Source organism: Methylocystis sp. sgz306128, assembly GCF_056032725.1.
The window spans coordinates 1-51463 of the sequence record NZ_JBVYWO010000015.1; the positions used below are offsets into that span (position 1 = coordinate 1).

Sequence of the window (51463 nt, forward strand, 5' to 3'; positions counted from 1 at the left end):
GGCGCGATCCAGCATCTGGCCGGCATGAAGGACTCGAAGGTCATCGTCGCCATCAACAAGGACGAGGAAGCTCCGATCTTCCAGGTCGCCGATTATGGCCTCGTCGCCGACCTCTATACCGCCTTGCCGGAATTTCTGTTGGCGATCTGAACACCCGGGCTAAAAGGGAGGAGAGAATTATGGGAAGCGTTTTGCGCCACGTGGTTTTGCTTGGTTTCAAAGAAGAGGTCGCGGACGGCACAATTGCCGAGGCCGTGCGCCGGTTCGCGGCGCTGCGCGATCGGATCGATGACATTGAGGATTTTGAATGGGGAGAAAATGTCAGCCCCGAAATGCTGGCACAGGGGCATTCGCATTGTTTCATGCTAACGTTCACCAGCGTGACGGCACGGGATGCCTATCTGCCGCATCCTGATCATCGCGCTTTTGCCGATTGGGTCGGCCCCCATGTTCAGACTGTAACCGTGATTGACTATTGGACGCAGGAACCATGACAAATTCAGCAACTTTTGAAACACGCCATATTTCCTTCGAGGCGGCGCGCAAGCTGGTCGATCTGGCTATCGGAGCAGCGCGCCAGCGTAATCTGGGCGTGGCCGTGAGCGTGTGTGACAGCGCCGGACATCTGCTGGCCTTCGGGCGGATGGACGGCATCGCGCCAACCATAATCGATTTTGCGCAGGACAAAGCTTTCACAGCCGCCATGACAGGCAAGACAACCAAGGCTTATTTCGAGCATATGTCCGGTGCACCCGAACTGCTTGCAGGTCTTGCCAACCGGCCGCGTCTGATGATCTGGGAGGGCGGACTGCCGATCCGGATCGGCGGGCTACTCCTGGGCGGGATTGGTGTTTCCGGCGCTGCCGGGAACGAGGACGCCGAATGTGCACGCATCGCGCTGGCAGCCCTTGGCGCGGATGTGGGGTGATTTGCGCTCAGCAGCAATCCTGCAGGCGTTCGGCGCAGATTTGCAGCGTCTCTTCCGGCGGGCGGAGCCACCAGTTCCCCGCCGAAAAGATTTCGACTTCTACAGGGCCGTCATATCCGGCCCCTTCCATCATTGCGCGGATGTTGCCGAGTTCGATGACGCCATCGCCCATCATTCCGCGATCGGTCAGAAGGTCGGCGGTGGGCACGAGCCAGTCGCAGACATGGTAAGCGAACAATCTCTTCTCAAGTCCGGCCTCGTCAATGCTCTCACGCAAATGTGGATCCCACCAGACATGATAGACGTCGACGGCAAGTCCAAGCAAGGGCTGGCCCTGCCCGGGAGTCTCGATGGCTCGAATGATGTCCAGCGCCTGACTGATCGTGTTTACGCAGGAGCGATCTCCCGCGTACATGGGATGCAATGGCTCCAGCGCCAGCCGGACGCCGCGCGATCGTGCATGCTCCAGTAAGGCGGCAATGCCGTCCTGTACTTGCGCCCGCGCGGCGCGAATGTTCTTCGATCCATCCGGCAGACTGCCGACCACAAGAACGAAGCAAGCTGCCCCGAGTTCGGCGGCCAGATCAATGGCGTGGATGTTGTCCTCTATGTTGGCCTTCCGCCCGGCCGGTTCGGCAGCCGGAAAATAAGTTGAACGGCAAAGCCCGGAAACCTTGAGTCCGGCATCGCGGATTCGGCGGGCGAGCATTGGCGCGCAATGTCCCTCGATATCCCGGCGCCATGGCGCGATGGCTCCAAAGCCGGCGCGGGCTATGCTATCGATTGTCTCGCCAATCGGCAGCTTGTGGCCGAGCGTGGCGGTATTGATCGAACACAGATCAAGTCGCCCCCTGAGATTTCGCATGTCACGCCCCGAAGCCGTAGAGCCGCAGAAAGTCCCGCATGCGCCTCGTGGCAAGATCGGGCTGGCGCAGCAGACCGGCCTGATCCGCTAAGCGGAAGATATCGACGAAGTAGGGCAAGGGCCGCATGGCCTGCGCCCCCGCAGGCATGATGAAATGGCTCTGAAAACCATTGAGAAAAGCGAGGAAAACGACGCCGGTTTTGTAGAATTGTGTCGGCGAACGGAAAATGTGCCGACTAAGAGGAACGGTAGGGCCTAAAAGCGCGTCATACGTTGCTGTGTCGCCGTTCGCGAGCGCTGCCAGCGCCGCTGAGGCTGCCGGGGCGATCGGATCGAATATTCCCAGTAAGGCATGGCTGAAACCTTGTTCGTCGCCTTTGATCATATCCGGATAATTAAAGTCATCGCCCGTGTACATCCTGACGCCGGCGGGAAGACGCCGCCGCATGCGGATCTCTTTTTCGGCGTCGAGCAGCGAAATCTTGATCCCGTCCACCTTGGCTGCATTCTCATGGATGATGGTCAGACTCGTTTCCAGGGCAGCCGCAAAATCGACCGAGCCCCAGTAGCCACGCAGCGCCGGATCGAACATGTCGCCCAGCCAGTGCAGGATGACGGGCTTATCGCAGGCATTCAGAACTCTGGCATAAACCGTTTCATAGTCACGCGGGGTCTGGGCAAGGCGTGCGAGAGCGCGGCTCGCCATCAGGATTATGCGGCCGCCGTGGTGCTGAATGGCCTCAATCTGCTCCAGATAGGCTCTGATCACGTCATCAAGACTGCGGGCCTGCGAGGGAGCGAGTTGATCGGTGCCTGCGCCTGAAAATATACGGTCGCGTTCGTGCGGCTGTGCCGCCGCCAGCGATTGGCGGATCAGTTCGCGCGCGCTCGGCCAATCCAGACCCATGCCGCGCTGGGCTGTGTCCATGGCCTCCGCTATGCCGACCCCCAGATCAAGCAGATGACGGCGGAACGCGAGCGTCGAAGTCCAGTCCAGCGCGGGCGCAAGAGCTGGCTCGTCTGCTGTAAAAGGGTTTGAAACCACATGCGCCGCTGAAAAGGCGGTGCGGTTGAAGACCGGCGGCGACGAGGGCGCCTGAACCGGCGTTCCGGTGAGATGATATGCGGCCCCTCTGCCATTTGCGTCGGGAAGGGTTATGGTGATGTCGGACATGGAGTAACTCGCAAGGTCAGAAGCGCGGGATCAGCAGGCCGCCATCGGCCTGAAGGATTTGTCCGGTGCAAAAGGCGAACTGCCCCTTAGCCAGAGCCGCACAGATTGAGCCGATGTCGGCAGGCCTGCCGAGGCGTTGCGCCAGTGTCAGTCCTTCGCGGATGCGCTGCTCATAGGTTGCTTTGACGCCAGCCGTCATCGGCGTTTCGATAAGGCCGGGCTGGATTTCGTATGAACCAATGTCCGCCTGCGCAAGGCGGACGGCAAACAGCTTTGCCATCATCGAAGTTGCCGCTTTGGATATGCAATATTCGCCGCGCGCGATAGATGCGGCTTGCGCGTTCGATGATGAAATGGTGATGACGCACCGATGACGGCCGGGAACTCCTTCGCGCGTCAAAGCGCGCTTGGCCCAGGCCTGTGTCAGGAAAAACGCGCCGCGGGTGTTAACAGCCTGACACCTGTCATAAGATTCTGGTGTTACGTCGAGCAGTTCGCCGCGGCTCAATACGGAAACGCCCGCGTTGTTGACGAGTATGTCGATCGGACCCAATGCCGCTTCGGCCTCATCGAGTAGGCGCTGGTGCTGTCGAATGTCGGCTATGTCGGCATAGACGGCCGCATGCGGTGCGCCAAGATTGTCAATTTGCCGCAGCGTTTCGTTGACATCGGAGTCCTCTTCGAGGGCATTGATCGCGACGGCAAAACCGTCTGCTGCCAGCGCTGTGGCGATCCCTCGCCCGATCCCGCGTCCGCCGCCGGTGACAAGAACGGTTCCTGTGCTCACGAGCGTGCTCCGTTCTTGAGCAATTCCCGAGCGATGACGGTACGTTGGATTTGCTGCGTACCTTCGTAAATCTGGCAGATCTTGGCATCGCGATAGAGGCGCTCGACCTCAAAGCCGCGAATGTAGCCTGAGCCACCGAAAATCTGTACGGCATTCGCGGTCTGGGCTACCGCCATGTCGCCAGCAAAACACTTTGCAATCGAACAGGCGGCGTTGGCCGGCAGGTTATTGTCGAGCATGACCGCGGCGCGGTGCACAAGCGCCCGAGCGGCGGTGATTTCCTTCATCATGTCGGCCAGCATCCACTGTAGGCCCTGATTGGATGCGATCATCTGTCCGAATTGCTTGCGCGTCTGCGAATAGTCGAGGGCGGCCTCAAGTCCGGCCTGGGCGATGCCCACGGCGAGCGCGGCAATCCCGACGCGCCCTTTTTCGAGTGCACTCATCATCATGTGGAAGCCGCGCCCTTCAATACCGAGCAAGGCATCATCAGGCAGATCGACGTTATCGAAGTTGAGCGCGCCAACCTGGCTGGCGCGTTGTCCCATCTTGTGTTCTTTGGGGCCGCGCGTCACACCCGGCCCATTCAGAGGCACGATGAAGATCGACATGCCGCGCGTGCCGGCAGCCGGATCAGTGCGTGCCAGTACGAATCCGACGTCTGCGACCGGCGCATTGTGAATCCAGATCTTTTCACCGCTGATCCGCCAGCCGGAGGCGGTGCGGATTGCTGAGGTTTTGATCTGCGAGACATCGGAGCCGGCTTCAGCCTCGGTGATGCAATAGGCGACGCGGGTTTTTGCCGCGATGATATCGGGCAGCCAGCGGTTCTGCTGATCCTTGCTGCCATAGCGGGTCAGAAGTGTACCAATCAGTTCCACTAGGCCGCATTGATCGGCCACCGAGGCATATCCGCGCGCCAGTTCCTCCATGACGATGGCATAACCATAGGCATCCAGGCCGCCGCCGCCGATCTCTGCTGGCACTGAAATGCCAAAGAGTCCAAGCTCTGCCATTTCTGCGTAGAGATCGGCGGGGAATTTTTCTTCCCGGTCCAGCGTCTCGGCGAGCGGCCTTATACGCTCGTCGGCGAATTTGCGCGCAAGGTCCTGGATGTGCCGGTAGGTCTCCGGGTCGTTCTTGGGAATTGGCAGCATTGCGAGTCCTTTATTTGCCGTCCGGCTTGCGCTTTAAGTGTGTGATTTCAGCGCGAAGCCTCTCGACATTTCCTTATTATGTAACTATCTAGTTATTTAGATTCTAAAGCTATGGCCGTCAAGTGGCTTGTTTCGCCACCGGGGCAATGGATCAGGAGCGGGAGGTTTAAGTGCCAAAGAATGTTCATGTTTTTCAGAGCGATATCTGCGCGGAGCAAATCACGGACGGCGCGACGATCGCCATCACCGGTTCCGGTATTTTTCTCGAGGCCGACGAGATATTTGCGGCAATCGAGCGCAGATTTCTTGCAACCGGACACCCGCGCAACCTGACCATCGTCCATGCGTTGGGGGTTGGTGACGGGCGTGGCAGTGGCCTTGGCCGCTTTGCTCATGAAGGTATGGTCAAGCGGGTAATCGGCGGGCACTGGAGTTGGTCGCCGACTATGCAGGCTCTGGCCCAGAGCGGCAGGATCGAGGCCTATTCTTTTCCAGCGGGGGTAATCTCGACTCTGTTGCGGGAAAGCGGCGCGGGCCGACCGGGCGTGATCACCCGTATTGGCCTCGGAACTTTTGCTGATCCATTGGTTGACGGCGGGCGCTGCAATGCGCAGGCACGGGAAGAACTTGTCGAACGGGTTCGGTTTGATGGGCGTGATTATCTGCGTTACAAGCCGCTCCATATCGATTTTGCCATTATCCGCGGCTCAGTCGCGGACCGTTACGGCAACATCTCGCTTTATCGTGAGCCGGCTGATCTCGATTGCCATGTCGTGGCGCTTGCCGCGCATAATTGTGGCGGCAGGGTATTCGCGCAAGTTGAGGAGCAGCGCGCAAGCCGCCAGCTTGCTGCGCGCCTTGTGCGGATTCCTGGCGTATTGGTCGATGGGATCGTGCTGGCGCCGGACGCGAGAAAAACCTACCTTCCTGATTTCGACCCGCATCTGACAGGCGAGGCTTTGCCGGGTTCGAGCGCGGCCAAAACTGCTATCGACCTGCCGCATGGTCTGCGGCGGATCATCGCCGAGCGAGCGATGCGAGAGTTGCACGGCATGCGCTCGGTGAATTTTGGCTTCGGTATTCCGGGTGGTATCCCCGCGCTGGTCAAGAGCCGCGGCGGCGTCGACTACTGGGGTACGGTGGAGCAGGGCATCCACAATGGCGAGATGATGGACGGGCCGATGTTCGGCTCCGCGCGCGATGCCGATTCAATCATCCCCTCGATCGACCAATTTGATTTCTATTCTGGTGGCGGAATTGACGCGGCCTTTCTTGGCATGGGCGAGATGGACGCGTTGGGCAATGTCAATGTCTCGAAAGTGGGCGGACGACTGGTCGGGCCCGGCGGTTTTATCGATATTACGCAGACGGCGCGCAAGGTGGTATTTTGCGGCGCCTTTGAGGCCAAGGGTCTGGACGTGGAGACCGATGCTTCGGGTTTCCTGCGTTTTCAGCGCTATGGCGAGGTGCCTAAATTGGTGGACAAGGTTGAACATATCACGTTCAGCGGCGCGCAGGCGCGCGCCAGCGGGCAGGAGGTGATCTACATCACCGAGCGCGCTGTTTTTCGTCTTGGCGCCGACGGCGTGGAACTTATTGAAATTGCGCAAGGCGTCGATCTTGAACGCGATGTGTTGGCCCGAATGAATTTCATGCCGGTCCTGCGGTTGAAGATCCCTTGCAGCTAAATTTCCATGGAGCGACGCGACCTCTAGTGCCGCCGCACCAGACGCTGGATCGTATCGATGTTAAAGGCGATACGTTCGGCCAGCCGCTCGGGGGTCATGAGGTCGCGGTCGTAGATGAAGCTCCCGGTATAGCGGTTTGTCATGTAGTAATAATTGATCGCCGCTATGGTGATATTGAGTTGTACGGGATCGACATCAGCGCGGAATACGCCTTTCCGGACGCCGCGATCCAGTATGTTTTTGGCGAGATTGATGAAGCCGGGATACTCGGACTTGATGCGCTGCGAATCCTTCAGGTGGCGGGCTTTGTGCAGGTTCTCGCTGTTGACGAGCGGAATGAACTCCGGGTTCTTGAGGTAATAGTTCCATGTGAATTCGACGAGCCGCGTGAGCGCTTCCTCAGGCTCAAGGCTTTCGAGATCGAGTTTGCGCTCCGCCGCTCGGATGGCGAGATATTCTTCTTCGAGCACGGCGGTGAACAATTCTTCTTTGCCGCCGAAATAGTGATAAATCATCCGCTTGTTGGCTTTTGCGCGCTTGGCGATGTCGTCGACGCGCGCTCCGCCAAGACCGAGGCGGGCGAACTCCTTTTTTGCTGCCTGCAGTATGCGCAATCTTGTCGCATCCGCATCGCGCGTTTTGACGGCGGCCTTCTCCGGGGCAATTGTCGTGCTCATTGGTTTTCTCTCCAATTTTTATGGCCGTCCGTCCGAACGTCCTCGCTTCTGTTTAGCAAAATTTTCCCGCTCCCCAAACATCGTTTGATTTTTGTCGGAACGCAATCTATAAATAACTATCCAGTTAGTTATTTTTAAATGAGGTTCAGTCATGGGTGGGACAACGCAGTTGGTGGGTCTGCCGGTACAGCCGGTAAAATATCAGATGTTCATCGACGGCGCCTGGGTTCCGGCGCTGTCGGGCCGGGAGCGGATACGCCAGTCGCCTGCTCATGATGTGCCGGTGTCCGTCGTGCCGCAGGGATCGCGGGAGGATGCGGAGCGGGCGGTAATTGCAGCGCGAAGCGCCTTTGATGACGGACGCTGGTCGCTGCTGCCGGGCGTTCGCCGGGCTGCGGTGCTGCTGGAGGCAGGCCGGCTCATCCGGCTAAACCGCGACCGTATCGCTCTGGCCGAGACGCTCGAGTCGGGCAAGCCGATTACGCAATCCCGTGGCGAGGTCGAGGCCGCTGCGGGGATATTCGAATATGCGGCAGGCATCGCGCGCGCGCTTCACGGCGATTCGTTCAATAATCTTGGTGAGACTATGTTCGGGCTGGTGACGCGGGAGCCCATTGGTGTCGTTGCGGTAATCACGCCATGGAATTTTCCCTTTTTCATTTTGTGCGAGCGTATTCCATTCATTTTGGCGGCGGGTTGCACGGTTGTCGTCAAGCCGAGCGAACTGACATCCGCCTCAACGCTGCTTCTGGCTGAAATTCTTGCCGAGGCCGGTTTGCCTTCCGGCGTTTATAACGTGGTCACCGGGCCCGGATCCGAGGTCGGCAGTCATCTGGCGGAACACGATCTGGTTGATATGATTTCGTTTACCGGCTCGACGGAAGTAGGACGCGGAGTGCTCAAGGCCGCAGCGGGCAATATGAAAAAGATCGGCCTTGAACTGGGCGGCAAGAATCCGCAGGTTGTCTTCGCGGATGCTGATCTTGATGCCGCAGCCGATGGCGTCGTCTTCGGGCTGACGTTCAATGCGGGGCAATGTTGCGTTTCAGGCAGTCGTCTTGTAGTTGAGCGCAAAATCGCGGATCGGTTCGTGGCCAAGCTGGTGGAGCGCATCGCGAACCTCAGAATAGGCGATCCTCTTGATCCGGAAACGCAGGTCGGCGCCATTGTCGATCCTCGCCAATTTGACAAGATTCTTGGGCTGATTGAGGAGGGGCGTAAGGATGGGGCCAATCTTGTCTGCGGCGGCGAAGCTGTGAAAGCGGAGCGAGGTAAATTCATCAAACCGACTGTTTTCACCGACACCCACCGTGGTATGTCGATTGTCCGGGAAGAAATTTTTGGGCCGGTTCTGTCTGTTTTGCAATTTGATTCGTTCGATGAGGCGGCGCGAATCGCCAATGACACGTGTTTTGGGCTTGCGGCCAGCATCTGGACAACCGATCTGAACAAGGCAATGCAGATGGTGCGTTCCGTCAAAGCCGGCAGGGTCTGGGTGAATTGTACGCTGGCCGGCGGTCCGGAATTGCCCATCGGCGGATTCAAGCAATCTGGCATGGGTCGCGAGACAGGCATTTATGGCGTTGAGGAATATACTGAGGTCAAATCGACACATATCGAACTTGCCGGTCTCGATCGCCTTGCGCGCGCTGGTGGAGCTTAGCCATGAAGGCTGATTACATCATTGTTGGCGGCGGCTCCGCTGGCTGCGTGCTTGCCGCGCGTCTGTCCGAGCAAAGGGATGTCAGCGTTCTGCTGCTGGAAGCGGGTCCGGCTGACCGCAACCCTTATATTCACTTGCCTGTCGGTTTCTATAAAATGACTTCCGGGCCGCTGACATGGGGGCTGAAGACGGTGCCGCAGAAGCACGCGATGAACCGTGAGATTCCCTATGCGCAGGCGCGCGTGCTGGGCGGCGGCGGATCGATCAATGCGGAAATTTACACGCGCGGCTGTCCAGAAGATTACGATACCTGGGCCGCAAAATATGGCTGCGAGGGCTGGGCGTTCGATGATGTCAGGCCTTATTTTCTGAGATCTGAGGATAACGATACCCTGTCCGGGTCTTGGCATGGCACGGGCGGCCCGCTGGGCGTCTCCAGTCTCGCGCCGCCGCACAAGCTTACCCGCGCGTTTGTGCAATCGTGCCAGCAGATCGGCATGCCTTATAATGCCGATTTCAACGGGCCCGAGCAGGATGGCGCAGGTCCCTATCAGCTCACCGTGCGCCACGCGCGGCGCTGCTCGGCGGCGGTTGGCTATCTGCGGCCCGCTCTGCGTCGCGCCAATCTCACGCTCAAAACCGGCGCACAGGTCTCGAGGGTCATATTCGAGCAGCAGCGCGCGGTCGGCGTTGAGATCATCGAGAATGGCCGTCCGGCTATTTTGCGCGCGGAAAGGGAAGTCATACTCGCCAGCGGCGCCATTGGCACGCCGAAACTGCTGATGCTGTCCGGCGTTGGGCCGGCAGACCACCTGCGCCAACTTGGGATTGAGGTTGTTCTCGATCAGCCCGAAATTGGTAAGAATTTACATGATCATTATGGCGTCGATATCGTTTATGAACTGAACGGACCGCACAGTCTCGACAAATATGGCAAACCGCTATGGATGGCCTGGGCGGGGCTGGAATATCTGCTGTTCCGCAAGGGGCCGGTCGCCTCGAATATCGTTGAGGGCGGCGCGTTCTGGTATGCGGACAAAAACGAGCCGACGCCCGATCTGCAGTTTCATTTTCTGCTTGGTGCGGGCGTTGAGGCGGGTGTGCCTAAAATCGTATCCGGCGCCGGAGTCACGCTGAATTCCTACACGCTCCGGCCGAGGGCGCGGGGTTCTGTGACGTTACGCTCGTCCAATCCATTCGACATGCCGGTCATTGATCCTAATTTTCTGGGAGACGACTATGACCTGCGTGTTTCGGCGGAAGGCGTGCGGATCAGCCGCGATATCCTGAATCAATCGGCTATCGGCAAATATATCCGCAAGGAGCATTTCCCGGGAGAAAGAGTGCGCACGCAGGCGGATTTCGAAACCTACGCCCGCCAGTTCGGACGAACCTCCTATCATCCTGTCGGCACCTGCCGGATGGGCGGCGATCCGGCCTCTGTCGTCGATCCGAACCTGAGGGTGAGAGGTCTTGCCGGGCTGCGCGTCAGCGACAGTTCGATCATGCCGCAGCTTGTGAGCTCGAATACAAACGCCCCCACCATCATGATCGCCGAGAAGGCCAGCGATCTGATCAGATCATGAAGAAGCCGGGCGCGAGCCCGGCCGGTTTGTTCACAGACCTGTTTACCGCTATTCAGATTGCGATCTGCAATTTGAACAACTCCGGGCGGCGCATGAAATCTTCGAGCGCCGCCTGCAGGCCTTCGAGAGGCCGGACGTGGGCCACAAAGGGCGATGTGTTGATGCGGCCCAGTGCGAGAAGCGCCAGCGCCTGATGCATATCCTCTCCCATGCCGGCAACCGACCCCTGTATACGCCATTCCTTGAGGACGATCTCAAGCGGGGAAACTGAGAGTCGCGCCTCAGGCGGTGTAATGCCGAAGGCAGCCAGCGTTCCACCGGGACGCAGGAGCGTGAAGGCGTTGTCATACAGTGCGGTCTTGCCGACACTTTCAATGACGATGTCTGCGCCGCGCCCGTCAGTGGCCGTTAGAACTATGTCCTGTAATATATTGGGATTGCTCAGCGCAATGTCGGCGCCACACGCGCGGGCAAGAGAGGAGCGCGCAGGATCAAGATCAAAGGCAATAATCGGTCCGGCGCCGAGAGTACGGGCAAGCTGCACGTGCAGATTTCCGATCGGGCCTGCGCCCAATATGACAACGCTTTGCGCGAGTCCCAGACCCATTTTTTTCGCGGCGCGCACCACGCAGCTCAATGGCTCGGCAAGCACTGCGACTTCGCTGGGCATGGCCTGCGGCACGGCAATGACATTACGCGCTGGAACTGCGACATATTCGGCAAAGGCGCCGTTGCAATGAATGCCGATCTGCTCAACATGCTTACAGTTTAGGATTTCGTTTCGCCTGCAGTAAAAGCAGGTGCCGCAACCTTTATTGATGTCGGCAATCACTCTTTGGCCGGGCTGCAAAGCTGTAATGTCTGCTCCGATTTCTGCGATATGGCCGACAAATTCATGGCCCATGACCAGCGGCAGGCGCTCACGCGCATAATGCCCGTTGAAGATATGCAGGTCAGTGCCGCAAATGCCGCACCTTTCCACTTTGATGAGAACTTCGCCGGGCCTGCACTCCGGTCTGGGGATCGTCTGCAGGCTGACGCTGCCCGGAGCGGTCAGCACGGCGGCGCGCATGGTTTTGGGCATGGGTTGCTCCGTTGGGCGCGGGTTTTGTCCCGGTTTTACTTGACGACGGCCAGTTTCGATCGATCGATTGTCAAGGCGATCGCGATGATCAGGATCAGGCCGAACACCACTTGTTGTGCCTGTGCCGGAATTTCGAGATAGACCATCCCCGTGCGTATGACGGCCACGATCATGGTTCCGATGAACGTGTTCATTACTCCGCCGACGCCGCCCGTCAGCGGTGTTCCGCCAATCAGAACTGCGACAATCGCCGGAAGCAGCAGGCCTGAGGCTAGTGTCGGCGATCCGCCAGAGAGCTTGACCGAAAACAATAGACCCGCCATGGCGGCCAGCATTCCCGAGAGACCGTAGGCGATGATCTTGAAGCGTTCGGTCCTGATGCCGGAGGCGATCGCTGCCGGCTCTCCGGCGCCGGTGGCTTTCAGAACACGGCCAAGCACCGTGCGCTTTTGCAAGAACAGGGCAAGACCCAGCAGAATGAGGCCGATAACGGCTTCATTTGGAATGGACAGAGTGGTCTGGGTAATCCAGCCCAGATATTCGCCGCGGAGTTGCGCATCCATGAACAGGGCGCGCTGGCCTGACGCATACTGCCCGATAGACAGGGCGACGCCGCCGGTTGCCAGAGTGGCGATGAACGAAGGCACGCGCAGCGTGTTGGAGACATATCCCGAAAACAGGCCAAAGATCAGGCCGACGGCTAGTGCGCCCGGAGCCACCCAAAACCCGAGTTTTGGCAGGCCGAGGGTCACCAGAACCGTGGTCATGTTGGCGAGCGATTGAACAGAAAGATCGATCCCGCCGATATAAATGACAAAGGTGATGCCCAGCGCCATGATGAAGAGCGTTGTCACATCAGCCATCATTTCGACAAGATGCGGAACGGTGAGGAACTTGACGTCGAGCAGGCCGATAACAGCCAGCAACACGATCAGCGTGATCCAGGGAAAATGTGCGCGCAGGCGTTCGTGTTTCATCGCCGTCTCCGGTTCAGATCATGTAGTGAATGAGGTCGTAAAGGCTCGGCTTTTCGCCGTTCTTGCAGTCGAACCATTTCTGGATCCGACCGTCTTTCATGACGGCGATCGTATGCGAAAGTCCGATTGCTTCTTCCAGCGTATCCGCAATAAGGATCACGCCGCAGCCGTCCGCGCACATTTCCCGGACCATGTCATAAACATCTTCCTTGGCGCCGATGTCGAGACCGCGGGTCGGATGGTCCAGAAGGATGATGTCAGCTTTTGAGGCCCGCCATTTCGCCAGAACGACTTTCTGCTGGTTTCCGCCCGATAGCTTGCCTGCGTCCACATCAATGGATGGCGTCTTGATTGACAGGCGCTTGACCCATCCTTGTGCGAGCTCGCGTTCCTTCGAGCTGTTGAGCACGCCGGCGCGGGCATAATTTTTCAGCTGCGGCAGCGTGATATTCTCGAAAATATTCATGCCGCCGACGATACCTTCAATTTTTCGCTCGCGCGGAATGTAGCCGATACCATGCGCAACGCCCTGTGCCGAACTGAACTGGCGTATCTTCTCCCCTTTGACGGTCAGCGTTCCGCTGCTGGGCCGGTCAAGCCCGAAGATCGCGCGGATGATTTCCTCGTTGCCGCAATCCTCTACACCGACAAGAGAAAGCACTTCTCCAGCGTGCAGCTTCAGGGAAATGTCGCTGAACTTGGCTGCATGCGAGAGATTGACAGCTTCAAGCAATGGCTTTGTCTCAACATAAGGCCTTTGCTGCTCCTCGCGGTAATATTGTTTGTTGATCGAACGTCCGACCATTTTATGCTGAATGGCCTCGACGTCCGCCTTATCCGCATCAACGACGTCCACCACTTCGCCGTCGCGCAACACATAGATGCGATCGGAAATTTCGATGATCTCATCGAGCCGGTGTGAAACGAATATGAAGGATGCCCGGCTGCGCAAGTCGCGGATGAGATTGAACAGCAGGCTGACTTCGTCCTTGGAAAGGACGGATGTTGGCTCGTCGAGCAGGATGACGAGGCTGCCGCTGACGCGCGACTCAAGCGTAAGAACCTTGGCGAGTTCAACGAGTTGTCTTTGCGAAAAGGACAGGGCGGCGGTGGTGGTTGTCGGATCGATGTCGAGACGTACCTTCTGCAATTGCTTGCGTGCGGCGGCCGCCATCCGCGAGCGGTTTATTACGCCAAACCGGACGAATTCCGACTCGAAACCCAGAAAGATGTTTTCCATCACAGACAGGTTGGGGATCAGCGATTGCTCCTGAAACACCATGCCGATCCCGCTCATCATCGCTTCTCGCGGGTTGGCAAACCGGGTGGGTTTGCCATCGATCAGCACTTCGCCGCCGTCATGTTGGTAGGCGCCGTAAATGACCTTCATCAACGTGGACTTGCCGGCGCCGTTTTCTCCGACAAGACCGACGATCTCGCCGCGGCTGACTTTGAAATCAATGGATTTCAGAGCCCTGACGCCGGGAAAGTTCTTTTCAACTTTCTTGAATTCAAGCATGGCGGCTCACTTCACGTATAACATCGCTTTGCGATTGGTTGAAAGGATCACGGCGGCGATCACCAGCAATCCCATGACGCCGTCCTGCACATAGCTGGGCAGGCCCATGACGATCATGCCGTTGTTGATGACATTGACGGTGAGCACGCCGACAAGTGTGTTCCACACGCCGCCGTTGCCACCCATAAGCGACGTGCCGCCCACAACGACGGACGTGATTGATACGAACATGAGGTTGGCGCCGGTGATGGATTCCGCAATGCCGATGCGTCCGACGGCGAGAATGGCTCCGATGGCATATAGAACGCCAGCAAGGGTGAAGCCAATGATGCGCACCCGCTTCACGTTCAGGCCAGAGGCATGGGCGAGGTCCTCTCCGCCGCCCACCGCATAGAAGTTGCGCCCGATTGTCATATTGCGCTGGATGAACCAGGCCAGCGCCGTGACTGCGAGCGCAACATAAACCATCAGCGGAAAATTGAGGATGCGGTAGGTCAGGAGAGAACGGAAAGCCGGATCGTCAATGCGGATGCGGTCCCCGCCGGTGAGCAGAATTGTCAGCCCGGTCCCGATAAAACCCATCGACAGGCTGGCCATGAAGGATGGGATTTTCAATTTGACATGGGCGATGCCGTTGACGAGGCCGAATAATCCGCCGGCGACCAGCGCGGCTGGTATTGCCAGCCAGGCGCGGCTGCCTAGCGTTCCGCCCAGTTTGGTAAAAATCATGGCAAAAGTTACAGCCGAAAAGGCGACCGTTCCTTCCATCGACAGATCGATGGAGCCCATGACGATAATGAAAGTGACGCCGACAGCCACGATGAGTGTCGGAGCTGCCACGATCGACATGCGGGCAAAATTATTCGTGGTCAGGAAATTGGGGTTGACGAGCGAGAAGAGCGCAATGAGGCCGATAAGAACGAGGGTCGGCGCCCATTGCATCAGCCGGCTCTGGCCATGAGAACTATGCATGTTGATTGCCCGGACTTGACGATCGAGGAAAGAGCGGGATGGCCCAGGTCGGAGCCACCCCGATCAGGTTCAGGATCTGTATTTGATCGGGCCGGTCGTCGGGCCCCAGAAGTCCTTCCAATTATAGGTCGGGACATTGTCGATATATTTTTTCTTGAAGTCCTGCGCATCCTTCTGGGTGACGAGGATTGTCGGTCCGTAGAATTCGCGGTGTTCCTTTGGTTCCTTGGAGGGCTTGAACACACCGGTTGCTGCATAATAGGAAAGAGCAGAGGTAATGCCGCCGCCCCAATGCGGATTGGTGAAGACAGTCGCAAGCAGATCGCCCTTGATCACGAGATCGGTTGCCTGCGGGTTGCCGTCATAACCCACGACCGGCAGCTTGCGCCCTTCGCCGCGCAGAGCTTCGAGGACGCCATAGGAGATTGTGTCATTGGCGCAGAAAACGCCGGTGATCTTTTCTCCGAAACGGGTGAGGAACCCTTCCATGATCTGGTTGGCTTTCTGCGTGTCCCAATCAGCGGCCTGATAGTCGAGCAATTCGATGTTGGGGTAGGCCTTCAGCGCGTTCAGCAGCCCCTGCTTGCGCTCGATCGCTGGATTATTGGAGGCGATGCCGCCAAGTCCCACAATGGCGCCCTTGCCACCCATGGCTTCGAACAGAATGCGTGCCGTCTGTTCAGAGGGGCCGACATCCGACCAGGTCATGTGCGATACGTAATTGTCGCCGAAGTCCCAAGGATGCAAATCGTCGGTCTTGTTCCAGATGGTCGAAACATATGCGCCGGCCTTGGCGCAGGCTTCCACGACAGGGCGGCAGTTTGGCGCATCATTCGTGTCTATGGCCAGCGCGAGCTTGCCGTTGGTCTTCGCGAGGAGAGCCTTGACGTCGGTCAGCGACTTTTCAGAGCTGCCCTCGTTGATAAGATTAATGAGATCCTCGTTCTTCAGGCCGATAGAGCGTACGAATGCCTCGCCGCCGGAGACGATCTGGTTCCAATAGGGGTTGGTCCGGTTGCGGTAGCTCCAGGCCAATGCGGGTCTGTCGGCCGCGCGGGCAGGCGAGAGAGCGCCGGCGGCAGCCGTGCCGATGAGCCCGTAGGCCCCTGCCAGCAGCAGATTGCGGCGGTTGATTGTTTCCTGCTCAATGAAATTCTTGATGAATGACATGCTTTCCTCCTTGTTCGCAGTCTGTGCACTGACTCTTCGGGGCGGAGCCAACGGAATTCCGGCAGGTTGTGTATGCCGGAACTTCTTATTTAATGCACTAACTGGTTACTTCATTAGCAGAGTTTTTCCTTTTGACAATAGGAAATATGGCGGTTGCCCTCCGGGCGCGCGGCGAACCCCAATTGCGGTGAAAAGTTTTTTGTTGTAACTAACGATTTAGTTATTTAAAATGCATATTAGTAAGCCTTCGCTGTGGCTTGGTCGGCTTATATCGTCGCGAAAATAATGGGGGAGGATGTGACAAATATCTATTTTCAGAAAAATTTTCAGCGCGGGTTCGGTACGTTTCCGCTGAAGGGCACCGAATTGCGCAATGCGCTGACTATCGCGCTTGATGTTGGCTACCGCGCCATTGATACGGCGCAGATGTATGCCAACGAGGCCGAGGTCGGCGATGTGCTGGCACAGAGCGGCGTAGCCCGGCAGGACCTATGCTTGACGACAAAGGTGCATCCGGACAATTTCGACGGTGAAAGGTTTTTTTTATCGGTCGAATCCAGTCTCAAAGCGCTGAGAGTTGATTATTTGGACGTGCTGCTGCTGCATTGGCCGCCAGCAAATGGCGACGTCGCGCCGTCGTTGCGGCTTCTCGCCGAGGCCCGACGCCGTGGGTTGACGCGCAATATCGGTGTCAGCAATTACACCGCAGCCATGATGCGCATTGCTAAAACGCTGATCGAGGAACCGCTGGTCATCAATCAGGTCGAATTTCATCCCCTTCTCGATCAGACCAAGCTGCTGCAGGCGGCAAGCGAAACGGGCATTCCTTTGTCGTCCTATTGCTCAGTGGCGCGCGGCGAAGTCTTCCGATATCCGGTATTTGCAGAAATCGGCAATGGCTATGGCAAGAGCGCGGCTCAGGTGGTGCTGCGTTGGATTTTGCAGCGCGGTCTGTGCATCAATACGATGTCGACCCGGCGCGAAAACATCGAGGCCAATTATGAGGTGATGGATTTCACGCTGAGCAGTGTCGATATGGATCGGATCAATGCCATGACGACGATCGGATATCGTATCGTCGACAGGAATCTCGTGCCTTGGGCTCCGGCCTGGGATTGAATTTATTATTCGTAAAGGACGCAAAAATGAATCCTCAGCAAAAAAATCAGTTTGGGCGCGTTGATTTGAAGGTCACTGCTTTTTCCTTCGGGACAGCGCCGATCGGCAATATTTTCAGGCCGATTTCGGAGCAGGACGCGGATGCTATGATCCAGACAGCCTGGAATTCGGGAATTAGATATTTCGATACAGCGCCCATGTATGGTCATGGACTTGCTGAACTGCGCACCGGGCAGGGACTGCGGTGGAAGAACCGCGATGATTTTGTGTTGTCCTCAAAGGTTGGGCGGGTTTTAACGCCTGCGCCGCGCGCGTCGATCGATTTTGCGCCCTGGGTTGATGCCGCGCCGTTCGCCATGCATTTCGATTACACTTATGATGGCACCATGCGCGCCTTCGAGGATTCGCTTCAACGTCTCGCGTTGGAGCGGATGGATATTTGTTTCATCCACGACATTGATGTCTTCACCCGCGGCAAGGACCAGCCGGAAGTGTTCCGGCAGGCCATGGATGGTTGCTGGAAAGCTTTGGAGAGCCTGCGCAGCCAGAAACTGGTCAAGGCAATTGGTGTTGGCGTCAATGAATGGGAAGTCTGTCATGAGGCGCTGAAGCAGCGCGATTTCGACTGCTTCCTGCTGGCCGGGCGATATACCTTGCTGGAGCAGGACGCACTCAACGAATTTTTGCCTTTGTGCGAGCGGCGCGGCGTGGCTGTTGTTGTCGGCGGCGGGTTCAATTCCGGCATTCTGGCAACGGGGGCAAAGGCTGGGGCTAAATATAATTATGCTCCTGCGCCCCAGTCCATAATGGAGAAAGTGGCAAAAATGGAGGCGGTTTGCGCGGAATTCGGTGTCCCGCTGGCAGCCGCGGCTTTGCAATTTGTCGTTGCGCATCCGGCGGTTCCGTCCTTTATCGCCGGTACGCGAACCGTGGAGCAGCTCCGGCAGAATCTTGACTGGTTCGCGCATCCGATCCCGGCGCAATTCTGGTCTGAACTCAAGCGCAAGGGCTTGCTGCGCGAAGATGCACCGACACCCTGTGACGTGCTCCCAATAAATTAGTCCATTTAGAACTGTAATTTTCCACTTATGATCCCTGATAGGACAGAGGAGAGTTCCGACGACAGCAACGATTTTGCTGGCTACGGCGCCAATGCCAGCCAAGCTGTGCCGCCCAAGAGCGTGATTAGTGTCAATGGCAGGCCAACCTTGAAGTAAGTGCCGAAGCTCAACGGTGCCCCGGCGGCTTTGGCATGTTCGGCGACGATAAGATTGGCAACAGATCCCAGAAGCGTGAAATTGCCAGCCAGGGTCGAACTCATGGCAATGATAAGCCATGCGCGTTTCGGATCCCCGAGGCCTGATATGAATGGCTTGAGTGCCAGCACTGCCGGCACGTTGCTCAGGATATTCGACAGGACGGCCGTGAAGCCCGACAGCCGCCAGGCATCGTCGAGTCCCAGCCCCTTCGCAGAGGCAACGATGTCCGGTGTGAGCAGGACGCGCTCTGCACCAGCAACGACGACGAACAGGCCAGCAAACATGAACAATAGTGGTCCATCAATCTCTCGATAAATTCTTGCGGGCTTGATGGAGCGGGTGAAGAGCAGAAATGCGCCGCCGATGAGTGCAGCCTTGGCTACCGGGACGCCTGCAAAAAAGGCTATCGCGAGGACAATGCACACGAACATGGATTTAAACATCTGGCGGCGATGCGTTCGATCTCGGCGTACTAAGGGTTGCAACTCAACGGTTTGAGTGAATTCTGCGCTATAAATAATGCGGATGATGACGATTACGGCCGTTAACCCGAACAGTGCGACCGGCGCAAGCGCAGCTGTGAACGCCGGATAGGAAATTCCGGAGAGTGCTCCGATGACCATATTTTGGGGATTCCCAGTGATTGTCGCCACGCTGCCGCAATTTGAGGCTGTCGCAGTTGCGATAAGGTAGGGAACAGGGTTGCGATTGATGGAACGCGCCACGTGCACGACGATCGGTGTCATAACTAAGCAAATTGCGTCATTGACAAGGAATGCTGACAGGATTCCAGTCAAGATCGTCACGACCGCGAGAAGGGCGAATGGCGCATGCGCGTGGCGTATGGCTAAGTTGCCGAGGCTGCGGAATGCTCCTGACACTTTCAGATGTGCAACTACGATCATCATTCCGAGCAGAAGGGTTATCGTATTAAAGTCGATGGCGCGATAAGCTTCCTCCATGGTGAGGGCTCCTATCGCAATCATCGCCGCGCCGCCAAGAAACGCGATCCCTGCACGATCAAGTCTCAACCACGGAATGCGTCCCACAGCAACGCCGCCATATGTCAGAACGAGGATTATGAGCGCAAGCGCCTTAGTCAAAGTCATTGAGTCCAAGTTTCTCGAAAAGGTGTCCAGGCGGATACAGCCAACAAATTTCAATGGGGTCAAGCCAACTAAGTTGATCGGTGCCCTGAGACTCGAATCTCTGTCTGACTTCTGGGAGCTGAGCAGGGATCATGGTTTGATTTCTTCGGTTCACATGTCGACGCAATTCGATTGGACTTTGTCCGTGAACAGAGCGTAGCTGTCTTCGAGGCGGAAGCGATATCTGGCCGCGCTACACCTAGCAGGCTGATGCCATTGCGGGGTCGTGTTGGTGACAGCGGATGCTGTCGCAGCATCTGGAGCCAGAACAATATCCAAGATCACAAACATTCAAACCATGATCCTCATTGATGCCGCGTCGCGTGAAGATGGCGCGGCCATTGTGCCGTGGCCGATGGGTGCGGTACGTTTGGTGGATTTAGCCGAAAACCTTCTCCTGGAAAAGCTGATGCGGGAGCGCGCGGCGGAACCCGGCATCCCTGCTTGGCGCCGGACTGAGAATGGGCGCGTGATCAGCCTCGTGATTACGCGAACAGGTCGCAGGTTGGTCCACAGCCTGCATGGGGCAAAGGCTGCCGCAGAAACCGACAGCGAGGTCTTGGATCGGAAGGATCAACGGCTGCAGAACGCAATGCGGCTTACCTTGGCGCCTGAGCCTTTATCATCTCTGCCGACATCGTCCAAGCCTGCATCGTCCAGCGCGGCACCGTCGACGTCGGCGGTCGGCGAGAGCGCGGGCGCTGTTGGCCGCGCATGCAGAACTTAAACCGGGGACAGGGGGCGCATCCACCGCTCGGCCCGATCTGTCCGGACCGAGATCGGGTAGCGTGCTGGTGCGCGAACATGCAAGGGTTTATCAGCGGGTTGCGGTTCTCGATCAGGGCTATCTCTGGAATGATAAAACCTTCGGCAGCCTCTCGTCGGTTGCCCGGGCGATTACCGGCACCAATTGGAAAGGTCGGCGCTTCTTCGGTCTTGATTAGCCTGTCGGCAAGACCAAGGGGCTGGTGCAATCATCGTCCGCAAGTCGCGGGCCAGTACCGGCGAGGTCGAGAGTGCGGGAAAGAACAAATTGTGATAATTCTATTCCCTAACCTGAAATAAGGTTAGGGAATTATCCCGAAAAACATAATCATTTCAATGGAGATTTTATGAAGTGGTGGTGGACGCAGTACTATCGAGGTGCGTCTTTGGCCTAAAATTCCCTGTTAACAGGGAAAAAACAGGGAAAATTTCAATTTTTTGAGGCCAATTTGGCCAAATTATCTGAATTTAGCGCGATATTTCAGTGAGTTAATAGTTTTTTTCGTGAAAAAATAACAGGGAATTTATTTTATCTTATCAGGGAACAGCCTTGGCCGTTCAGGGAACGCCAGGTGACGTAACAGTATTAATTTCCTTCTCGTATTGAACCATTTTTCTATCTAGTAGCGGTCCGCGCTATCGAGATATTTTTGATAAATTTCAGTGATTTGATTGAGCAAAAACGGATCAGCGCAGAGTGAGAAATGGGTCAATCTGAAGCGAAAATTAACAATGATCCGCCAGATCTGAAACATTCCGCTTAGTTTCAGTGATTTGACCACGTTAAAAAGAATCAGCACAGAGTGAAGGCATGGATTAATTTGAAGAGAGTTGACCGTTTATCTTCATTGTAGTGTCGACGCCAAGTCGCCAACCTCTTGCCCGCGGATCACAGGCATTTACCATGCCAGAGCAATGCGCATTGACGCTTCCATTCACTGCTTGGAAATGCTGCCGGTATCGGAGTTTACCAATCCAATTTTAGGAAATGTCCACCGGTTTTGAGCGCATGCGGCTGGCAGTTGCCGGGTCTGCGCGGCGGCATAGCTGAGGCGGCAGACCGCGCATGATCAATTCCGCATCAGCGACGGCCTTCGCGCCAAGTGCGTAAAACGCGTCGCGGGTGCCGCCCGTCCTGTGGGCGGACAGCAACAGTCCGGGCATTGAGCGCACTTCGTCGTTCAGGGCGACCGGCTCCACTGGAAAGACGTCAATCGCCGCCCTTATATGGCCTGAACGTACTGCCCCGAGCATGGCGGGAAAATCGACGACTGCGGCGCGGCTCATCAGAAGGAAGGCGGACCCCGGTTGCATCAGAGCAAATTCGCTGGCGCCGATGAATTTTTCATTCTCGCTGGTGGCGCTGGCAAACATGAAGACGACTTTACTGCATTGCAGCAATTCGTTAAGTGAAGCGGGCGTACAGTCCTGACGACGAATGATCTCGTCTGGCAGCCAGGGGTCGTAGACGCGCACCTCGTTGCGGAACGGACGGATATAGTCCCGGAGCTGACGGCCAAGGTCGCCAAAGCCGATAATGCCAACGGATGCACCGGCAAAGCGGAAGGTACCAATGTTGCCCGCCAGTCCGTATTGCTCTGTGCCGGCGCGGAATTCTCTGTCTGCTTGCGTGATGCCACGCGCAAGGTCTATCGCCATGCCGACCGCTGCCTCGGCGACAGGCTCGGCAAAGGCGGATGCGGGCGTTATCACCCAAATTCCGCGATCCTGACAGGTTTTATAGTCGATATTTGGCAAAAAATTCGATTCGACGTTTATAATCGCTTTTAATCTGTCTGCGCGATCCAGACGCGATTTCGGCATGGATGTCTGTCCGAAAATCATAACCGTATCCGGAAGCAGGCTGTCGACCATGTCGTCGGGCATAGGCATGTCTTCCGAAATGACGAGTTCTCCAAGTTGCTCTAACCGCTGTCGGACATCCGGTTCCATGATCAGGTCAATGGTGCGGGGAAGCGGGTCAACAAGGATGATCTGGCGGGTCATTGTTCCTCCGTAAAGCATGTGGCATCCGGTTGCGGCCATTAGAAGCTGGGATAAAATTTAATGCAAGATACTTTACAAAATTACAGATTATTATAAAGTCGTGATATAAGCGAATTTTAGATTGAAAGCCATCGATGAAAATTTCCGCCCAAAATGATCAGAAAACTTATGCTGCGCGGCTAAATTCCTTCCGCGTCAACGAGAAAGATTACTTCAAAGGTCATAATGGTAAAATCACCAGCCTTGATCTGGTGGCGCGCGCGGCGACAGTCCAGGGTCTCAACGCGGTTGATTTCAATTATCCGGATCATGTCGAGGGGCTGGATGAGCGCGACATCCGCAACAAGCTGGCGGATATCGGCGTATCGCTGAATGGCTATGCTATGCGTTATTACACCGATCCCGGGTTCAAGCTCGGCGCCTTCACCCATCCAGAGGAGCGGGTTCGGCGCGCCGCCATCGACCTGACCAAGCAGGGCATCGATTCGCTGGTTGCCATAGGCGGCAAGCTGATGACGCTGTGGATGGGGCAGGACGGTTTTGATTATTCCTTTCAGGCAGATTACGGGGTGCTTTGGGAGCGCACCGTCGCGGCCATCCGCGAGATCGCCGATCATAATCCCGCCGTTGACATCAGTATCGAATATAAGCCGAATGAGCCGCGCTCCTTCAGTCTGATGCCGAACGTAGCCACCACATTGCTGGCGATCAAAGAAATCGACCGGCCCAATCTTGGCGTTACGCTCGATTTTGCCCACGTGCTATATGCCGAAGAGATGCCGGCGTTCGCTGCCATGCTTGTGGCGCGTCATTCAAGGCTGCTGGGTATCCATCTCAACGACGGATATGCCAAACGCGATGACGGCCTGATGGTCGGCGCCGTGCATCCGGTCCAAACCATCGAATTGCTCTATGTGCTCGATCGCATCGGATATGACGGTGCTATTTATTTTGACACGTTTCCGGATACGACCGGCCTCGATCCGGTCGCCGAATGTTCAAACAATGTCAATGTTGTCAATGCCATGCGCCGCGTCGTCGAGCGGCTGCGCGGCAATCAGTTTCTGGCGGCTGCCATCGAGAGGCAGGATGCGGTCGCCAGTCAGGCCATCGTGCAGAAAGCGATTTTCGGGGAATGACGCCGAAAGCGAACTAACGCGATAAATGGAAACCGTCTGGGAGAAATACGAATGAAACGCTCTTTTATCACAACCTCGCTGCTGGGAATGGCCCTTGCAGCCAGCATGTCCTTCTCGGCTCATGCCGATGCGCTTAAGCCTCTGAACTCCGATATCGAAGCCGACCGTATGGATTGGTCGCAGCTTGAAGCCAAATTCGGCAAATTGCCTAAGGTTGAGGCCGGCATGAAGGTTGGCGCAGTGGCAAAGGCGCTGACCAATGAATATTGGCGCAGCCTCGGCGAGGGTTATGTCAAGTTTGGCAAAGAAGTTGGCGTTTCCGTCGATTTGCAGGCCGGACAGGGTGAATCGGACCAACTCGGCCAGCTGGCCATTGCCGAGAACATGCTCTCGAAGGGTTACAAGATCCTGCTGGTTTCGCCGCAGACCGATTCGAACCTTCAGCCCGCCGTTGAAGCGGCTGAAAAGGCTGGCGTTCCGGTCATCAACGTCAATGACGCCGTGATTCCGACTGCAAAGCATTATATCGGCAATGTTCAGAAGGATAATGGCGTGCGCGCCGCCCGTTGGTTCATCAAGAACAAGCCCGAAGGTGGCAAACTGGCCGTGATCGAAGGCATGGCAGGCGTCTATGCAGCTGTGCAGCGCACCGCCGGCTTCAAGGATACGATCAAGGCTGAAGGCTCGAAATTCAGCGTTGTTGCATCCGTTCCTGGCAATTGGGATCGTCAGCTCTCCTATGACGCAGCCACCACCATCATCCAGCAGCATCCGGATATCGTCGGCTTCTATTGCAACAACGACGGCATGGCGCTGGGCGTTGTCGAGGCGGTCAAGGCTGCCGGCAAGCTGAAGCAGATCGCTGTGATCGGCACCGACGGCATCAGCGATGCCTATAAGTCGATCAAGGACGGCGAACTGACGGCAACTGTCGACTCGTTCCCTGTGCTGACAGGTGAGGTGGCGCTTGAGGTCGCTTTGCGCCTGCAGGCTGGTCAGAAGCTGCCGCGTGTTGTCGCTACGCCACAGGCTCTTGTGACCAAGGACAATATGGCGCGCTACACTGGTGACGAAGCCACCGTGCGCAAGAATCTGATGGAAGATGCCGCTGCCAAGTAACCATTGGCGGTGATAAGTTCTGCCGGCCGGAAGACCTCCGCCGGCAGATTTCATGAAGTGCAGCTTTAACTTGCGTGTTGGTGCCGATGCCTGCGTCAATTCCAAACCATACCGTTCTCTCTGTGACGGGTCTATCCAAGGCCTTTCCTGGCGTGCAGGCCCTGAGCGATGTCGGCTTTTCGGTGAAGGCCGGCGAAGTTCTTGCCCTTATTGGCGAAAATGGCGCCGGCAAATCGACGCTGCTCAAAATTTTGTCGGGCATTTATCGCGCAGATTCCGGCAAGATCGAAATCAACGGCAAGCCGGTCGAACTGCTGTCGCCAAAAGGCGCTCGCCTCGCCGGCATTGCCATGATCCATCAGGAATTACAGCAGGTTCCTGAACTGGACGTTGCCCAGAACATGTTTCTTGGCATGCAGCTGACCAGATTTGGTCTGTTCACCGATAAAATCCGGATGCGCGAACGGGCGCGGGAGGTTTTGTCTCAGATCGATCCGACCATCGACGTCACCGCGAAGATCGGCGAGCTGCGCGTGGCTCAACGCCAGATTGTCGAGATTGCCAAGGCGTTGCTGTTCGAGGCCAGCGTCATTGCGATGGACGAGCCAACCTCCAGTCTCACGCCGCGCGAATTCGACAAACTCGCGGCCGTGATCGAGAGGTTGTCCGCACGCGGCGTCGCAATAATTTATGTCTCGCACAAACTGGATGAGGTTTTCCGGGTGGCCTCGCATGCCACCGTGCTGCGCGACGGACGAAAGGTCGGTGACACGTTGCTGGCAGGGACAACTGAGGATCAACTGGTCTCGATGATGGTTGGGCGGGCAATCGAGCCGCATCCGCATCAATCGCATGTCCGCGATGATATCGCCATCGAGGTTCGGGATCTTGGCCGCGGCGACGCCGTCAAAGATGTCAGCTTTGCGTTGCGCAAGGGCGAGGTGCTCGGCATTGCCGGTCTTGTCGGTTCAGGCCGTACAGAACTCGTGCGCCTGATCGCGGGCGTGGATCATCCCAGCCGGGGCGATATTCTGCTGGCCGGCGAGAAGCTTCATTTTTCCAGTCCGCGCGACGCAATCGCTCGCGGCATAGCCCTTCTGCCCGAAGAGCGGAAAAAGGACGGCATCATTCCGCTACGCACTATCGTTTCCAATGTTTCGTTGCCTAGTCTTGGCAAAATGACCCGGTTCGGTCTCGTCAGGGCGAGCGAAGCGCGCGAAAAAGTTGATGCACTGACACGCAGCGTCAGCCTGCGTCCGCATGATATCAACCGGCAGATACGCCTGTTCAGCGGGGGCAACCAACAGAAGGCCATTCTCTGTCGCTGGCTGATGGCCGGCTCGGAAATTCTTATTTTCGATGAGCCGACGCGCGGTATCGATGTCGGCGCCAAGGGCGAAATCTATAAACTGATTGACGCGCTCGCGCAGGAAGGCAAGGCGATCATCGTGGTTTCCTCCGAATTGCCGGAAATCTTGCGTTTGTCCGACCGGGTGCTGGTGATGCGGCGCGGCGAGGCAGAAACCATATTGGACCGTTCTGAACTGTCCGAAGAGACGATCATGCGCTTTGCCGTTTCGGGCAAGGCCGGGAACAAGTCGGCGGCATAATCGGCGCCATTCCAGGGAGTTGAGTGAGAAATGACTGATCAAGCAAATGTTCGGAGGCCGCTGTTCCGCTTTGGAATGCGCGACATGGGGACGCTGATCGGCCTCCTGATCATGGGTGCGATTTTTGCGAGCCTGTCCGATGTATTTCTGACTGACCGAAACCTGATCAATATTCTGCAACAATCAAGCATCAATGCCTGCATTGCGATTGGCATGACGTTGGTTATCATTTCGGGCGGCATCGATCTTTCTGTCGGGCCGACGGCCGCGCTTGCTGCCGTTTTCTCGGCAACATTGCTGGCCGCAGGCTATCCGATCATCCTGGCAATTGGCGTTGCTCTGGCCGTCGGCGTCGTATGCGGGCTGATCAATGGTGCGCTGATCGCCTATGGCGGGCTGCAGCCGTTCATCGTGACACTGGGTACTCTGAGTGTGTTTCGCGCCGCCGCACTCATCTATACCGGGGGCAATCCGGTTCTCAGCCTGCCACCCGCATTTCGCGGATTTTTTTCGACTGATATCTGGGGCTTTCCCGTGCCGGTCGTTGTTGTGGCCGTTCTGGGCGTCATCGGCTCGATCCTACTGGCGAAGACGCCTATCGGAGAATATATTCTGGCTGTCGGCGGCAACGAGGAAGCGGCGCGCATCAGCGGCGTTCCTATCGCACGCACCAAGATTTCCGCCTATGTCATTTCCGGCGGACTGGCGTCGCTCGCCTCGGTAATCCTGATCGCGCGTCTGGGCGCCGCCGAACCCACGCTTGGCAATCTTTGGGAGCTTGACGCGATTGCGGCGGCGGCCATTGGCGGCGCCTCGCTCATGGGCGGGAAAGGATCAATCATCGGCACAATTCTGGGGGCAATCACGCTTGGCGCCATGCGGAACGGCTTGACCTTGCTGAATGTTCAGGCCTTCTATCAATTACTTGCGACAGGTATCATTATCATTCTCGCAATGTTGGTAGATCGGCTCACACGCGGCAAGGAATAGACGTGAACTTTGATTCCAGAACCACCGATCCAAGGACTGTTGGCCCACGCATCCGCATGATGCTGCCAGAGTTAACTCCGGCGGAGGCGCGGATCGCTGAAATTCTGCTCAAAAGCGCAGTGGATGACGTCATGCCGCTGAAACGCCTGGCCGACGAAGCTGAAACTTCCGAAGCCATGGTCGTGAAGACCGCAAAGCGGCTCGGATTTGCCGGATATAAGGAGTTGCGGGCGGCATTGCTCGCCTATAAGCGCCAGCCGAACGTTGATCTGCATCAGGAGATCAACCCGGACGATTCCGCGGAAATGATCGTGCAGAAAGTGTTCCGCACTTCAATCCAGGCTCTCGAGGAAACGCTGGCGATTCTGGATATGGATGCCTTCCGGCTGGCGGCGGATCTGATTCACAGGGCTAACCAGCGTGATTTCTACGGCCTTGGCGGTTCCGCGCAGATTGCGCGCGATGTCTCGCACAAATTTCTCCGTATCGGTCTGCGGACATCGGTGTTTGATGATACCCACATGATGGCGATGTCGGCGTCGTTGCTGCGGGCAGGGGATGTTGCCGTCGCCTTTTCTCACTCTGGCAGGACGTCTGGCGTGCTCGATGCGGTGCAGATCGCCCGAAGCAATCACGCCAGCGTCATTGCGGTGACCAATTATGAATCTTCGCCGCTGGCTGAAATGAGCGACGTTATTCTTTGCTCCACGGCGCAGGGCTCCCACCTCACGAGTGAAAATGCCGCGGCGCGCATTGCCCAGTTGAACATCATGGACGCGGTGTTTATCGCCGTGGCGCAGAAGGGCTATCAGTCGGCGGAAACAAATCTCTCCCGAACGATGAATGCCGTCCAGACCAAACGCCGCCTCTGAACGATATGAGAACCAGAACATGAATTTTCCTGCATTTGACGTTGCGGTCTGTGGCAGCCTGCACCTTGATATCATGGTTCAGTCGTCTCATCTGCCGCGCCTGGACGAGACCGTTGTCGGATCTGGCTGGTCGATGAAATGTGGCGGCAAAGGCGGCAATCAGGCGGTTATGGCGGCGCGGATGGGCGCGCATACGGCTATGATCAGCCGCGTCGGCAAGGACGATTTCGGCAGAAGGCTGGTTGATAATCTCGATGCCAATGGTGTGGACAACAGCGGCGTCGGGATCGATGAATCCAAGGGATCGGGCATGTCGGTCGCCATTCTTGATGGAAACGGTGATTACGGCGCCGTGATTGTTTCGGGATCAAATCTCGACATTGACCCCGAAGACGCCGTCGAGAGATGGGCGTTACTTGGCGGCGCGCGCGTTCTGGTTCTGCAAAATGAGATCAGCGAGGGCGTCAATTTTGCCATAGCGCGGGCAGCGCGCGAGTCGGGTGCGAAGGTGATCTTGAATGCCGCACCCGTGCGCCAACTCCAGACTGCCTTGCTTGATCATATTGATGTGCTGGTGCTTAACCGCGTCGAGGCTGAAATGATGTCAGGGACGGTTGTTCAGGACGCATCAAGTGCCAGCCGGGCAATATCAGCGCTTGAGCGGAATGATATGGACATTATTGTGACCCTCGGGGGCGACGGGCTTGTCGTGCGGCCGCGCGGCGAAGCTGTCCAGACCATTGCGCCGGTAAGCGTGAAAATGGTGTCGTCGCATGGCGCCGGAGATTGTTTTATCGGTGCGGTTTCGGCGAGATTGTCTGCCGGCGAGACGGTGTTAGAAGCCTGTCGTTTTGCCAATCGCGCTGCGGCGGCTTTTGTGGCGATGGATGACGTTCGACGTTCAGAGTTTTCGATTAAATCGATGAATAGCCAATGACTTGTCCATTGGTTTGACTGTTTGGATATAAGACATATGGGCGGCGGGCCTTGTCGCCCGCAAAACCATGGAAAGATCGAACGCTGGCGTCAGGTGATTAAATACAGAGTTCTGATTTCCTTCTCGTATTGACCCACTTTTGGAGTGAAACCCTTGGGCTGGACCGGCGAAGAGCTTCAAACTAAGCGGCTTGCGGGGCAAGTTGGATTTCAAATTCTGCCGGTGACCTGTAGCCGTAGGCAGAATGTAGCTGCTTGACATTGCAGACCGCTTTGATGAATCTGGGCAACTGTCCAGCCAGGTCCGATAAGTGCTAATTTCCTTCCCGTATTGAACCATTTTTGTATTTAGTGGTGATCCGCGTTATCGAGAAATTTTTGATAAATTTCAGTGATTTGACTAAGTCAAAACGGATCAGCGCAGAGTGACAAAATGGGTAAATCTGAAGCGAAAATTAACACACCCCATTATCAATGCTATGTAATCGAGCGGCATTTAACGCCTCATTTTTTGCACCTCGATGGGTATCGATGGCGAAGGGCCCGCTGAAAAATATCGAGCGATGCTCAACCTGTATGGGGACGCGGCGGTGTTTATAGAGGCGCGAATCCAGAAAACACACCGCTATTGACATGGTACCATACTAGTGTAACTCTTTGGATCAGGCTGTTGGTCAAAGACAGGCTCAGGACAACCGTGAAGCGACACGGGATCAGACAGCTTTGAACATGTATTCACGGGAGGTCTTTCTATGCGTTTTTTGAAACTTTTCACGTCAGTTAGCGCGCTAGCGTTTTCGGCAACCTTTCTTAGCGGTACTGCGGCATGGGCTGCCGATGGCGTGGCAAAGGGTGACACCGCCAAGATGAAGATTGCTTTCAGCAACTCTTATGCCGGCAATTCGTTTCGTCAGGTGATGATCAAGAGCTTTGAATCTACGGCCGCGCAGGCTGTCAAGGATGGCAAGATCGCCGGCTATACCACCGTCAATTCTAACAACTCGGTTACTGAGCAAGCATCGCAAATTCAGAATCTCGTGCTGCAAGGATATAATGCGATCATTGTGCTCGCTGGCTCCGACACAGCCCTCAATGGCGCAATCAAAGACGCATGCGATGCAGGCATCACCGTTGTCGCCTTCGCCAGCGGTGTCACCGAACCTTGCGCTTATCGTGTTGACTATGATCTCGATTCTTATGCCAAGGCCGAGCTTGATTTCATCTCCAAAAAGGTCGGCGACAAGCGGGCGAACATCTTTGAAATTCGCGGCATGGCAGGTGACGGTTTCGACAAGCGCCTGCATGAGGGGGTCGAAAAAGCCATGAAGGCCCATCCGAATTACAAGATGGTTGGTGAAGTTTATGGACAGTGGACGGCCACCGTTGCTCAAAAGGAAGTGGCCGGCGTTTTGCCTTCCCTGCCTCAGGTAGATGCGGTTCTCACCCAGGGCGGCGACGGTTATGGTGCGGCGCAAGCATTCAAGGCTGCGGGCCGCAAGTTGCCAATAATTATCATGGGCAACCGCCAGGACGAATTGCAACTCTGGAAGGACGAACATACGGCGGACGGCTACGAAACATTCTCTCTTGGCGCGACGCCCAGTGTCTCGCAGGTTGCATTCTGGACAGCCCAGCAGATATTGGCAGGCAAGCAGGTTCCGAAATTTGTTGAAGTGCCACTGCTGACCATTAACCAGACAGATCTAGATGCTTGGCTCAAGACGGTAGATAAGGGCGGCGTTGTCAATGCTACATATCCGCAGGACCTTGTCGCCAGCATCATCGACGCCAATGTTAATAAGGTCGCGCTTCCCGGTGTGCCCGCACCGAAGTGATAGTAAGGACGTTTGAACCGTGAATACTTGTGCTGGACCAGAGCAAATCACGGCCGACGTTGCTCCGCAGATGCCGTATTTGGAGCTCATTGGTGTGGCCAAGTCCTACGGCGCTGTTCAGGCTCTTGACGGGGTTGATTTTTCCATTCGCCCCGGCGAAGTGATCGGACTTGTCGGCCATAACGGGGCCGGCAAGTCGACACTCATGAACGTCCTCAACGGTACGGTCGAGCGAAGTGTAGGGCGTATTCAGCGCAATGGTCAGGCGGTGGAACGCTGGACTGCTTTTGAGGCTCAGCGCCAAGGGTTGCGCTGTATTTTTCAGGAACTGTCACTGTGCTCCAATCTGACGGCGGCGGAAAACCTGCGCATCGTGCACCGCGGACTGACGGGCATCGGCTGGAAAATGCGGGCGACGGCACTTGTGCGCGCCAAGCTCGATGAGATATTTCCGGGCCACGGTATTCCCTTGTCGGAAAAAATTGGCAATCTGTCGATCGGCATGCGCCAAATGATCGAGATTGCGCGTGCCTTCATTGAAACATCTGTGCCCGCCCGCTGCATTGTGCTGGATGAACCGACTTCGTCGCTCGGGTACGAGGCGACGGAGCAATTGCTGTCCCATATCCGCCGCGCTGCTGCGACGGGCATCGCGGCGATTCTAGTCACGCACCGGCTGAACGAGATCATCACCGTCTGCAATCGTGTTGTGGTGATGAAAGATGGCGGCATTGTCGGGCAATTCGATAACCGCAATCTTACGCGCACGATTTTGGTGGAGGCTATGGGCAATATAGAAAGGCGGGCGGTGCGGCGGGCGGTCGCGGCATCGGCGGGCGATGCCCAGTTGCTTTACAGTCATCAGGGTAGGGGCGCGGGTGATTTGGCCATCGCCGTGAAGCCCGGTCAGATCATCGGCTTTGCGGGCCTTGACGGGCACGGTCAGCGCGAGCGTCTACGCGCCATGTACTACGGTTCGCAGTTGGAACTGTCTCGAAAGGGACAGGCGAAACCCTCATTTGTCGCGGGAGACCGTGTGCATGAAGGGGTCTTTCCGCTCTGGTCAATTGGCGACAATATGATGATCCGCAGTTTGTCCGCTCATGCTCGCGCTGGCTTGATAGCTCGATCCAACCTTTCCCGGCTGTCCAAGGAATGGTTCGACCGGCTGAAGATCCGGGCACCCTCGCTGGCAACGCCGATACTCAGCTTGTCGGGCGGAAACCAACAGAAAGTGCTGTTTGCGCGCGCGCTCGTCTCGGATGCACGGCTCGTGTTTCTCGATGATCCCATGCGCGGTGTCGATGTCGGCACCAAGCAGGAGGTCTATGACCTGATCAAGGCTGAGGCCGTCAAGGGGCGAAGCTTCGTCTGGTATACAACTGAGGTTGAGGAACTCGACAATTGCGACGAAATCTTCATTTTCCGGGAAGGACGCGCGGCCGTCAGACTTGAGGGTGACGACATCGAACATGGCAGGATCATGCAGGCTTCATTCGGAGGTGGTCATGAGTGATATACAAGCCACGACCGCGCGCCGGCTCCCGACCCTTTCCACACTTCAGGCCGCCCTGCCGTTCATCGCGTTGCTGGCGATGCTTGCGACAATCTTCTCAATCCGGCCCAGCGCGATGAGTTATTTCGGTTTCACGCTTCTGTTCAAGCTCGCGGTACCATTAATGTTTGCCGCGCTCGGTCAGATGCTTATTATCATGCTCGGCGATATCGACCTCTCGAGTGGTGCCTTCGTCGGCATGATCACCTGCATCACGGCAGTATTCCTTCAGGCTCATCCCCTGGTAGCCGTACTCTGCTACGCGGCGGTTATCTTTACGTATACCGGCTTCGGCATGCTCATTTATGCGCGGGCCCTGCCTTCGGTGATCGTGACACTCGGCATGTCCTTCATCTGGTTAGGCATGGCGATCATCACACTGCCATCGCCGGGAGGCGTAGCGCCCCAATGGCTGATCGGCCTCATGACCTTTAAGCCGCCGTTGGTGCCGCTGCCTGTCTTGGTAGCGCTGCTTCTCGCCATTGTCGGTCATGTAATGATTTCCCGCTCCTCTTTCGGCGTATTGTTGCGGGCGGCGGGTGGGAATCCCCGCGCCGTGCAGCGCGCAGGCTGGTCGGTGGCGGGTATCCGGGTGACAGTCTATGCCAGCGCAGCGGCGCTTGCTTGTTTGGGCGGAATCGCACTGACAGGGCTGACCACATCGGGAGATCCCAATGTGGCGCCGGCTTATACTCTGCTCGGTGTCGGCGCGGTTATTCTTGGCGGCGGCTCCTTTTCGGGCGGTGTTGTGTCGCCCGTTGGCACGGTGGCTGGCGCGCTGACGCTGTCTCTCGCGGGTTCGCTGCTGAGTTTTCTGCAGGTCCCCGCAACATGGCAGATTGGCGCGCAGGGAGTTATCCTCTTTCTCGTGCTCGCAGGGCGGGTGCTGCTGTCGGAGAGTAGGCCGTGATCACGTTGAGATCCATTTTTGCTCCCTGGACCTACGGCTTCTTCGTGGCGCTGATCATGGTGCTGGCAACTTCGGCCTATACTGGGTTTGATAATTTCGGCGCGATATTGTCTGTCGCGTTGGCCTTCGGCGCCATCAGCGTGATTGTGGGTACGGGCCAGATGTTCGTGATCGCGTCGGGCAACGGGAATATAGATCTTTCTGTACCTTCGGTGCTGACACTGGCTGCCTATATATCGATGTCCATTATGCATGGCGAGAACAGCTTGGTATCGTCCGGATTTCTGGCAGCGATTGCCGTTGGGTCTGTCGCAGGGGTGCTAAATTTTATTGCCATCGCTGCGCTTCGCCTGCCGCCGATCATTGCCACTCTCGCATGGAGCTTCGTATTTCAGTCGTTTGCCTTCAATCTAGGCGGCGAAGCGACGTTGAAACCGCCGGTTCTTCTGTCCAGCTTCACTACCACGCATGTGGCGGGCATCCAGGTCATGCCCCTGACTGTCATGCTGGTTACGGCAATAGCCAGTTACGCACTGTTCAACGTTGTCTGGGGACGCCAGTTGCTGGCGGTCGGCCAAAGCGAGAATGCTGCGCGTTTGTCGGGTGTACGTGTCCATAATGTAAGGCTCGTCGCTTATGTTTTGTGCGGATCCCTCGCAGGGCTGGCAGGTTATCTGCTTTCTGGCTTTTCTGGCGGTGCCGCCCTCAACATGGGGGATACATATCTCATGGAATCGATTGCTGTGGTTGTGCTTGGCGGAACTAGCGTCGCGGGAGGCCAGGCGAATGCCGTGGGCATATGGGGTTCCGCGCTGTTCTTTAATCTCATGGCTGCCATGCTCAACACGTTCCGCATCGGTGCTGGCTTCCGTTTCATCATAATGGGGCTGCTGATCGTTGCAATTGTCGCCATTGCTCCGAATAAGAGGACCTGATGCCTGAGGATGCCCCCGGTCTTTACTTTGGTAAGACCCGCAAAGTCGATCTTACTCACCGACTGCGCAATGGTATGCCCGTCTGGCTGGGGCATCCACCCTTCTGTCAAACCAATATCGCTGATTTTTCCAAGGGGGACATTGCTTGCAATCATGCATTGTCGCTGAGTGAGCACAGCGGAACGCATTTCGATGCGCCAGCGCATTTTTATCCGAGCGGCCTCTCGATCGCCGAAATTCCCTTGGACCGGTTCTTTGGCCGCATGGTAACTATCGATGCAAGCGAGATGGCGCCCGATAGCGAAGTTTCGTTGTCTCGCCTGCTGGATTTTGAGCGCCTGCAAGGTCCGATTGAGTTGGGAGACGCCGTTATGTTTCATTTCGGCTGGGGACGATTCTGGAATGATCCGGATGGCGCACAGCGATTTCTCTCAGACTGGCCAGGCCTCTCGCGTGAATCAGCTGAATTTCTGGTGGCGCGTAAGGTGCGGCTTGTCGCCTGCGATTGCATGTCGATTGACCGATTTGGCAGCACTGATTTTCCGGCCCATCGTGTACTTCTCGACGCAGGCGTCCTGATCGGTGAAAATTTTGCCAATCTCGATCTGCTGCCACCTTTTGCCTGGCTCTCGACCTTGCCCTTGCCCATAGAGGGCGGTTCTGGAGCGCCAGTGCGAGCAATCGCTTTCATTCCCGAATAAGCCTGAGCGCTCTTCGGACTACGAACGTGGAACCGGACGCGCGTTTTTTGTTTACGCGTCCGTCATGCGCGGCACGATCAACACTGCAGTCCAAATTCGGCATGCGAAAGTGCAGTCATGATGCCTCTTAGTTCTGCGAGGCCCTTCAGACGGCCTATTGAGGGATAGCCGGGTTGTGCCTTGCGATTGAGGTCGTCAAGAATATCCTGCCCATGATCGGGGCGCATGGGGATTTCCCAGTCCGTGCGACCAGTAGCGCGGCGGCGCTTTTCCTCTTCAAGAACGGCCGCGATAACCGCCACCATGTCCGTATTGCCGCCAAGATGTTCCGATTCATGAAAGGATCCCGCGATATCAGCAGATTCTCGCCGTACATTGCGCAAATGCAGGAAATGCACCCGATCGCCCAAACGGCGCATTATGCCGGGAACATTATTGTCTGCGCGCGCGCCCAGTGAACCTGTGCAGAGCGTCATGCCATTCGCGGGACTGTCGATCGCTTCGAGGATTTTTCGATAATCGGACTCTGTGGACATGATACGTGGCAAACCCAGAAGCGGGAATGGCGGATCATCCGGGTGGCAGCAGAACCGAAGGCCCAGTTTCTCTGCATTCGGAATGATGGCGTCGAGGAAATCGATGAAATTTTGGCGCAGCCGTTCCGCTGAAATTGAATCATACTCGGCCAGATGCTGCCTGACATCCTCCATCTCCATATGGTCGGCAGCGCCGGGCAGGCCAAACACCACGTTACGGGCAATTGCAAGGCAATGTTCCTCGCTCCAGTTGGAAAAGCGTCGGTCTGCTTCTTCACGCACCGCTTCCGGGAAATCTGCAGCCGCATTTTTGCGCTTCAGCACGTGAATATCGAAGGCTGCAAAATCTACGAAATCGAAACGCATGCATGTGCCACCATGTGGCAGTCGCCAGGCCAGATCTGTACGTGTCCAGTCCAGAACAGGCATGAAATTATAGCAGATAACCTTTATCCCGGCCGCCGCAAGGTGGTGCATGCTGGTGAGATAATTGTCTATATGATGCTTCCAGGGGCCCTTTTGCTTCTTGATATCTTCCGAAATCGGAAGACTTTCAACCACTTCCCATTTCAGTCCGGAGGCTTGTCCGTCCTTCATATGGGCAATGGCGTTCTGCCTTGCCGCAATCTCCCCGGCGGTCCAAACCTCGCCATTTGGAATGTGATGCAGCGCCGAAACCACGCCCTCGACACCAGCTTGCCGCATGTCGTCGATAGAAACATGATCGTTAGGGCCGAACCAGCGCCAAGTTTGTCGCATGGGCTCTCTTTCATAAATCAGTTGTTCAATGTTGGGCCAACGGCCATGATCAGACGGTACCAGCTAAACATTATGTTGACTAGTATGGTAGATTGAAATATTTTCTGGTCAAGGGGTGAGGCACATGGCGCTGGTGGCAAAGGAAGGCTGGAATATTGAGCTTAATGCGGCGGTCGGGCCGCAATTACGCAAGATTTTGCGCGAAAGAATCATTCAGACGGATTTGCCGCCGGGCAGCCCACTGTCCGAATCGGAAATTGCCAAGGTTTATTCGATAAGCCGTCAGCCCGTGCGGGAGGCCTTCATCAAGTTGTCGGAAGAGGGCCTGGTCGAGATCAGGCCCCAACGCGGAACATTCGTGCGCAAGATTTCCACTTCGGACGTGATGGATGCCCGTTTCGTGCGAGAAGCGGTAGAAGCAGATATCGTACGCCTGCTTGCTGAAACACCACGGCAGGAAGTGATTGTGATGCTGCGCGAACTGGTGGCCCGTCAACGGGAAGCAGCGCGATCCGATCATCTGAAATTCATGGAATTGGACGAGCGGTTTCACCGCCAATTGTCCGCAGCGGCGGGTAAAAATGGCGTTTGGCGGGTGATTGAGGAATCAAAATCACAGATGGACCGCGTGCGGTTTCTCTCCACAATGCAATTTCCCATGGAAAAACTGGTGGAGCAACACATGGCTATCGTCGATGCCATTGCGGCGGGTGATGTTGCAAAAGCTGAAAAGGCAATGCGTCTGCATCTTCGCGAAGTGCTCAAGGACCTGCCTAAAGTTGCGGAATCCGCGCCGGATTATTTCGAGCCTTGATTTGCGATCGTCTGAAGTTCGCTGGTGGTAATGTTGCGCGGAGAAAGTTGATGAGATGGATTCACAGCTGTGCAGGTTGAAAATTCCCTCAAGTCGGCAAACTACAACGGCGCTACAACGGCGGCTGGCACAGCCTCTGCAGGGCTTCGGCTGCTGCGAAATATAAAGGACAATGTCTGTGGAAACCCGAGTTTGCCGTCTTTACGGCCAAAACGATCTGCGTATCGAAACGATACCGGTAAAGATGCCCGGCAAGGGCGAGGTGCTCGTGCGTATTGGTGCGGGAGGGATTTGCGGTTCTGATCTGCATTACTTCAAGGATGGAGGTTTCGGTCCGATCCGCGTGCAAGAACCGATCATTCTGGGTCATGAAGCTGCCGGGACCGTCGCAGCAGTCGGTGAAGGCGTGACCGCATTGAAGCCCGGCAACCGGATCGCGCTCAACCCTAGCATGCCGTGTGGCACTTGCCGTTACTGTGCAGAAGGGGATTTTCAGCACTGCCTGAACATGCGTTTTTTTGGCTCCGCATTACGCTTTCCGCATCAGCAGGGCTTATTTCGAGATCTGGTCGTTGTGTCGGCGATGCAATGCATCCCGGTCGCCGACCATGTGAGTTTGGCGGAAGCTGCATGCGCCGAGCCCCTTGCGGTTTGCTTGCATGCTCGCAATCGAGCTCCCGCCCTTGCTGGCAAGCATGTGCTGATAACGGGTGCAGGCCCAATCGGCGCGCTTCTTGTGGGCCTTGCGGCCGAGGCGGGCGCTGCTGAAATTGTCGTGACTGATCTCGAGGATGCAACGCTTTCGGTCTCGAAGCGTATGGGGGCGACCAAATGTCTCAATGTTCGAACCAACCCAGAAGCGCTCAATCCTTATTTCAATGACAAGGGGCATTTTGACGTGACTTTTGAATGCTCAGCGGCAGCGCCTGCACTTCGCTCGGCGATCAATGCCACTAGGCCCCTTGGCACCATTGTGCAGGTTGGTGTTGCTGGTGATCTGCCGGTTCCGATTAACTTGCTCGTTGGCAAGGAAATCAGCCTCATTGGCACCCACCGGTTTCATGCGGAATATAGTGAGGCAGTATCATATTTGAACGCCCGATATCTCGATGTGCGGCCGATTATTACTGGCTCCCACCCTTTGGAACAGGCACTAACCGCTTTTGCCGAAGCTGGAGATCGTTCGCGCGCCGTCAAAGTCCAATTATCGTTCGGCAATCTAACCTAAAATCCAAGAACGGTATAAACGGGATGGTGTGATTGTTTATTGCCTCGCTTGGGAAAGTTGCTGAGTCACAGTGCTCATTTGACCCTCTGAAAATAGGGCAAAGTCGATCTGTTCCCAATAAATGGAGGAAAATCCGGCCACAGTGTCCTTTTCCTTCTCGTATTGAACCATTTTTCCATTTAGTGGTGATCCGGGTTATCGAGAAATTTTTGATAAATTTTAGAGATTTGATGGAGTGAACCCCTAGGACTGGACCAGCGAGGAGCTTCAAACTAAGCCGCTTGCTGGGCGAGTTCAGTTTCAAATTCTGCTGGTGACCGGTAGCCGAGGGCTGAGTGCAGCCGCTTGGCATTGTAGACCTCTTCGATGAATCTGGGCAACCGCTCGACCACTTCCGAGAAGGTCTCGTAGCCGGCGGGGTAAATATCTTCCACTTTCAGCGTCTTCATGAAGCTCTCTGCCTGCGCATTGTGATAGGGATTGCCGACGGCACTCATTGAGCCGTTCAGTCCCGCCGCATCAAGCGCCCGGCGATAGGTTTCGCTTGCGTATTGGCACCCGCGGTCGGTGTGATGAATGCAGCCTGGTGGAGGTTTCCGGTTCTCGATGGCCGAATGCAATGCAGCTAACGCTAACGGCGTGTCCAGGCGTTTCGACAGAGCATAACCCACAACCTTACGGCTGCAGGCATCGAGAATGACGGCCAAATAGCAGAAGCCAGCAGCGGTGCGGATATACGTAAAATCGGCGACCCAAACCATGTTGGGTCGAGGCGATCTGCCCCCAGGAAACTGGACCGTTTTTGATTAGAGTTTTTCGCGCTAATTTCTCCCGGCCGGGAGGAGCAAAAACGATGAAAGCAAGCCAATTTTCCGACGCTCAGAAGGCGTTTATTTTGAAGCAAGGGGCTGACGGCGTGCCTGTGGCAGACATCTGCCGGAAGGCCGGGATTAGCCAGGCGACCTATTTCAACTGGAAGAAGAAGTACGATGGGTTGCTGCCAACCGAGATGAAACGGCTAAAGTTATTAATTTCCTTCTCGTATTGAACAATTTTTCCATCTAATGGCGGTCCGCGCTATCGAGAAATATTTGTTAAATTTCAGTGGTTTGATTAAGTCAAAATGGATCAGAGCAGAGTGAGAAATGGGTCAATCTGAAGCGAAATTTAACAAGGAGGGCTTTTTCGTTTGCGTGCTAGCCAGATGGCCCCACAGGCAATGTATTTTTAAAATGTTTTATTTGTATTTATAAAAAATACAATTTTGTTGACACGCATCTGAACCCGTGTAATTTTTGGCTGATCAAGTCGGCGGCGCCTCACAAGGAGGCGTGAATTCACGAGGAGCTTCCAGATGAAAAGCGGCAAGAGTGGTTTGTACGAGGATCTCAAGCGTCAAATTCTGACGATGGAACTCGGTCCGGACGAAGATCTGGATGAGGCGACACTCAGCGAGAAATATGGCCTGTCACGTACTCCCGTCAGGGAAGTCTTTCGCCGTCTGGAGGGCGAAGGTTACGTGGATATACGGACCAACCGGGGCGCTCGCGTAGTTCCGATGAACCATTCTACCTTGCGGCATTTCTTCCTGGTTGCGCCGATGATCTACGCTGCCATCGGCCGGCTCGCGGTGCAGAATTTCAAGCCACGTCAACTCGCAGAGCTCAAAGACACGCAGCAGCGTTTTCGTAGCGCAGGCTTATCGGGTGATGCGCTTGGACTGGTGCTGGAAAATAACCGGTTCCACGAGATTATCGGCGAGATGTCGGGGAATGCCTACCTTCAGCCCAGTCTAGGCAGGCTGCTCATCGATCATGCCCGTATCGGTCACACTTTCTTCCGGCCACGCAACGACGATATGCGCAAGCGTCTCCAGCTTGCAGTTGAGCATCACGACGGCTTCATCGAGGCTATCGGCTCGCATGAAGAAGATCAGGTTGTCGACCTCGTGTTTGAACACTGGGAATTGTCCCGCGAAAACATGGAAATGTTTATCGCGCCACAAGGGCTCAAAGCGGATGCGCTCGTCGAAGCGACTGCTCCATCGATGGAGAAAATATCTTGAAATTCGAAGGTATATACACACCGGCAGTCACGCCGTTCAGCCCGGACGGGCAGATAGACCGCAAAGCTTTTGCGGCCATACTCGAGTCTCTGATCGAGGCCGGGGTGCATGGCATTATCATCGGTGGTTCCACGGGTGAATACTATGCTCAAACCGCGCAGGAGCGCTATGATCTCGGCGCGTTCGCCAAGGATGTGATCGGCAGCCGGCTGGCGCTGATCATCGGCACCGGCGCCACGCGCACGGAAGATTCGGTTGAATATGCCAAGGCGGCCAGAGAAATCGGCGCGGACGCGATTTTGGTCTCGTCACCCCCCTATGCACTACCGACGGAACGCGAAAACGCCGTTCACGCCCTGACGGTGGACCGGGCGGCCAATCTCCCGATCATGCTGTACAATTATCCGGCGCGTATGGGCGTTGTCATGGGTGAGGAATATTTCTCCCGCGTGGGCAAGTCCCGGAACGTTGTTGCGATCAAGGAAAGTTCGGGGGACATGACCAACGTCCACCTGCTTGCCCGCAAGTTTCCGCATATTGCTCTTTCCTGCGGATGGGACGATCAGGCGCTAGAATTCTTCGCTTGGGGTGCCAGGAGCTGGGTTTGCGCCGGCTCCAATTTCCTGCCCCGCCAGCATGTAGCGCTCTATGAGGCCTGCGTGGTCGAGAAGAATTTCGACAAGGGGAGGGCGATCATGACCGCCATGTTGCCTCTGATGGATTTTCTCGAGTGCGGCAAATTCGTTCAGTCGATCAAGCACGGATGCGAACTGATCGGCCTGAAAGCCGGCTCTGTCCGTGCGCCGCTGCGCCCTCTCAATTCTGAAGAAAAAAGAACCCTCCAGACTGTCGTTACCACTTTGAAGCGTACGGTCGAACAGATCACGTCGGGAGCAAACAATGCATGAACCTTTGACCGCTGCCGAATACAAGGCAATTGCACGCAACCTCATTTTTCCGGTCAATGCATTTGTTGACGGCGCTTTCCGCCCAGCCAATTCCGGGAAGACTTTCAAGACAATAAATCCCGCCACGGGCGAATTGCTGGGTGAAATCGCGGCCTGTGATGCTTCTGATGTCGATTTTGCCGTGGCCAAGGCCAGGCAGGCGTTCGATGACGGGCGCTGGCAATTGCTTGCGCCGGCAGAGCGCAAGGCCGTATTGCTCCGATTTGCCAAGCTGATCGAAGATAACCGGCATGAACTCGCCGTTATGGAAAGCCTCGACAGCGGCAAGCCGGTTCGCGAATGCCAGACCGTTGATGTCGCCGATACGATCAACACCATCCGCTGGCACGCAGAACTGATCGATAAGCTCTATGACAATACGGCGCCGGTCGGCTCCAAGGCATTGACCATGGTGGTGCGGGAACCGATCGGCGTTGTCGGCGCCGTTCTTCCCTGGAACTTCCCGTTGCTTATGCTGGCATGGAAGATCGGTCCTGCTCTGGCGGCGGGATGCTCCATAATCGTCAAGCCCGCTCAAGAAACCACGCTGACGGCGCTGCGCTTGGCGGAACTCGCCTATGAGGCTGGCGTTCCGGCCGGTGTGTTCAATGTCGTCACCGGTGGCGGCAAGGAAGTTGGCGAGCCTATCGGTTTGCACATGGATGTCGATATGGTCACCTTTACCGGATCGACACCCACCGGCCGGCGCTTCCTGCGTTACGCGGCGGACTCCAACCTGAAGCGGATTGTGCTTGAATGCGGCGGTAAGAACCCGGCGGTGGTGCTTGAGGATGCCGAAGATCTTGATCTGGTAGCTGAGCAGATTGTTACCGGTGCTTTCTGGAACATGGGCGAGAACTGCTCGGCGACGTCGCGCCTGATCGTTCATGCCAGCGTCAAGGACGAACTTTTGCAGCGCATTGGCGCGTATATGCGGGACTGGAAAACCGGCGATCCGCTCGATCCGGAAAATCGTATCGGCGCGCTCGTCAGCAAAGCTCATTTTGATAAGGTTAAATCCTATCTCGACGACGTCAGGAAGGAGAAGCTGTCCTTCGCACATGGCGGCGATACATCGGGCGGTATTTATGTCGTTCCTACAGTTGTTGACGGCGTGATGCCAGAGAGCCGGTTGTTTCGGGAAGAGATCTTTGGCCCCGTGCTCTCGGTTACGACCTTTACTTCACTCGAGGAAGCCATTGCCCTGGCTAACGACACGCCGTACGGCCTGACGGCTTCTGTTTATACCGGCAGTCTGAGGAAGGCGATCAGGTTGTCGAGGGCGATCCGGGCCGGTGTGGTCACCGTCAACTGCTTCGGCGAAGGCGATGCCACAACACCTTTCGGCGGATATAAGGAATCTGGCTTCGGCGGACGCGATAAATCGGTGTTCGCACATGACCAATATACCGAGCTGAAAACAATCTGGATTGATGTTTCGGAACGCTCTGTCGACGAGACGGTCCGATGAAACAGATTGTCGTAAAGCGTCTGCCGGCGGAATCGGGGATTTCGGGTTGGGAGGCAATCAGCAAGCGCAACGTGCCTGTTCAGGCGCTTGAGGGCGACGTTCTGGCGGATTGGCTGATTATCGGCGCCGGATTTGCAGGTCTCTCCGCGGCGCGTCGACTGTTGCAACTTCAGCCCGGCGCAAAAATCGTCGTGCTAGAGGCCAGCGAGATTGCCAAGGGGACTTCGGGTCGCAACTCCGGTTATATGATTGATGTTCCACATAATCTTTCTTCGGGGGAATATTCAGTCGCGAGTGAAGCGGCAACTGCGCTGGAGATTGAGCAGAACCGTTTTGCCATCTCCTTTGCCGCTGCTGCGGCGGCTGAATATGGCATGTCGAAGCGAACCTTTGATCCATCCGGGAAGATCAACGCGGCCGCTACGGCGCGCGGTATGAAGCTTAATGCCAATTATGGCCAGTCGCTGGCGCGCATTGGCGAAAAACACCAACTTTTCGACGCAAATACCATGCGGGAAATCACCGGCTCCGACTATTATCTCGGGGGGCTTTACACGCCGGGCGCCGTGATGATTCAGCCGGCTGATTACATCCGTGGATTTGCGGAAGGTTTGAGCGGAAAAGTTCAGTTCTTTGAGAACTCGCCGGTTTTGAAACTCGAGAAGAAGGGCGGATCGTGGATCGCGACGTCACGCCGCGGCACGGTTGGTGCTGCGAAGGTGATCGTTGGGGTCAATGGTCACATCGAGGATTTTGGCTATTTTGGCGGCCGTCTGATGCACATTTTCACTTATGCATCGATGACGGCTCCGTTCGAGAATGCCGCTGGCCGAGAATCGTGGGCTCTTTTGCCCGCCGATCCCATGGGGGCGACCGTGCGCAAGATTGCCACGGATCAGGGCGCCCGCATCGTCATCCGGACCCGGTTCACCTATGACAGGACGGTTGACGTCAGTGACGCGCGCTTGGCCGGCATAGCGCAGGAGCAACGTCAGTCGCTTGATGCAAGGTTTCCGCATCTTGCCAATGTTCCGTTTGAATATGTCTGGGCTGGCCGTTTGTGCCTCAGCCGGAATCACGTGCCAGCTTTTGGCGAACTAGAAGAAGGCCTCTATTCTGCCTGCTGCGAAAATGGTCTGGGAACGGTCAAGAGCACATTGGCGGGCATTATGGCTGCCGATCTCGCAACCGGAACGAACTCATTACAACTCGAAAAGTTCATGGATCAGCCGAAGCCCTCAAGGCTTCCGCCGGAGCCCTTTGCATGGCTTGGCGTCAATGCGGTGATCCGTTTGCAGGAATTGCGTGCGGGCCGGGAAAGATAAGGCAGCTACGCCGCGCAATGTGGAGGCGGTGCTTGCACCGGGCTTTCAGGGATAACCGAGACGAATAGGAGGAGCAAAACATGAAGACATTGTGGAAAACGCTGTGTGCCGCGGCGATGGTCGGAATGACCATGCTGTCCGCTCACGCGGAACAAAAGTCCATCACCATCGGTACGATGTCGTGGGAGGATCTGACACCAATTACCGGCATCACCAAGAAGGTACTCGAAGATTCGGGCTATACCGTGAAGGTGGTTCCGTTTTCCGAATGGGGTATCGCTTATGCGGCTCTGACCAAGGGCGATATCCAGATATTGGCGTCGCAGACCGACTATGTGGCTCAGGATTACTGGGATAAAAACAAGAAGCGCCTTGAGAAGATCTCACCGGTTTCCCATGGTCTTTATCAGGCCGTCGCTGTGCCGAAATACGTGCCCATCGACTCCATGGATCAGCTTAACGATAACGCTGACAAGCTTGGAGGCAAGATTATCGGCATTGAGCCTGGTTCAGGGCTGATGCGAGATGCCGCAAGTGCCGTCAAGGCTTATGGGCTGAAACTGCAGCTTGTCGAAGGCAGCACGGCTGGCATGACTGCAGCGTTGAAGGCTGCTACCGAGCGCAAGGAATGGATTGCCGTGACGGTCTGGGAGCCGTCCTGGATGATGCAGAAATATGATTTGAAATTCCTCAAGGATCCGAAGGCCGTATTTCCGCCGCCGCAGAGCTATTATTGGATCGGTCACAAGGGCTTTTCTGCCGAGAATCCTCACGCGCGTGAAGTGATTGCCAGCGTCTATGTTCCGCTTGCAGATATCACGGCAATCAATAGCGAGGTCAATGACGGCAAGACGATGGACCAAGCGGTGAAATCCTGGATCGACAGCCATGCCGATCTTCTGAAACGCTGGGAAAACATCAAGGCTGAATAGAGTCTTGGAAAGTCAGGTCACCGTTGCACCGGTGACCTGACCATTCTGCCAGGACAGAAACGCCAGTATCCGACTGGTTCGCGGAGAACGCTATGAATACCGACATGAATGACGTTAACGACATTTTGATCGATTGCCAGTCTGTCTGGAAAATTTTCGGCACGCGCGCCAAGGCTGCCGTCGAAGCGGTCAAACGAAACGGACTGACGAAAAAGCAGGTCTTGACGGACTTTGATTGTGTTGTTGGCGTTTCCGATGCCAGCATTCAGGTCCGGCGCGGAGAGATTTTCTGCATTATGGGGCTTTCCGGCAGCGGCAAATCGACACTTATTCGCCTGCTCAACCGGTTGATCGAACCCAGTCTTGGCAAAATTCTGGTCAAGGGCAAGGACATTTCGACTCTGAATGCATCCGAACTGCGTGAGATCCGCTCCCGGCACATCGGAATGGTGTTTCAAAGCGTCGCGCTCCTGCCCAACCGGACCGTGCTGGAAAATGCAGCATTTGGCCTTGAAGTGCGTGGAGTTTCAAAAGACGTGCGTCACGCGGCGGCGCGTTCGGCACTGGAAAAGGTTGGCTTGTCGGACTGGATCAGCCGTTATCCTTCTGAATTATCCGGTGGTATGCAGCAACGCGTTGGGCTGGCACGAGCCATTGCCGCGGATCCCGAGATCATTCTGATGGACGAGCCGTTCAGTGCGCTGGATCCGCTGATCCGCCGCCAGTTGCAGGATGAATTCCGGCAGCTTACCAAATCACTCGGCAAATCGGCTGTCTTCATCACGCATGATCTGGAAGAGGCGATCCGGATCGGCGACCGCATCGCCATCATGAAGGATGGCGTCATCGTTCAGGTTGGCAACGCGGAAGAGATTGTCACCCGGCCTGCCGATGCCTATGTGGCGGAATTTGTGGCCGGAATCTCCAGAATTCATCTTGTAAAGGCGCATACGGTGATGGTGCCTGCGGCCGAGTACCGCAGCGCCCATCCCGACAGCGATATCGATGGGTTGCTTCGCACAACGCCGGAGGCGGATATCGCCGAACTCATTGGTGTGACTATGAGGTCGGAACGCGATGCGATCGCAGTCGTTGAAAATGATGTGGTGATCGGCGTTGTGACCACGCGAGGTTTGCTCTGTGGGGTTGCCGGAATGCCCATCGCCGAAACAGCCGCGCACTAGTCCGGGAGGGACGAAATGGACACTTCGGTCATAACCACCGCCTTTGATCAGTGGACAGACAATACGCTCGGCTGGATCAGCGACAATGGCGCATGGCTTTTCGATTTCATCACGGCGGTGCTCCAAGGCACTTACAATGGCGTCCTCTGGCTCGTGCAGCTAGCGCCGTTCTATGTCGTCGCCCTGATCGCCGCGGTGCTCGCCTGGCGGTCGATCAGCCTGCTTTCCGGCTTTCTCGTCGGATTGGCTTTGATCCTGTGTGCCGCGATGGGGCTGTGGCCACAGACTATGGCCACTCTGGCCCTTGTCATTACGGCCACGCTTATGGCTCTCTTCATCGGCATACCTCTGGGTGTGTTGGCCGGCTTCGTCCGGAGTTTTGACAAAGCGCTCGCGCCCGTGTTGGATCTGATCCAGACTCTGCCGCCTTATATATATCTTTTGCCGGCGATTGCATTGATGGGGTACGGTCCGGCCACCGCGCTCGTTGCGACTGTGATTGTCGCCATTCCACCGGCCATAAGGCTCACGTCTCTCGGTATCCGGCTGACCCCGCGCGAGTTCATCGAACTGGGGCAGGCAAGTGGCCTTACGCCCTGGCAGATGTTTGTCAAAATCCGGCTGCCCTTCGCAATTCCAAGCGTTATGGCTGGCATTAACCAGAGCCTGATGATGGCGTTCGGCATGGTGGTCATTGCGGGGATCGTTGGTTCCGGCGGTCTCGGCGAGACCATCTACAGCGCGGTGAGAACGTTGGACATCGCCATTTCAGTCAATGCTGCACTCGCCATTGTTGTTCTCACGATGGTTCTTGACAGGTTAACGCAAAGCCTTGCCCTTCGCGCCAATGGAGGCATGAGATGAATCCGGACCTTCTTTCATTCTCTCCGGGCGCCTATGTTGCTCCCATCATTGATTGGTTGAACACCAATTTCCACCCTTTCTTTGAATTTGTCACAAAGGCGGTGGAAGCCGCGCTCGGCAGAGTGGAGGCCACGTTACTCTTTGCCCCGCCGCTCGTGTTTCTTGGTGTCGTGGTTGTGCTGGCGGCGGTATTTGTCGGCGTTCGTGTTGCCATTACCAGCGCAGTCGCGTTGGGGTTCTGCTATCTGGCCGGCCTCTGGACCGCCTCGATGCAGACTCTCGCACTAGTACTCATGGCTGTGTGTGTTTCGGTGCTTATTGCGTTTCCTCTCGGAATACTTGCCGCCCGGTACAAGAAGTTCGAGGCCACTGTTCGGCCAGTTCTTGATATCATGCAGACAGTTCCGCCCTGGGTTTATCTCATTCCCGCGGTGATGATTTTTAGCCTGGGGCGGGTGCCGGCGCTCATAGCGACGATCGTTTATGGTGTGCCGCCGATGCTGCGGCTGACGACATTGGCCTTTAATCAGGTACCGAAAGACTTGCTTGAACTGGGGCAGGCCACTGGAGCATCGCCTCGTGCAATCTTGTTCAAGATTGAAATTCCAGCGGCGACTCCGACGCTGCTTCTGGGGCTGAACCAGTGCATCCTGCTTTCTTTGGCCATTGTTGTTCTTGCTGGACTTGTCGGAGCTGGTGGTCTCGGAGCCGAAGTGACCCGTGGCCTGACCAGAATGGAAATGGGCCTTGGTCTCCGGGCAGGGCTCTCGATCGTCGCGATTGCCATTCTGCTCGACAGGTTGTCTCGCGGTGCGCTTGAACGGGGCAGAACATCCGCCGCGTCTTGAGTCGAAAACGGCTTGCCTCTGAAAGGAAGACAAATGCGGCACAGCTTTTTCTGTATAGATTCCCATACATGCGGCAATCCGGTACGCCTTATTGTAGGGGGTGCTCCGCTTCTGCCGCACGTCTCCATGGCGGAACGGCGCGAGATTTTTATCCGGGATCATGATTGGGTTCGCAAGGCCCTGATGTTCGAACCACGCGGTCACGACATCATGTCGGGAGCGATCATCTATCCCTCGATACGAGAAGATTGCGATTTCGGCGCACTTTTCATCGAGGTTAGTGGTTGCTTGCCCATGTGCGGAGCTGGAACGATTGGTCTTGTCACGGCAGCCATTGAGCAAGGACTTGTGACGCCAAGAATTGCCGGGCGGGTTGCGATCGAAACACCGGCGGGAAGGGTCGACGTGGAGCTTCAGCGCAACGAAGAATTCGTCGAAAGCGTGCGCTTGTTTAACGTTGCAAGCTATTTACATGAAGCCGACATTGTCGTCGATGTCCCAGGTATTGGCGAACTTGTTGTCGATATAAGCTACGGCGGAAACTATTATGCGGTGGTCGAGCCTCAGAGTAACTGGTCCGGCCTTGCAGGTATGAGCGGCAGCAAGATCGTCGAGCTTAGCCAGAGGCTTCGCGATGTGCTTGCTCACCTTGCCGATCCGATACATCCGGAAGACGAGCGTATTCGTGGCGTTCATCATGTAGTCTGGTGCGACAGGGTGGAGGGCTCGAAGGCAGACGGCCGTTGTGCGGTTTTTTATGGGGACAAAGCAATCGATCGTTCCCCCGGAGGAACCGGAACTTCAGCAAGAATGGCGCAGCTATTCGGCAAGGGTCGCCTGAAGGTAGGAGATACCTTTCATCAGGAAAGCATCATCGGGACTATGTTTGAGGGTCTTGTAGAATCGGCTGCAAGCGTCGGAAATTTTAGCGGCATTATGCCAAGCATTGGCGGTTGGGCACGGGTGATTGGCCACAACACGATCTTTGTGGACGACCGTGACCCGTTGGCGCACGGGTTTCAAATCGTATGAAAAAGCAAAACCAACTTGCCAATCTTGGTCCGCATCGGTGGTTTGCTCAGCACCGTGTAGTTTTCTGCACTCGACCTCCAACAACGAGAGGGTTCTGGCTTGATTAATACGCCCCCAAGCCTATCAAACGACCGACTAAAAAATGGACAGTTGTCTCTGCTAACTTATGACGCGACTGTGCATTTGCTTAATTGGCGTAGTGCGATTGAGGCCTTGCGCCAAGGACATCGGCTGGCGCGCCCTGAACTCGGGGATCTGCTGCTAGGATCAGCGAAGGCGATACTGCTGAATCGCGCCGCCCACATCAAAGGTCTCGGCTATGCGGTTAAAGCCGAAACCGTTATTCCGAGCAATGCCGCAAGAGGTCTTCCCTCCGTACAAGGTGTGGTTCTGCTATACGATGTCGAAACTGGTTCCGTCCGTGCGATCATCGATAGCAAGCTTGTGACTGAATACAAGACCGCAGCAGACTCAGTTCTCGCCGCGCAGCTTTTAGCGCGGCCAGACTGTCGACATCTCCTCATTGTCGGCGCGGGCACTGTGGCTGCAAGCCTCGCCCGCGCGTACAGCGCGATTTTTCCGGCGCTGGAGCGGATCTCCATTTGGGCGCGCCGTTCCGAACAGGCCAAAGCGCTCATTGGTTCGCTGAAGGATGTGGAAACTGAATTGACTGTCGCTACCGACCTGAAGACGGCAGCTCAGACCGCAGACATTGTGTCTACCGCAACAAATGCACGAGAGCCAATCTTGTTTGGTGATTGGATCCAGCCAGGCACTCATATCGATCTGATTGGCGCATTCACGCCTGACATGCGTGAGGCTGATGATTCCTTGATGGCAAAAGGTCGCGTGTTTGTGGATTGCCGAGCGACGACTGTCGATTGCATTGGCGAGTTGATGCAGCCAATCGCTGCGGGTGTGATCAATCGTGCCGATGTTCGCGGCGATCTTTACGATTTGATCGATTCAACAATGCTGATGCGGCAAACGGCATCCGAAATCACAATCTTTAAAAATGGGGGCGGTGCGCATCTCGATCTTATGATTGCGGCATACATCGCTAATGCTGTCGACTAGGGCTCACTACGGATTAGGGAATTGAGAATATGGCATTTAAGAGAACAATCCAAGCTATCGATACGCATGCCGGCACTCCAATGCGTGTGGTTACAGGGGGTATTCCTTATATTCCGGGCACCACTGTTTACGACAAAATGAAGTGGCTGGAGAGTAACGATGATCAATTGCGGAAGTTGTTGCTGCGCGAACCACGCGGCTATCCGGCGCATTGCTGCAACATTATTGTCCCACCATGCCATCCTGAGGCCGATGCGGGCTATATAATATTGGAGCAGATCGAGTATCCAATGATGTCAGGCGGCAATACGATCTCTGTGGTAACAGTGCTTCTGGAAATGGGCATGCTTCCTATGAAGGAGCCCGTTACCGAATTGGTGCTGGAAGCTCCTGCCGGGCTGATCCGGATTAGGGCCGAGTGCAAGGACGGCAAAGTAAAAACGGTCACATTCAAGAACGTGCCAGCATTTGCGGTTTATCTTGATGCTATGATCGATGTGCCGCATCTTGGAAAGGTTACAGTTGATGTCGGCTGGGGTGGAATGTTTTACGTTATCGCAGACGTCCGCCAGTTTCGAGGCCTGGAACTGACGCCGGGTCATGGCAGAGAGATCACGCGGGTTTCGTCGATGATTAGGGAAGCGGCCATTGAGCAATTGTCTGTCGCACATCCAGACTATCCGGGCGTGGGGATTACGGTATCACAGCTTTCTGGGCCGACCGAGGATCCGGATGCGGATTGGAAAAATGCTGTAACGATGTCCTCGGGCGTGTTTTCCTGGGATGATCCTGCGACGTGGACCGGGGCGATCGATCGTTGCCCCTGTGGCACGGGTACCTGCGCCAAGATGGCTGTTTTGCACGCGAAGGGCGAATTGCCGCTTAATCAGGATTTCCGGCATCAAGGGATAATAGGCAACATATATACAGGTCGTCTTGTTGAAGAGACTCATATCGGCGACCGCCCCGCTGTTGTCCCCACACTTACAGGTACCAGTTGGATTTGTGGCTTGAACACGATTGTTTTGGACAATGATGATCCCTTTACAGACGGCTTTACCGTGGGGGACATCTGGGCCTGAAATCTAAGGATCGCGACATGAATCCCGAGGTGCGTCCATTTTGGGCAGATTGAATAGCCCCTAGAATTGTAGACACCTTGTCCCTTAAAAATGAGGCAAGGAGATCGTCATGGGTAATGCCAATTTCACAGAAGAATTCAAACAGGACGCGG

At 56.1% G+C, this 51463-nt stretch carries 48 protein-coding genes and 2 pseudogenes; 35 read left to right on the top strand and 15 right to left on the bottom strand.

Annotation, left to right across the window (positions count from 1 at the left end; genetic code table 11):
• The 3 genes and pseudogenes from AC0N03_RS15510 to AC0N03_RS15520 all read left to right on the top strand — a co-directional run.
• Nucleotides 1-150: pseudogene (locus tag AC0N03_RS15510) on the top strand (electron transfer flavoprotein subunit alpha/FixB family protein); the annotation flags it as partial.
• A 29-nt stretch (nucleotides 151-179) separates the two neighbouring features.
• A complete protein-coding gene (locus tag AC0N03_RS15515; RefSeq protein WP_474289816.1) occupies nucleotides 180-494 on the top strand; it encodes a Dabb family protein in 315 nt (104 codons plus the stop codon).
• Nucleotides 491-928 carry a GlcG/HbpS family heme-binding protein gene (locus tag AC0N03_RS15520; RefSeq protein WP_474289817.1) on the top strand — a complete coding sequence of 146 codons (438 nt, stop codon included), beginning with the start codon at nucleotides 491-493 and terminating at the stop codon, nucleotides 926-928. The genes AC0N03_RS15515 and AC0N03_RS15520 overlap by 4 nt, the downstream gene beginning before the upstream one ends.
• A 7-nt stretch (nucleotides 929-935) precedes the next feature.
• Here AC0N03_RS15520 and AC0N03_RS15525 read toward each other — a convergent pair whose 3' ends face one another.
• Genes AC0N03_RS15525 through AC0N03_RS15540 form a run of 4 tightly spaced genes read right to left on the bottom strand, consistent with a single transcriptional unit; the run spans nucleotide 936 to nucleotide 4911 of the window.
• The gene (locus AC0N03_RS15525) at nucleotides 936-1793 is read right to left on the bottom strand and encodes a sugar phosphate isomerase/epimerase family protein (RefSeq protein WP_474289818.1); all 858 of its coding nucleotides are present in this window, start codon (nucleotides 1791-1793) and stop codon (nucleotides 936-938) included.
• Nucleotide 1794: 1 nt separating this feature from the next.
• Entirely contained in the window at nucleotides 1795-2967 is a 1173-nt protein-coding gene (locus tag AC0N03_RS15530; protein ID WP_474289819.1) for a dihydrodipicolinate synthase family protein, read from the bottom strand.
• 16 nt (nucleotides 2968-2983) lie between these two features.
• On the bottom strand, nucleotides 2984-3754 hold the full coding sequence (locus AC0N03_RS15535) for a 3-ketoacyl-ACP reductase (protein ID WP_474289820.1): 771 nt from the start codon (nucleotides 3752-3754) through the stop codon (nucleotides 2984-2986).
• Nucleotides 3751-4911: an acyl-CoA dehydrogenase family protein gene (locus AC0N03_RS15540; RefSeq protein ID WP_474289821.1), complete on the bottom strand. Its 1161-nt coding sequence runs from the start codon at nucleotides 4909-4911 to the stop codon at nucleotides 3751-3753. The genes AC0N03_RS15535 and AC0N03_RS15540 overlap by 4 nt, the downstream gene beginning before the upstream one ends.
• Before the next feature lie 170 nt (nucleotides 4912-5081).
• Between AC0N03_RS15540 and AC0N03_RS15545 the strand changes: the two genes are divergently transcribed.
• Nucleotides 5082-6599 (top strand): acyl CoA:acetate/3-ketoacid CoA transferase, encoded by a 1518-nt coding sequence (locus tag AC0N03_RS15545; protein ID WP_474289822.1) that lies wholly within the window; start codon nucleotides 5082-5084, stop codon nucleotides 6597-6599.
• Nucleotides 6600-6622: 23 nt separating this feature from the next.
• Here AC0N03_RS15545 and AC0N03_RS15550 read toward each other — a convergent pair whose 3' ends face one another.
• Nucleotides 6623-7276: a TetR/AcrR family transcriptional regulator gene (locus AC0N03_RS15550; protein ID WP_474289823.1), complete on the bottom strand. Its 654-nt coding sequence runs from the start codon at nucleotides 7274-7276 to the stop codon at nucleotides 6623-6625.
• 151 nt (nucleotides 7277-7427) lie between these two features.
• Here AC0N03_RS15550 and AC0N03_RS15555 point away from each other — a divergent pair, with 151 nt between their 5' ends.
• Entirely contained in the window at nucleotides 7428-8939 is a 1512-nt protein-coding gene (locus tag AC0N03_RS15555; protein WP_474289824.1) for an aldehyde dehydrogenase family protein, read from the top strand.
• A gap of 2 nt (nucleotides 8940-8941) precedes the next feature.
• Nucleotides 8942-10525 carry a GMC family oxidoreductase gene (locus AC0N03_RS15560; RefSeq protein ID WP_474289825.1) on the top strand — a complete coding sequence of 528 codons (1584 nt, stop codon included), beginning with the start codon at nucleotides 8942-8944 and terminating at the stop codon, nucleotides 10523-10525.
• Between the two features lie 52 nt (nucleotides 10526-10577).
• Here AC0N03_RS15560 and AC0N03_RS15565 read toward each other — a convergent pair whose 3' ends face one another.
• The 5 genes from AC0N03_RS15565 to AC0N03_RS15585 all read right to left on the bottom strand — a co-directional run bounded on the left by AC0N03_RS15565 (nucleotide 10578) and on the right by AC0N03_RS15585 (nucleotide 16247).
• A complete protein-coding gene (locus AC0N03_RS15565; RefSeq protein WP_474289826.1) occupies nucleotides 10578-11609 on the bottom strand; it encodes a zinc-dependent alcohol dehydrogenase in 1032 nt (343 codons plus the stop codon).
• A gap of 35 nt (nucleotides 11610-11644) precedes the next feature.
• On the bottom strand, nucleotides 11645-12586 hold the full coding sequence (locus AC0N03_RS15570) for an ABC transporter permease (RefSeq protein ID WP_474289827.1): 942 nt from the start codon (nucleotides 12584-12586) through the stop codon (nucleotides 11645-11647).
• A 13-nt stretch (nucleotides 12587-12599) separates the two neighbouring features.
• Entirely contained in the window at nucleotides 12600-14105 is a 1506-nt protein-coding gene (locus AC0N03_RS15575) for a sugar ABC transporter ATP-binding protein (RefSeq protein ID WP_474289828.1), read from the bottom strand.
• 6 nt (nucleotides 14106-14111) lie between these two features.
• Nucleotides 14112-15077: an ABC transporter permease gene (locus tag AC0N03_RS15580; protein ID WP_474289829.1), complete on the bottom strand. Its 966-nt coding sequence runs from the start codon at nucleotides 15075-15077 to the stop codon at nucleotides 14112-14114.
• 69 nt (nucleotides 15078-15146) lie between these two features.
• On the bottom strand, nucleotides 15147-16247 hold the full coding sequence (locus AC0N03_RS15585) for a sugar ABC transporter substrate-binding protein (protein ID WP_474289830.1): 1101 nt from the start codon (nucleotides 16245-16247) through the stop codon (nucleotides 15147-15149).
• A 297-nt stretch (nucleotides 16248-16544) separates the two neighbouring features.
• Between AC0N03_RS15585 and AC0N03_RS15590 the strand changes: the two genes are divergently transcribed.
• Nucleotides 16545-17366, top strand: coding sequence for an aldo/keto reductase (locus AC0N03_RS15590; RefSeq protein WP_474289831.1), 822 nt, complete (start codon nucleotides 16545-16547; stop codon nucleotides 17364-17366).
• Nucleotides 17367-17392: 26 nt separating this feature from the next.
• A complete protein-coding gene (locus AC0N03_RS15595) occupies nucleotides 17393-18427 on the top strand; it encodes an aldo/keto reductase (RefSeq protein ID WP_474289832.1) in 1035 nt (344 codons plus the stop codon).
• A gap of 80 nt (nucleotides 18428-18507) precedes the next feature.
• Here AC0N03_RS15595 and AC0N03_RS15600 read toward each other — a convergent pair whose 3' ends face one another.
• Nucleotides 18508-19734 (bottom strand): anion transporter, encoded by a 1227-nt coding sequence (locus tag AC0N03_RS15600; RefSeq protein WP_474289833.1) that lies wholly within the window; start codon nucleotides 19732-19734, stop codon nucleotides 18508-18510.
• A gap of 150 nt (nucleotides 19735-19884) precedes the next feature.
• A complete protein-coding gene (locus tag AC0N03_RS15605; RefSeq protein ID WP_474289834.1) occupies nucleotides 19885-20064 on the bottom strand; it encodes a hypothetical protein in 180 nt (59 codons plus the stop codon).
• 7 nt (nucleotides 20065-20071) lie between these two features.
• Between AC0N03_RS15605 and AC0N03_RS15610 the strand changes: the two genes are divergently transcribed.
• Nucleotides 20072-20500 (top strand): hypothetical protein, encoded by a 429-nt coding sequence (locus AC0N03_RS15610; protein ID WP_474289835.1) that lies wholly within the window; start codon nucleotides 20072-20074, stop codon nucleotides 20498-20500.
• The gene (locus AC0N03_RS15615) at nucleotides 20478-20717 is read left to right on the top strand and encodes a DUF2924 domain-containing protein (RefSeq protein ID WP_474289836.1); all 240 of its coding nucleotides are present in this window, start codon (nucleotides 20478-20480) and stop codon (nucleotides 20715-20717) included. The genes AC0N03_RS15610 and AC0N03_RS15615 overlap by 23 nt, the downstream gene beginning before the upstream one ends.
• An 802-nt stretch (nucleotides 20718-21519) precedes the next feature.
• Here AC0N03_RS15615 and AC0N03_RS15620 read toward each other — a convergent pair.
• Nucleotides 21520-22545: a hydroxyacid dehydrogenase gene (locus tag AC0N03_RS15620; protein ID WP_474289837.1), complete on the bottom strand. Its 1026-nt coding sequence runs from the start codon at nucleotides 22543-22545 to the stop codon at nucleotides 21520-21522.
• Nucleotides 22546-22679: 134 nt separating this feature from the next.
• Between AC0N03_RS15620 and AC0N03_RS15625 the strand changes: the two genes are divergently transcribed.
• The 11 genes from AC0N03_RS15625 (at nucleotide 22680) to AC0N03_RS15675 (ending at nucleotide 35147) form a co-directional block, all read left to right on the top strand.
• The gene (locus AC0N03_RS15625) at nucleotides 22680-23684 is read left to right on the top strand and encodes a sugar phosphate isomerase/epimerase family protein (protein WP_474289838.1); all 1005 of its coding nucleotides are present in this window, start codon (nucleotides 22680-22682) and stop codon (nucleotides 23682-23684) included.
• 51 nt (nucleotides 23685-23735) lie between these two features.
• Entirely contained in the window at nucleotides 23736-24803 is a 1068-nt protein-coding gene (locus AC0N03_RS15630; protein WP_474289839.1) for a sugar ABC transporter substrate-binding protein, read from the top strand.
• Between the two features lie 86 nt (nucleotides 24804-24889).
• Nucleotides 24890-26413, top strand: a complete 1524-nt coding sequence (locus AC0N03_RS15635) for a sugar ABC transporter ATP-binding protein (protein ID WP_474289840.1) — start codon at nucleotides 24890-24892, stop codon at nucleotides 26411-26413.
• Nucleotides 26414-26443: 30 nt separating this feature from the next.
• On the top strand, nucleotides 26444-27403 hold the full coding sequence (locus tag AC0N03_RS15640; protein ID WP_474289841.1) for an ABC transporter permease: 960 nt from the start codon (nucleotides 26444-26446) through the stop codon (nucleotides 27401-27403).
• Nucleotides 27404-27405: 2 nt separating this feature from the next.
• Nucleotides 27406-28275, top strand: a complete 870-nt coding sequence (locus AC0N03_RS15645) for a MurR/RpiR family transcriptional regulator (protein WP_474289842.1) — start codon at nucleotides 27406-27408, stop codon at nucleotides 28273-28275.
• Nucleotides 28276-28294: 19 nt separating this feature from the next.
• A complete protein-coding gene (locus tag AC0N03_RS15650) occupies nucleotides 28295-29212 on the top strand; it encodes a ribokinase (RefSeq protein WP_474289843.1) in 918 nt (305 codons plus the stop codon).
• Nucleotides 29213-29963: 751 nt separating this feature from the next.
• The gene (locus AC0N03_RS15655) at nucleotides 29964-31046 is read left to right on the top strand and encodes a substrate-binding domain-containing protein (protein ID WP_474289844.1); all 1083 of its coding nucleotides are present in this window, start codon (nucleotides 29964-29966) and stop codon (nucleotides 31044-31046) included.
• A gap of 94 nt (nucleotides 31047-31140) precedes the next feature.
• The gene (locus tag AC0N03_RS15660) at nucleotides 31141-32562 is read left to right on the top strand and encodes an ATP-binding cassette domain-containing protein (RefSeq protein WP_474289845.1); all 1422 of its coding nucleotides are present in this window, start codon (nucleotides 31141-31143) and stop codon (nucleotides 32560-32562) included.
• Complete coding sequence (locus AC0N03_RS15665) at nucleotides 32555-33511, top strand: ABC transporter permease (RefSeq protein WP_474289846.1); 957 nt, start codon at nucleotides 32555-32557, stop codon at nucleotides 33509-33511. Before AC0N03_RS15660 ends, AC0N03_RS15665 begins: the two co-directional genes overlap by 8 nt.
• A complete protein-coding gene (locus AC0N03_RS15670) occupies nucleotides 33508-34446 on the top strand; it encodes an ABC transporter permease (RefSeq protein WP_474289847.1) in 939 nt (312 codons plus the stop codon). Before AC0N03_RS15665 ends, AC0N03_RS15670 begins: the two co-directional genes overlap by 4 nt.
• Nucleotides 34446-35147 carry a cyclase family protein gene (locus tag AC0N03_RS15675; protein WP_474289848.1) on the top strand — a complete coding sequence of 234 codons (702 nt, stop codon included), beginning with the start codon at nucleotides 34446-34448 and terminating at the stop codon, nucleotides 35145-35147. The genes AC0N03_RS15670 and AC0N03_RS15675 overlap by 1 nt, the downstream gene beginning before the upstream one ends.
• Before the next feature lie 77 nt (nucleotides 35148-35224).
• Here the strand turns inward: AC0N03_RS15675 and uxuA are convergent, their stop codons facing one another.
• A complete protein-coding gene (gene uxuA, locus AC0N03_RS15680; RefSeq protein ID WP_474289849.1) occupies nucleotides 35225-36442 on the bottom strand; it encodes a mannonate dehydratase in 1218 nt (405 codons plus the stop codon).
• Nucleotides 36443-36566: 124 nt separating this feature from the next.
• On the opposite strand from uxuA, the gene AC0N03_RS15685 reads away from it, so the two are divergent.
• Together AC0N03_RS15685 and AC0N03_RS15690 are read left to right on the top strand one after the other, a co-directional pair.
• Entirely contained in the window at nucleotides 36567-37256 is a 690-nt protein-coding gene (locus AC0N03_RS15685; protein ID WP_474289850.1) for a GntR family transcriptional regulator, read from the top strand.
• A 172-nt stretch (nucleotides 37257-37428) separates the two neighbouring features.
• Nucleotides 37429-38484 (top strand): L-idonate 5-dehydrogenase, encoded by a 1056-nt coding sequence (locus tag AC0N03_RS15690; RefSeq protein WP_474289851.1) that lies wholly within the window; start codon nucleotides 37429-37431, stop codon nucleotides 38482-38484.
• Nucleotides 38485-38756: 272 nt separating this feature from the next.
• Here AC0N03_RS15690 and AC0N03_RS15695 read toward each other — a convergent pair whose 3' ends face one another.
• Nucleotides 38757-39245: an IS3 family transposase gene (locus tag AC0N03_RS15695; protein WP_474289852.1), complete on the bottom strand. Its 489-nt coding sequence runs from the start codon at nucleotides 39243-39245 to the stop codon at nucleotides 38757-38759.
• A gap of 92 nt (nucleotides 39246-39337) precedes the next feature.
• Here AC0N03_RS15695 and AC0N03_RS15700 point away from each other — a divergent pair.
• The 12 genes and pseudogenes from AC0N03_RS15700 to AC0N03_RS15755 form a co-directional block, all read left to right on the top strand.
• Nucleotides 39338-39514 (top strand): annotated as a pseudogene (locus AC0N03_RS15700) (transposase); the annotation flags it as partial.
• 324 nt (nucleotides 39515-39838) lie between these two features.
• Nucleotides 39839-40549: a GntR family transcriptional regulator gene (locus tag AC0N03_RS15705; protein WP_474289853.1), complete on the top strand. Its 711-nt coding sequence runs from the start codon at nucleotides 39839-39841 to the stop codon at nucleotides 40547-40549.
• Nucleotides 40546-41457 carry a dihydrodipicolinate synthase family protein gene (locus AC0N03_RS15710; protein ID WP_474289854.1) on the top strand — a complete coding sequence of 304 codons (912 nt, stop codon included), beginning with the start codon at nucleotides 40546-40548 and terminating at the stop codon, nucleotides 41455-41457. The genes AC0N03_RS15705 and AC0N03_RS15710 overlap by 4 nt, the downstream gene beginning before the upstream one ends.
• A complete protein-coding gene (locus AC0N03_RS15715; RefSeq protein ID WP_474289855.1) occupies nucleotides 41450-42967 on the top strand; it encodes an aldehyde dehydrogenase in 1518 nt (505 codons plus the stop codon). The genes AC0N03_RS15710 and AC0N03_RS15715 overlap by 8 nt, the downstream gene beginning before the upstream one ends.
• Nucleotides 42964-44292 carry an NAD(P)/FAD-dependent oxidoreductase gene (locus tag AC0N03_RS15720; RefSeq protein WP_474289856.1) on the top strand — a complete coding sequence of 443 codons (1329 nt, stop codon included), beginning with the start codon at nucleotides 42964-42966 and terminating at the stop codon, nucleotides 44290-44292. The genes AC0N03_RS15715 and AC0N03_RS15720 overlap by 4 nt, the downstream gene beginning before the upstream one ends.
• An 80-nt stretch (nucleotides 44293-44372) precedes the next feature.
• A complete protein-coding gene (locus AC0N03_RS15725; RefSeq protein ID WP_474289857.1) occupies nucleotides 44373-45224 on the top strand; it encodes a glycine betaine ABC transporter substrate-binding protein in 852 nt (283 codons plus the stop codon).
• A 92-nt stretch (nucleotides 45225-45316) separates the two neighbouring features.
• Entirely contained in the window at nucleotides 45317-46408 is a 1092-nt protein-coding gene (locus AC0N03_RS15730) for a quaternary amine ABC transporter ATP-binding protein (protein WP_474289858.1), read from the top strand.
• A 15-nt stretch (nucleotides 46409-46423) separates the two neighbouring features.
• Entirely contained in the window at nucleotides 46424-47272 is an 849-nt protein-coding gene (locus AC0N03_RS15735) for an ABC transporter permease (RefSeq protein WP_474289859.1), read from the top strand.
• Complete coding sequence (locus tag AC0N03_RS15740; RefSeq protein WP_474289860.1) at nucleotides 47269-48120, top strand: ABC transporter permease; 852 nt, start codon at nucleotides 47269-47271, stop codon at nucleotides 48118-48120. The genes AC0N03_RS15735 and AC0N03_RS15740 overlap by 4 nt, the downstream gene beginning before the upstream one ends.
• Nucleotides 48121-48153: 33 nt before the next feature.
• Nucleotides 48154-49152, top strand: coding sequence for a 4-hydroxyproline epimerase (locus AC0N03_RS15745; RefSeq protein ID WP_474289861.1), 999 nt, complete (start codon nucleotides 48154-48156; stop codon nucleotides 49150-49152).
• Nucleotides 49153-49329: 177 nt separating this feature from the next.
• Nucleotides 49330-50229, top strand: a complete 900-nt coding sequence (locus AC0N03_RS15750) for an ornithine cyclodeaminase family protein (RefSeq protein WP_474289862.1) — start codon at nucleotides 49330-49332, stop codon at nucleotides 50227-50229.
• A gap of 29 nt (nucleotides 50230-50258) precedes the next feature.
• Entirely contained in the window at nucleotides 50259-51311 is a 1053-nt protein-coding gene (locus AC0N03_RS15755) for a proline racemase family protein (RefSeq protein WP_474289863.1), read from the top strand.
• Nucleotides 51312-51463 lie beyond the last annotated feature (152 nt).

Bases quoted from the DNA above. Each gene is read 5' to 3' on its own strand.
- AC0N03_RS15515 (WP_474289816.1), top strand. From the start codon at position 180: ATGGGAAGCGTTTTGCGCCACGTGGTTTTGCTTGGTTTCAAAGAAGAG.
- AC0N03_RS15520 (WP_474289817.1), top strand. From the start codon at position 491: ATGACAAATTCAGCAACTTTTGAAACACGCCATATTTCCTTCGAGGCG.
- AC0N03_RS15525 (WP_474289818.1), bottom strand. From the start codon at position 1,793: ATGCGAAATCTCAGGGGGCGACTTGATCTGTGTTCGATCAATACCGCC.
- AC0N03_RS15530 (WP_474289819.1), bottom strand. From the start codon at position 2,967: ATGTCCGACATCACCATAACCCTTCCCGACGCAAATGGCAGAGGGGCC.
- AC0N03_RS15540 (WP_474289821.1), bottom strand. From the start codon at position 4,911: ATGCTGCCAATTCCCAAGAACGACCCGGAGACCTACCGGCACATCCAG.
- AC0N03_RS15550 (WP_474289823.1), bottom strand. From the start codon at position 7,276: ATGAGCACGACAATTGCCCCGGAGAAGGCCGCCGTCAAAACGCGCGAT.
- AC0N03_RS15555 (WP_474289824.1), top strand. From the start codon at position 7,428: ATGGGTGGGACAACGCAGTTGGTGGGTCTGCCGGTACAGCCGGTAAAA.
- AC0N03_RS15560 (WP_474289825.1), top strand. From the start codon at position 8,942: ATGAAGGCTGATTACATCATTGTTGGCGGCGGCTCCGCTGGCTGCGTG.
- AC0N03_RS15565 (WP_474289826.1), bottom strand. From the start codon at position 11,609: ATGCCCAAAACCATGCGCGCCGCCGTGCTGACCGCTCCGGGCAGCGTC.
- AC0N03_RS15570 (WP_474289827.1), bottom strand. From the start codon at position 12,586: ATGAAACACGAACGCCTGCGCGCACATTTTCCCTGGATCACGCTGATC.
- AC0N03_RS15575 (WP_474289828.1), bottom strand. From the start codon at position 14,105: ATGCTTGAATTCAAGAAAGTTGAAAAGAACTTTCCCGGCGTCAGGGCT.
- AC0N03_RS15580 (WP_474289829.1), bottom strand. From the start codon at position 15,077: ATGCATAGTTCTCATGGCCAGAGCCGGCTGATGCAATGGGCGCCGACC.
- AC0N03_RS15585 (WP_474289830.1), bottom strand. From the start codon at position 16,247: ATGTCATTCATCAAGAATTTCATTGAGCAGGAAACAATCAACCGCCGC.
- AC0N03_RS15595 (WP_474289832.1), top strand. From the start codon at position 17,393: ATGAATCCTCAGCAAAAAAATCAGTTTGGGCGCGTTGATTTGAAGGTC.
- AC0N03_RS15600 (WP_474289833.1), bottom strand. From the start codon at position 19,734: ATGACTTTGACTAAGGCGCTTGCGCTCATAATCCTCGTTCTGACATAT.
- AC0N03_RS15605 (WP_474289834.1), bottom strand. From the start codon at position 20,064: ATGTTTGTGATCTTGGATATTGTTCTGGCTCCAGATGCTGCGACAGCA.
- AC0N03_RS15610 (WP_474289835.1), top strand. From the start codon at position 20,072: ATGATCCTCATTGATGCCGCGTCGCGTGAAGATGGCGCGGCCATTGTG.
- AC0N03_RS15620 (WP_474289837.1), bottom strand. From the start codon at position 22,545: ATGACCCGCCAGATCATCCTTGTTGACCCGCTTCCCCGCACCATTGAC.
- AC0N03_RS15625 (WP_474289838.1), top strand. From the start codon at position 22,680: ATGAAAATTTCCGCCCAAAATGATCAGAAAACTTATGCTGCGCGGCTA.
- AC0N03_RS15630 (WP_474289839.1), top strand. From the start codon at position 23,736: ATGAAACGCTCTTTTATCACAACCTCGCTGCTGGGAATGGCCCTTGCA.
- AC0N03_RS15635 (WP_474289840.1), top strand. From the start codon at position 24,890: ATGCCTGCGTCAATTCCAAACCATACCGTTCTCTCTGTGACGGGTCTA.
- AC0N03_RS15640 (WP_474289841.1), top strand. From the start codon at position 26,444: ATGACTGATCAAGCAAATGTTCGGAGGCCGCTGTTCCGCTTTGGAATG.
- AC0N03_RS15650 (WP_474289843.1), top strand. From the start codon at position 28,295: ATGAATTTTCCTGCATTTGACGTTGCGGTCTGTGGCAGCCTGCACCTT.
- AC0N03_RS15655 (WP_474289844.1), top strand. From the start codon at position 29,964: ATGCGTTTTTTGAAACTTTTCACGTCAGTTAGCGCGCTAGCGTTTTCG.
- AC0N03_RS15665 (WP_474289846.1), top strand. From the start codon at position 32,555: ATGAGTGATATACAAGCCACGACCGCGCGCCGGCTCCCGACCCTTTCC.
- AC0N03_RS15675 (WP_474289848.1), top strand. From the start codon at position 34,446: ATGCCTGAGGATGCCCCCGGTCTTTACTTTGGTAAGACCCGCAAAGTC.
- uxuA (WP_474289849.1), bottom strand. From the start codon at position 36,442: ATGCGACAAACTTGGCGCTGGTTCGGCCCTAACGATCATGTTTCTATC.
- AC0N03_RS15685 (WP_474289850.1), top strand. From the start codon at position 36,567: ATGGCGCTGGTGGCAAAGGAAGGCTGGAATATTGAGCTTAATGCGGCG.
- AC0N03_RS15690 (WP_474289851.1), top strand. From the start codon at position 37,429: ATGTCTGTGGAAACCCGAGTTTGCCGTCTTTACGGCCAAAACGATCTG.
- AC0N03_RS15695 (WP_474289852.1), bottom strand. From the start codon at position 39,245: ATGGTTTGGGTCGCCGATTTTACGTATATCCGCACCGCTGCTGGCTTC.
- AC0N03_RS15705 (WP_474289853.1), top strand. From the start codon at position 39,839: ATGAAAAGCGGCAAGAGTGGTTTGTACGAGGATCTCAAGCGTCAAATT.
- AC0N03_RS15715 (WP_474289855.1), top strand. From the start codon at position 41,450: ATGCATGAACCTTTGACCGCTGCCGAATACAAGGCAATTGCACGCAAC.
- AC0N03_RS15720 (WP_474289856.1), top strand. From the start codon at position 42,964: ATGAAACAGATTGTCGTAAAGCGTCTGCCGGCGGAATCGGGGATTTCG.
- AC0N03_RS15725 (WP_474289857.1), top strand. From the start codon at position 44,373: ATGAAGACATTGTGGAAAACGCTGTGTGCCGCGGCGATGGTCGGAATG.
- AC0N03_RS15730 (WP_474289858.1), top strand. From the start codon at position 45,317: ATGAATACCGACATGAATGACGTTAACGACATTTTGATCGATTGCCAG.
- AC0N03_RS15735 (WP_474289859.1), top strand. From the start codon at position 46,424: ATGGACACTTCGGTCATAACCACCGCCTTTGATCAGTGGACAGACAAT.
- AC0N03_RS15740 (WP_474289860.1), top strand. From the start codon at position 47,269: ATGAATCCGGACCTTCTTTCATTCTCTCCGGGCGCCTATGTTGCTCCC.
- AC0N03_RS15745 (WP_474289861.1), top strand. From the start codon at position 48,154: ATGCGGCACAGCTTTTTCTGTATAGATTCCCATACATGCGGCAATCCG.
- AC0N03_RS15755 (WP_474289863.1), top strand. From the start codon at position 50,259: ATGGCATTTAAGAGAACAATCCAAGCTATCGATACGCATGCCGGCACT.